60 protein-coding genes (1 of these 60 cut by a window edge) are annotated in these 55,504 nt (G+C 63.6%); 29 read left to right on the top strand and 31 right to left on the bottom strand.

Annotated features, from left to right (window positions below; genetic code table 11):
- From PV760_RS16355 to PV760_RS16340, 4 genes are all read right to left on the bottom strand, one after another.
- Positions 1–1,146 carry the 5' portion of a CoA-acylating methylmalonate-semialdehyde dehydrogenase gene (locus tag PV760_RS16355; RefSeq protein WP_018779484.1) on the bottom strand. It extends 354 nt beyond the left edge of the window, so 1,146 of the gene's 1,500 nt are visible here — the first part of the coding sequence; its start codon is at positions 1,144–1,146; its stop codon lies off the left edge, out of view.
- 122 nt (positions 1,147–1,268) lie between these two features.
- Positions 1,269–1,847: a YbbD family protein gene (locus PV760_RS16350; RefSeq protein WP_281445242.1), complete on the bottom strand. Its 579-nt coding sequence runs from the start codon at positions 1,845–1,847 to the stop codon at positions 1,269–1,271.
- Between the two features lie 34 nt (positions 1,848–1,881).
- Positions 1,882–3,273, bottom strand: a complete 1,392-nt coding sequence (locus PV760_RS16345) for a cryptochrome/photolyase family protein (RefSeq protein ID WP_354628259.1) — start codon at positions 3,271–3,273, stop codon at positions 1,882–1,884.
- 89 nt (positions 3,274–3,362) lie between these two features.
- Entirely contained in the window at positions 3,363–3,704 is a 342-nt protein-coding gene (locus tag PV760_RS16340) for a hypothetical protein (protein WP_026267411.1), read from the bottom strand.
- A gap of 283 nt (positions 3,705–3,987) precedes the next feature.
- On the opposite strand from PV760_RS16340, the gene PV760_RS16335 reads away from it, so the two are divergent.
- Complete coding sequence (locus tag PV760_RS16335; RefSeq protein WP_354628258.1) at positions 3,988–6,144, top strand: amylo-alpha-1,6-glucosidase; 2,157 nt, start codon at positions 3,988–3,990, stop codon at positions 6,142–6,144.
- A 13-nt stretch (positions 6,145–6,157) separates the two neighbouring features.
- Here PV760_RS16335 and hxlA read toward each other — a convergent pair whose 3' ends face one another.
- Positions 6,158–6,781, bottom strand: a complete 624-nt coding sequence (hxlA, locus tag PV760_RS16330) for a 3-hexulose-6-phosphate synthase (protein ID WP_018779489.1) — start codon at positions 6,779–6,781, stop codon at positions 6,158–6,160.
- Between the two features lie 51 nt (positions 6,782–6,832).
- Positions 6,833–7,423: a 6-phospho-3-hexuloisomerase gene (gene hxlB / locus PV760_RS16325; protein ID WP_193590772.1), complete on the bottom strand. Its 591-nt coding sequence runs from the start codon at positions 7,421–7,423 to the stop codon at positions 6,833–6,835.
- A gap of 150 nt (positions 7,424–7,573) precedes the next feature.
- Here hxlB and PV760_RS16320 point away from each other — a divergent pair, with 150 nt between their 5' ends.
- Positions 7,574–8,839, top strand: a complete 1,266-nt coding sequence (locus PV760_RS16320; protein WP_354628257.1) for a LuxR C-terminal-related transcriptional regulator — start codon at positions 7,574–7,576, stop codon at positions 8,837–8,839.
- A gap of 3 nt (positions 8,840–8,842) precedes the next feature.
- Here PV760_RS16320 and PV760_RS16315 read toward each other — a convergent pair whose 3' ends face one another.
- Both PV760_RS16315 and PV760_RS16310 read right to left on the bottom strand, forming a co-directional pair.
- Positions 8,843–10,258, bottom strand: coding sequence for a ferredoxin reductase (locus tag PV760_RS16315; protein ID WP_055973828.1), 1,416 nt, complete (start codon positions 10,256–10,258; stop codon positions 8,843–8,845).
- Positions 10,255–11,559: an aromatic ring-hydroxylating oxygenase subunit alpha gene (locus PV760_RS16310; protein WP_018779493.1), complete on the bottom strand. Its 1,305-nt coding sequence runs from the start codon at positions 11,557–11,559 to the stop codon at positions 10,255–10,257. Before PV760_RS16310 ends, PV760_RS16315 begins: the two co-directional genes overlap by 4 nt.
- A 169-nt stretch (positions 11,560–11,728) precedes the next feature.
- On the opposite strand from PV760_RS16310, the gene PV760_RS16305 reads away from it, so the two are divergent.
- Positions 11,729–12,661, top strand: a complete 933-nt coding sequence (locus PV760_RS16305) for a LysR family transcriptional regulator (protein ID WP_039239424.1) — start codon at positions 11,729–11,731, stop codon at positions 12,659–12,661.
- Positions 12,662–12,704: 43 nt separating this feature from the next.
- Here PV760_RS16305 and PV760_RS16300 read toward each other — a convergent pair whose 3' ends face one another.
- The 3 genes from PV760_RS16300 to PV760_RS16290 all read right to left on the bottom strand — a co-directional run bounded on the left by PV760_RS16300 (position 12,705) and on the right by PV760_RS16290 (position 14,689).
- Entirely contained in the window at positions 12,705–12,920 is a 216-nt protein-coding gene (locus PV760_RS16300; RefSeq protein ID WP_229778699.1) for a hypothetical protein, read from the bottom strand.
- A gap of 15 nt (positions 12,921–12,935) precedes the next feature.
- The gene (gene pdxS, locus PV760_RS16295) at positions 12,936–13,850 is read right to left on the bottom strand and encodes a pyridoxal 5'-phosphate synthase lyase subunit PdxS (RefSeq protein WP_354628256.1); all 915 of its coding nucleotides are present in this window, start codon (positions 13,848–13,850) and stop codon (positions 12,936–12,938) included.
- Between the two features lie 158 nt (positions 13,851–14,008).
- Positions 14,009–14,689, bottom strand: coding sequence for a GntR family transcriptional regulator (locus PV760_RS16290; protein ID WP_055973833.1), 681 nt, complete (start codon positions 14,687–14,689; stop codon positions 14,009–14,011).
- Between the two features lie 131 nt (positions 14,690–14,820).
- Between PV760_RS16290 and purU the strand changes: the two genes are divergently transcribed.
- From purU to PV760_RS16235, 11 genes are all read left to right on the top strand, one after another.
- The gene (purU, locus tag PV760_RS16285; RefSeq protein ID WP_039239422.1) at positions 14,821–15,738 is read left to right on the top strand and encodes a formyltetrahydrofolate deformylase; all 918 of its coding nucleotides are present in this window, start codon (positions 14,821–14,823) and stop codon (positions 15,736–15,738) included.
- Positions 15,739–15,786: 48 nt separating this feature from the next.
- The gene (locus PV760_RS16280) at positions 15,787–18,279 is read left to right on the top strand and encodes a GcvT family protein (RefSeq protein WP_055973836.1); all 2,493 of its coding nucleotides are present in this window, start codon (positions 15,787–15,789) and stop codon (positions 18,277–18,279) included.
- Positions 18,280–18,425: 146 nt separating this feature from the next.
- Positions 18,426–19,052, top strand: coding sequence for a cyclodeaminase/cyclohydrolase family protein (locus tag PV760_RS16275; RefSeq protein WP_018779500.1), 627 nt, complete (start codon positions 18,426–18,428; stop codon positions 19,050–19,052).
- Positions 19,049–19,936, top strand: coding sequence for a bifunctional 5,10-methylenetetrahydrofolate dehydrogenase/5,10-methenyltetrahydrofolate cyclohydrolase (locus PV760_RS16270; RefSeq protein WP_354628255.1), 888 nt, complete (start codon positions 19,049–19,051; stop codon positions 19,934–19,936). The genes PV760_RS16275 and PV760_RS16270 overlap by 4 nt, the downstream gene beginning before the upstream one ends.
- An 11-nt stretch (positions 19,937–19,947) precedes the next feature.
- Positions 19,948–22,266: an FdhF/YdeP family oxidoreductase gene (locus PV760_RS16265; protein ID WP_281444672.1), complete on the top strand. Its 2,319-nt coding sequence runs from the start codon at positions 19,948–19,950 to the stop codon at positions 22,264–22,266.
- Positions 22,267–22,425: 159 nt separating this feature from the next.
- Positions 22,426–23,643, top strand: coding sequence for a formaldehyde dehydrogenase, glutathione-independent (gene fdhA, locus PV760_RS16260; RefSeq protein WP_018779503.1), 1,218 nt, complete (start codon positions 22,426–22,428; stop codon positions 23,641–23,643).
- 97 nt (positions 23,644–23,740) lie between these two features.
- Positions 23,741–25,006: a molybdopterin molybdotransferase MoeA gene (locus PV760_RS16255; RefSeq protein WP_354628254.1), complete on the top strand. Its 1,266-nt coding sequence runs from the start codon at positions 23,741–23,743 to the stop codon at positions 25,004–25,006.
- Entirely contained in the window at positions 24,994–25,872 is an 879-nt protein-coding gene (fdhD, locus tag PV760_RS16250) for a formate dehydrogenase accessory sulfurtransferase FdhD (RefSeq protein ID WP_354628253.1), read from the top strand. The genes PV760_RS16255 and fdhD overlap by 13 nt, the downstream gene beginning before the upstream one ends.
- 128 nt (positions 25,873–26,000) lie before the next feature.
- Complete coding sequence (locus PV760_RS16245) at positions 26,001–26,807, top strand: IclR family transcriptional regulator (protein ID WP_018779506.1); 807 nt, start codon at positions 26,001–26,003, stop codon at positions 26,805–26,807.
- 267 nt (positions 26,808–27,074) lie between these two features.
- Complete coding sequence (locus tag PV760_RS16240; protein ID WP_354628252.1) at positions 27,075–29,093, top strand: BCCT family transporter; 2,019 nt, start codon at positions 27,075–27,077, stop codon at positions 29,091–29,093.
- A 73-nt stretch (positions 29,094–29,166) separates the two neighbouring features.
- Positions 29,167–29,343: a hypothetical protein gene (locus PV760_RS16235; protein WP_018779508.1), complete on the top strand. Its 177-nt coding sequence runs from the start codon at positions 29,167–29,169 to the stop codon at positions 29,341–29,343.
- Positions 29,344–29,460: 117 nt separating this feature from the next.
- On the opposite strand, the gene PV760_RS16230 is transcribed toward PV760_RS16235, so the two are convergent.
- A complete protein-coding gene (locus PV760_RS16230) occupies positions 29,461–30,153 on the bottom strand; it encodes a fasciclin domain-containing protein (protein ID WP_026267414.1) in 693 nt (230 codons plus the stop codon).
- A gap of 224 nt (positions 30,154–30,377) precedes the next feature.
- Entirely contained in the window at positions 30,378–30,752 is a 375-nt protein-coding gene (locus PV760_RS16225) for a VOC family protein (RefSeq protein WP_039239413.1), read from the bottom strand.
- Positions 30,753–31,004: 252 nt separating this feature from the next.
- On the opposite strand from PV760_RS16225, the gene PV760_RS16220 reads away from it, so the two are divergent.
- Positions 31,005–31,577, top strand: coding sequence for a GNAT family N-acetyltransferase (locus tag PV760_RS16220; RefSeq protein ID WP_018779512.1), 573 nt, complete (start codon positions 31,005–31,007; stop codon positions 31,575–31,577).
- 11 nt (positions 31,578–31,588) lie between these two features.
- On the opposite strand, the gene PV760_RS16215 is transcribed toward PV760_RS16220, so the two are convergent.
- Positions 31,589–32,353: an IclR family transcriptional regulator gene (locus tag PV760_RS16215; RefSeq protein WP_354628251.1), complete on the bottom strand. Its 765-nt coding sequence runs from the start codon at positions 32,351–32,353 to the stop codon at positions 31,589–31,591.
- 187 nt (positions 32,354–32,540) lie between these two features.
- On the opposite strand from PV760_RS16215, the gene PV760_RS16210 reads away from it, so the two are divergent.
- Genes PV760_RS16210 through PV760_RS16200 form a run of 3 tightly spaced genes read left to right on the top strand, consistent with a single transcriptional unit; the run spans position 32,541 to position 35,184 of the window.
- Positions 32,541–33,272, top strand: coding sequence for a CoA transferase subunit A (locus tag PV760_RS16210; protein WP_354628250.1), 732 nt, complete (start codon positions 32,541–32,543; stop codon positions 33,270–33,272).
- Positions 33,273–33,289: 17 nt separating this feature from the next.
- The gene (locus PV760_RS16205) at positions 33,290–33,976 is read left to right on the top strand and encodes a CoA transferase subunit B (RefSeq protein ID WP_354628249.1); all 687 of its coding nucleotides are present in this window, start codon (positions 33,290–33,292) and stop codon (positions 33,974–33,976) included.
- The gene (locus PV760_RS16200) at positions 33,973–35,184 is read left to right on the top strand and encodes an acetyl-CoA acetyltransferase (protein ID WP_354628248.1); all 1,212 of its coding nucleotides are present in this window, start codon (positions 33,973–33,975) and stop codon (positions 35,182–35,184) included. The genes PV760_RS16205 and PV760_RS16200 overlap by 4 nt, the downstream gene beginning before the upstream one ends.
- Positions 35,185–35,194: 10 nt before the next feature.
- On the opposite strand, the gene PV760_RS16195 is transcribed toward PV760_RS16200, so the two are convergent.
- Both PV760_RS16195 and PV760_RS16190 read right to left on the bottom strand, forming a co-directional pair.
- Positions 35,195–35,974, bottom strand: coding sequence for an ankyrin repeat domain-containing protein (locus PV760_RS16195; RefSeq protein WP_354628272.1), 780 nt, complete (start codon positions 35,972–35,974; stop codon positions 35,195–35,197).
- Positions 35,975–36,022: 48 nt separating this feature from the next.
- Positions 36,023–36,598, bottom strand: coding sequence for a GlcG/HbpS family heme-binding protein (locus tag PV760_RS16190; RefSeq protein WP_179128474.1), 576 nt, complete (start codon positions 36,596–36,598; stop codon positions 36,023–36,025).
- 223 nt (positions 36,599–36,821) lie between these two features.
- Here PV760_RS16190 and PV760_RS16185 point away from each other — a divergent pair, with 223 nt between their 5' ends.
- The 5 genes from PV760_RS16185 to PV760_RS16165 all read left to right on the top strand — a co-directional run bounded on the left by PV760_RS16185 (position 36,822) and on the right by PV760_RS16165 (position 40,996).
- Positions 36,822–37,982, top strand: a complete 1,161-nt coding sequence (locus tag PV760_RS16185; protein WP_354628247.1) for a sensor histidine kinase — start codon at positions 36,822–36,824, stop codon at positions 37,980–37,982.
- Positions 37,979–38,605, top strand: coding sequence for a response regulator (locus PV760_RS16180; RefSeq protein ID WP_018779520.1), 627 nt, complete (start codon positions 37,979–37,981; stop codon positions 38,603–38,605). The genes PV760_RS16185 and PV760_RS16180 overlap by 4 nt, the downstream gene beginning before the upstream one ends.
- Positions 38,606–38,632: 27 nt before the next feature.
- Positions 38,633–39,199, top strand: a complete 567-nt coding sequence (locus PV760_RS16175; RefSeq protein ID WP_354628246.1) for an HdeD family acid-resistance protein — start codon at positions 38,633–38,635, stop codon at positions 39,197–39,199.
- Positions 39,200–39,262: 63 nt separating this feature from the next.
- Positions 39,263–40,069 carry an exodeoxyribonuclease III gene (locus PV760_RS16170; RefSeq protein ID WP_026267418.1) on the top strand — a complete coding sequence of 269 codons (807 nt, stop codon included), beginning with the start codon at positions 39,263–39,265 and terminating at the stop codon, positions 40,067–40,069.
- A 42-nt stretch (positions 40,070–40,111) separates the two neighbouring features.
- Positions 40,112–40,996, top strand: a complete 885-nt coding sequence (locus PV760_RS16165; protein ID WP_018779523.1) for a DUF8083 family protein — start codon at positions 40,112–40,114, stop codon at positions 40,994–40,996.
- Between the two features lie 43 nt (positions 40,997–41,039).
- On the opposite strand, the gene PV760_RS16160 is transcribed toward PV760_RS16165, so the two are convergent.
- From PV760_RS16160 to PV760_RS16140, 5 genes are all read right to left on the bottom strand, one after another.
- Positions 41,040–42,113 carry a LacI family DNA-binding transcriptional regulator gene (locus PV760_RS16160; RefSeq protein WP_018779524.1) on the bottom strand — a complete coding sequence of 358 codons (1,074 nt, stop codon included), beginning with the start codon at positions 42,111–42,113 and terminating at the stop codon, positions 41,040–41,042.
- Positions 42,114–42,259: 146 nt separating this feature from the next.
- Complete coding sequence (locus tag PV760_RS16155; RefSeq protein ID WP_018779525.1) at positions 42,260–42,532, bottom strand: hypothetical protein; 273 nt, start codon at positions 42,530–42,532, stop codon at positions 42,260–42,262.
- On the bottom strand, positions 42,529–43,413 hold the full coding sequence (locus PV760_RS16150) for a carbohydrate ABC transporter permease (RefSeq protein WP_018779526.1): 885 nt from the start codon (positions 43,411–43,413) through the stop codon (positions 42,529–42,531). Before PV760_RS16150 ends, PV760_RS16155 begins: the two co-directional genes overlap by 4 nt.
- 1 nt (position 43,414) lies before the next feature.
- A complete protein-coding gene (locus tag PV760_RS16145; protein WP_026267419.1) occupies positions 43,415–44,434 on the bottom strand; it encodes a carbohydrate ABC transporter permease in 1,020 nt (339 codons plus the stop codon).
- Between the two features lie 88 nt (positions 44,435–44,522).
- Complete coding sequence (locus PV760_RS16140; RefSeq protein WP_018779528.1) at positions 44,523–45,815, bottom strand: ABC transporter substrate-binding protein; 1,293 nt, start codon at positions 45,813–45,815, stop codon at positions 44,523–44,525.
- Between the two features lie 254 nt (positions 45,816–46,069).
- Here PV760_RS16140 and PV760_RS16135 point away from each other — a divergent pair, with 254 nt between their 5' ends.
- Positions 46,070–46,471, top strand: coding sequence for a helix-turn-helix domain-containing protein (locus PV760_RS16135; protein WP_026267420.1), 402 nt, complete (start codon positions 46,070–46,072; stop codon positions 46,469–46,471).
- Positions 46,472–46,497: 26 nt separating this feature from the next.
- Here PV760_RS16135 and PV760_RS16130 read toward each other — a convergent pair whose 3' ends face one another.
- Complete coding sequence (locus PV760_RS16130) at positions 46,498–47,466, bottom strand: cytochrome c oxidase assembly protein (RefSeq protein ID WP_354628245.1); 969 nt, start codon at positions 47,464–47,466, stop codon at positions 46,498–46,500.
- A gap of 45 nt (positions 47,467–47,511) precedes the next feature.
- Positions 47,512–47,937, bottom strand: coding sequence for an ArsR/SmtB family transcription factor (locus tag PV760_RS16125; protein WP_035734213.1), 426 nt, complete (start codon positions 47,935–47,937; stop codon positions 47,512–47,514).
- A gap of 216 nt (positions 47,938–48,153) precedes the next feature.
- On the opposite strand from PV760_RS16125, the gene PV760_RS16120 reads away from it, so the two are divergent.
- The 4 genes from PV760_RS16120 to PV760_RS16105 all read left to right on the top strand — a co-directional run bounded on the left by PV760_RS16120 (position 48,154) and on the right by PV760_RS16105 (position 50,374).
- On the top strand, positions 48,154–48,291 hold the full coding sequence (locus tag PV760_RS16120; RefSeq protein ID WP_354628244.1) for a hypothetical protein: 138 nt from the start codon (positions 48,154–48,156) through the stop codon (positions 48,289–48,291).
- Positions 48,288–49,205 carry a cation diffusion facilitator family transporter gene (locus PV760_RS16115; RefSeq protein ID WP_354628243.1) on the top strand — a complete coding sequence of 306 codons (918 nt, stop codon included), beginning with the start codon at positions 48,288–48,290 and terminating at the stop codon, positions 49,203–49,205. The genes PV760_RS16120 and PV760_RS16115 overlap by 4 nt, the downstream gene beginning before the upstream one ends.
- The gene (locus PV760_RS16110) at positions 49,205–49,894 is read left to right on the top strand and encodes a DsbA family protein (protein ID WP_018779534.1); all 690 of its coding nucleotides are present in this window, start codon (positions 49,205–49,207) and stop codon (positions 49,892–49,894) included. The genes PV760_RS16115 and PV760_RS16110 overlap by 1 nt, the downstream gene beginning before the upstream one ends.
- Positions 49,895–50,011: 117 nt before the next feature.
- Positions 50,012–50,374, top strand: a complete 363-nt coding sequence (locus PV760_RS16105) for a hypothetical protein (RefSeq protein WP_055973886.1) — start codon at positions 50,012–50,014, stop codon at positions 50,372–50,374.
- A 21-nt stretch (positions 50,375–50,395) separates the two neighbouring features.
- On the opposite strand, the gene PV760_RS16100 is transcribed toward PV760_RS16105, so the two are convergent.
- The 8 genes from PV760_RS16100 to PV760_RS16065 all read right to left on the bottom strand — a co-directional run bounded on the left by PV760_RS16100 (position 50,396) and on the right by PV760_RS16065 (position 54,432).
- The gene (locus PV760_RS16100) at positions 50,396–51,070 is read right to left on the bottom strand and encodes a DNA alkylation repair protein (protein WP_156369787.1); all 675 of its coding nucleotides are present in this window, start codon (positions 51,068–51,070) and stop codon (positions 50,396–50,398) included.
- 41 nt (positions 51,071–51,111) lie between these two features.
- Positions 51,112–51,420 carry a hypothetical protein gene (locus PV760_RS16095; RefSeq protein ID WP_354628242.1) on the bottom strand — a complete coding sequence of 103 codons (309 nt, stop codon included), beginning with the start codon at positions 51,418–51,420 and terminating at the stop codon, positions 51,112–51,114.
- A 92-nt stretch (positions 51,421–51,512) separates the two neighbouring features.
- On the bottom strand, positions 51,513–52,124 hold the full coding sequence (locus PV760_RS16090) for a hypothetical protein (protein ID WP_354628241.1): 612 nt from the start codon (positions 52,122–52,124) through the stop codon (positions 51,513–51,515).
- Positions 52,121–52,768 (bottom strand): DUF6286 domain-containing protein, encoded by a 648-nt coding sequence (locus PV760_RS16085; RefSeq protein ID WP_354628240.1) that lies wholly within the window; start codon positions 52,766–52,768, stop codon positions 52,121–52,123. The genes PV760_RS16090 and PV760_RS16085 overlap by 4 nt, the downstream gene beginning before the upstream one ends.
- Positions 52,765–53,148 carry a hypothetical protein gene (locus PV760_RS16080; RefSeq protein WP_018779540.1) on the bottom strand — a complete coding sequence of 128 codons (384 nt, stop codon included), beginning with the start codon at positions 53,146–53,148 and terminating at the stop codon, positions 52,765–52,767. Before PV760_RS16080 ends, PV760_RS16085 begins: the two co-directional genes overlap by 4 nt.
- A complete protein-coding gene (locus PV760_RS16075) occupies positions 53,145–53,336 on the bottom strand; it encodes a DUF2273 domain-containing protein (protein ID WP_018779541.1) in 192 nt (63 codons plus the stop codon). Before PV760_RS16075 ends, PV760_RS16080 begins: the two co-directional genes overlap by 4 nt.
- Positions 53,333–53,779 (bottom strand): Asp23/Gls24 family envelope stress response protein, encoded by a 447-nt coding sequence (locus tag PV760_RS16070; RefSeq protein WP_018779542.1) that lies wholly within the window; start codon positions 53,777–53,779, stop codon positions 53,333–53,335. Before PV760_RS16070 ends, PV760_RS16075 begins: the two co-directional genes overlap by 4 nt.
- A gap of 80 nt (positions 53,780–53,859) precedes the next feature.
- Positions 53,860–54,432 carry a hypothetical protein gene (locus PV760_RS16065; RefSeq protein WP_354628239.1) on the bottom strand — a complete coding sequence of 191 codons (573 nt, stop codon included), beginning with the start codon at positions 54,430–54,432 and terminating at the stop codon, positions 53,860–53,862.
- 117 nt (positions 54,433–54,549) lie between these two features.
- Here PV760_RS16065 and PV760_RS16060 point away from each other — a divergent pair, with 117 nt between their 5' ends.
- On the top strand, positions 54,550–55,221 hold the full coding sequence (locus PV760_RS16060; protein ID WP_354628238.1) for a DUF6318 family protein: 672 nt from the start codon (positions 54,550–54,552) through the stop codon (positions 55,219–55,221).
- The last annotated feature ends 283 nt before the right edge of the window (positions 55,222–55,504 follow it).

Raw genomic sequence — 55,504 nt, 5'->3', positions numbered from 1 at the left:
CTTGTAGATCTTCATGTCCTTGGTGACGTTGTCGAACAGTGTGGGGCCAACCCAGAACCCGCCGTCGTAGCCTTCCACGGTGAGGCCGCGACCATCAGTGACCAACGTTGCGCCTTCATCCACGCCGGACTGGATGTAGCCCTCGATCCGTTCCTTCGCGGAGGCTGCCACCACGGGCCCGAAGTCGGAGTCCTTGTCCAGGCTGTGACCCACCTTCAGGTCCTTCACGCGCTCGGTCAGCTTGGCCACCAACGCGTCGGCGGTTTCCTGGCCAACGGGCACCGCCACGGAGATGGCCATGCAGCGTTCGCCCGCGGAACCGTACCCGGCACCAATCAGGGCGTCGGCAGCCATGTCGAGGTCGGCGTCGGGCATGATCACCATGTGGTTCTTCGCCCCGCCGAAGCACTGCGCACGCTTGCCGTGGGCGGCGGCCGTGGCATAGATGTACTGGGCAATCGGCGTGGAGCCAACAAAGCCGATCGCCTTCACCCGAGGGTCCTCCAGCAGTGCGTCCACGGCTTCCTTGTCACCGTTGATGACGTTGAAGACGCCGTTCGGCACGCCGGCTTCGCTGTACAGCTCGGCGAGGCGCAGCGGAACCGAGGGGTCCCGCTCCGAAGGCTTCAGGATGAAGGCGTTGCCTGCTGCGAGCGCCGGGCCGGACTTCCACAACGGGATCATGGCCGGGAAGTTGAACGGCGTGATCCCTGCAACGACGCCCAGCGGCTGGCGCAGCGAATGGACGTCGATGCCCTGTCCGGCGTTGTCCGAGAACTCGCCCTTGAGCAGATGCGGGGCACCCGCGGAGAATTCAACGACTTCGATGCCGCGCTGGATGTCTCCTTTGGCATCGGCAAAGGTTTTGCCGTGTTCGGAGGACAGCAGCCTGGCGAGCTCGTCCATGTTCTCGTTGACGAGGTCCACGAACTTGAGCAGGATGCGTCCCCGGCGCTGCGGGTTCATGGCTGCCCATTCGAGCTGGCCCTTTTCGGCATTTGCGACGGCGTTGCGAACCTCGTCGGCGCTGGCCAGCGGCAGCCTGGCCTGGACTTCGCCCGTGCAGGGATCGTAGACGTCGCTGAACCGGCCCGATGTGCCGTCAACCCTCTGGCCGTCTACGTAGTGTGAAAGCTCGCGCACCATAGTGGAATGCTCCTTTGCATCGTGAATGACTACCGTGCCGCTCAGTGCTGGGAACACGGCGGGAACACGTGACCAACTGTGATCCAGGTCATCTCTGAATCCGAATATACTCGGACTTCCTACTAATTTCCAGAGGGCTGTTTTTCGGATCCGGCAGCGCCGCCCACCGCCTCCGTCCGGGCGGGCCAGTGCCCGGTGACCTGATGAAAGTCGATGGCGCGCAAGAGCGGTGTCATGTCGTAGGCCCTGATATTCAGGCTGAGCTTGACGCCGTTTACCGACTTGACCGTCAGGTACGGCTGCCCCTTCAAGGTCTGGAAGCTGTAGTGCGCAATGTCGCTGTAGTGAAGAATGTGCTCTTTGCCGAGAACACTGCGGAAAGCCACCTCAAAGTCGCGGGGTGCCACATAGAAGTTGCGGTACATGAGTACGAATACCACTCCACCCACCACGATCGCCACCGAAGCGATACGGAAGGCCAGAGGGTCCCGTGCATGGTCGGAGGTGAAGGCGACGAGTCCCATCAGGAGGCCCACGGCAAGGAAAAGCCAGCCAACTCCCGGCACGACCTTTGGCATGCGAACCCGCTCCGGGTACTCCTTGGACCGGTTGGGATGCTTACGGGCCCACCAGGCAACCGCAGCGATGAACATGGCCGCGAACGCCATGATGAGGACCTTCAGGATGGACTCCGTCGACATGGACCCAGCCTATAGCCGGACCTGCGGGACCCCCTTAGTGGACTTCCCTCATCTCCTTGTAAGCCTCCAGCGCTTCGGCGCGGGTGGTCTTCAGGTCAACGATCTCCTCCGGATATTCGGGAGTGCCGAACTCGGGAATCCAATGGGCAATGTATTTCCCCTGGGGATCGAACTTCACGCGTTGGGCCTCCGGGTTGAAAATCCTGAAGAACGGCGAGGCGTCAGCCCCGGACCCTGCCACCCACTGCCAGTTGGCGGGGTTCGACGCCGGATCCGCGTCCACCAGGGTGTCCCAGAACCACTGCTCACCGAGCTGCCAATGGATGCCAAGGTTCTTCACCAGGAAACTGGCAGCGACCATGCGGACACGGTTGTGCATCCAGCCCGAGTGCCACAGCTGGCGCTGGCCCGCGTCCACCATGGGGAAGCCGGTGCGGCCCTGCTGCCAGGCGCGGAACTCCTCGGGTGCCGACTCATGGCCGGGATGTTTGCCATTGCCGTTATTGCTGCCCGGCCACGCCCAGGGGAAACGGTCAAACTCGGAACGAAGGTTGGCTGTGGCCAGGTTCGGATTGTGGAAGTACTGGTGCCAGCAAAACTCCCGCCACCCCAGCTCCGAGGCGAAAATGCCCGCACTTTCGGAGCGCTTGGACCCCAGCGCGTGCCACACCTCGAACGGGCTGAGCTCACCCCAGCGCAGGTAGGGCGAGAGGCAGCTGCTGCCATCGGTGTCCGGACGGTTTCGGCCCTCGCTGTAGTTGGAGAGACCGTCAGCCACGAAAGCGGCCAACCGCTTGTGCCCTGCGGCAGCACCAGGAGTCCACATCTCCGCCAGCCCACCCGACCAGTCAGGCTTGCCTGGCAAGAGGTTCCAGGAATCCAGCTCGTCATAAGCCGGAAGCTTGCCGGTGAATCCGTGGCCTTTTTCCGGTGCGGCCAACGGCTCCCGGAAGTCCTGCGCGGACACCGTCCGCCAGAAAGGCGTGAAGACCTTGTACTGGCCACCGGTCTTGGTGGTGACCTCCCAGGGTTCATGAAGGAGGGAGGCCTGGAAGCTGGCAACATGCAGGCCGGCCTCACCCGCCCAGGCCTTGATCCCGGCGTCGACGGTGCGCTCGGCCGCACCATAGCGCCGGTTCCAGTACAAACCGCCGGCACCGAGCGCCGTCGTGGTTTTTTGGACAACGGAGGCAGCGTCGCCGCGCCGCAGAAGCAGGGGGATGCAAAGGGCCGCGAGGTCCTCGCGAAGGGACACCAGCGAATGATGCAGCCACCAGCGGGAAGCGCCACCGTGAGGTCTGAGGCCTTCCGATTCCTCGTCAAGGACGTACAGGGCCACCGCAGCACCGTCGTCGACGGCGGCCCGCAAGGCCGGGTTGTCGGCAACCCTGAGGTCATCCCGGAACCACACGATGGAAGGCTTCACGTATTTCCCTTCAGAAGACAGCCCGGACATGGAAACAGCCCATGCCCCTATCAAATCCTAGGTGCATGGGCTGTAGAAGCGACGTGATATCAGGCGATGGACGGAACCGCATCCTCCACAGCCTCGGAAAGTGCATAGGCGCTGGCTGCGGAGTCGTTCCACATGGGAACGCTGTTGACTACGTAGTCCCTTGCGGCCGGGCCGACCATGCTCATGCCAGGGTAGATCCGCTGGCCATTCAGCTTGATGGTTTTGAGGCCCTCCCGCTCAAGGGCGGTCTTGAAGGCGGAGTCGGGGATGGGGATTTTTCGTCCGAGAACGCACCAGCTGATGTACAGGCCGTAGAAAGTGTCAAATTCCAAGCCGTTCTCAGTGTCGTCCTCAAACACCACACAGTCGCGGATAAAGCTACTAATTTGGGTGTCGGTCATTACGGGGCCTCCGGCGTCGGAAGAAAAAGCGGGCCGCCGGGCTGCATCAGCGAATGTCCTGTTCTCTCACTATAGACCCCTTCTGGTTTCCCGGACGAGGAAATGAGATTAACTCTGGATGACGGGCCGGCACTCCCTTGCGCCGGGAAGGCATATAGAGGGTGTGGAGAGCGGCCGGGATCTGGCGCCGATCCTCCCGTCGGCGTAGCGTCGACTTCATCTCCACAAGCGGCCGGACAGGCGGCATCGGCTGCAGCTCAAGCGGATCGATAAGGAGCGTCTCGTGGCTGGATGGAACGCTGATACAGCAGCTGGACCCCTCGGTGCCGGGACCGTGACCCTGGTGGAAGGCTCATCCTTCTGCATCTCCTCCGCCAACGGAGACATCCACCCCGAATTGCCCCAGGGCGTCTTCCATCTGGACACCCGGATCCTCTCCAAATGGGAGCTCACTGTCAACGGACAAGTCATCGAACCCCTGGCAGCAGAAACCAGGGAACCGTACCGGGCGTCATTCGTCGGCAGGGTTCCCCGCCCGGATGGGTACGCCGACAGCCCCTTGTTGGTGGAGCGGCTTCGGGAGGTAGGAAACGGAATCCGCGAAGAAATCACCGTTCGGAATTATTCAAACCAGGCAACACAATGCCGCATCCTGCTTTCAGCCGAATCGGATTTCGCTGATCTTTTCGAAGTCAAGGAAGCACGGATCACGCGGCAATGGACCGAAACCCACCTGCCGGATGGTGATTCCCTGGAAATCCGCGGAAAATGGGAGGACATTCGGAAAAGCGTCCTGATACGGGCCGACGGCGCCGGTGCAGGTGCCAGGGCATTGGGTTTCACGGCCAAAATTCCCGCATTCGGGAGCTGGAGTACGCGGGCCAGCGTGGTGCCAAAGCAACCAAGTGCCGGGGCCGCGTTCACCCACCAGGATCCGGTCGGGCTCTCACCCAGCGATCAGCGCAGGCAGGACTGGGTAGCCCGGATCCCCGTTGTGCAGCTCAGCAACCGGTCAATCGAAGACACCCTCCGCCGCAGCTACGAAGACCTTGGCGCGCTCCGCATCCAGGATCCGGACCACCCCGAAAGGGTGGTGGTGGCCGCCGGCGCCCCGTGGTTCATGACGCTGTTCGGCCGGGATTCCCTGTGGGCGTCCGAAATGGCCCTTCCCGTGGACCCCTCCCTGGCCTTGGGCACCCTGCGAACGCTGGCCGACCGCCAGGGCACGATGGTGGATCCCGCCACCGAAGAAGAACCCGGGAAGATCCTGCATGAGGTCCGGCTGGGGGTCTCCGGGGGCCTGGCGTTGGGCGGCAAATCCGCTTATTACGGAAGCGTGGACGCCACCCCGCTGTTTGTGGTGGTCCTTGGCTCGGTGAGCCGCTGGGGTTTCGGCAAAGACGCGATCTCGGGCCTGCTCCCCCACGCGGACCGCGCCTTGGAATGGATCCGGACCTACGGCGACCGTGACGGCGACGGTTTCGTGGAGTACGGGCGGCCCAACGAGCACGGACTCATCAACCAGGGCTGGAAAGACTCCTGGGACGGCATCAATTTTGCGGACGGCACCCTCGCTGAACCGCCCCTGGCGCTGTGCGAGGTCCAGGCGTACGTGCACGGGGCCTATGTGGCGCGCGCCTGGATGGCGTACGACGACGGCGACCTCACCTTGGCGGAAAGCCTGCGGGAACGTGCCGAGGACCTGAAGAAGCGGTTCAACGAACAGTTCTGGATGCCGGACAAGGGTTACTACGCTGTGGCGCTGGACCGCAACAAGCGGCCCGTGGACGCTTGTGCTTCCAACATGGGCCATTGCCTGTGGTTTGGTCTGATTGACGAAGACAAGGCCCCTGCCGTGGTGGAGCGGCTGATGTCCCCCGAAATGTTCAGCGGATGGGGTGTCCGGACGCTGGCCAGGAACATGGGCGCCTACAACCCGGCCAGCTATCACAACGGCTCCGTGTGGCCCCATGACAATGCGCTGATCGTGTCCGGACTCCTCCGCTATGGCTTCGTGGAGGAAGCCCAACGGATAGCAACCGCAATGCTTGAAGCCGCCGAGATCTCTGGCGACCGATTGCCCGAACTCTTCTGCGGATTCGACCGCACGCAATTCCGGGAACCCGTCCCTTATCCCACGGCTTGCTCACCCCAGGCGTGGGCCGCCACGACGCCCATCCACCTGGTCATGAGCCTGTTGCGCTACGACACGCACATCTCCTTGGGCGGCATCTGGCTGGATCCGGTGCTGCCGCCGTCGTTCGGGGACCTGCACATCCGCAATGCGCCCATGGGCGGCGGGCGGATCACCATTGACGCTTCCGGCACGGAAGCGACGGTTCAGGGCATCCCCGACGGCCTCACGGTCCATCACGGGCAACGGCCGTGGATGTCCGAACTTGTTGAGCGGGCGCACCACCGGACTCCCGACAAAACCTAGGCACGGAAGCCTGTTACTGGATGGCTGCTTTGAGTTCCTTCGCAGCCAGTTCAGGATCAGCGGCACTGTAGATGGCGCTTCCGGCCACTGCTACGTCGGCACCTGCCAACTGCACGGCCGCAATGGTGGATGCGTTGACGCCGCCGGCCACGGAGAACGGCACGCGGGCTTCTTCTCCGGCATTGAGGAGTCCGCGCAGGTCATAGCCCGGCTGTGCCTGCTCGTCGAGGCCCGCGTGGAATTCGATGAACCTGGCTCCGAGGGAACGGGCTTGCTTGGCGCGGGAGACCTTGTCGGCCACGCCAATGAGGTCCACCACGATGCCCTTGTTGTGGGACTGAGCGGCCTTGACGGCACCGGCGATGGTGGAGTCATCCGCAGTTCCCAGGACGGACACAAGATCGGCACCCGCCTTGAAAGCGATGTCCGCTTCGAGTTCACCGGCGTCCATGGTCTTCATGTCGGCAAACACGATCTTGTTGGGGTGGGCTTCCTTGATGGCCGTCACGGCGGCGAGACCCTCAGCCTTGATCAGCGGGGTACCGAGCTCGATGATGTCCACGTGCTCGGCAACTTTGCCGGCGAGTTCCAGGGCATCTTCGATGGTGAGGAGGTCAAGGGCGACTTGCAGTTTCATGGTGTATCGCTTTCTTTTGTTTGGGGTGGCTTTGGAGGACGGGTTTGCGGTCTATTCGAGGTTTGCGTGACGCAGCCAGAGCTTCTCGGCGGGCTCTGCAGTGGCTTCCCACAGAGTTTGGAAAACCGACTCCGTCACCAGGAAAAGGGATTGTTCAAAGAGGCTGCCCGAGTATTGCCGGGACAGGTCGGAGCCGTGGTCTGTCTTCCGCGCGGCGGGAATGACCACCAGCGCGTCGGCGAAGCCCGCAACAGCGGACGAGGGGTTGGTGGTTACTGCTGCCACCCGCGCCCCAGCGGACAGTGCTGTCTGGGCTGCTTTGACCACGCCGGAGGTGGTCCCGGAACCGGATGCCACCAGCAACAAATCGCCGGCAGTGATGGCCGGTGTTGTGGTGTCGCCGGCTACGTGGACCGTCAGGCCCAGATGCATCAAGCGCATCGCGGCCATTCGGAGCACCAGCCCGCTCCTGCCGGCTCCGGCCAGGAAGACGCGCTCCGCTGCGCCAACTTCCTCTGCAAGGCGGGCAACCTGGCCGTAGTCCAGTTCGGAAGCAATGCCCCCAAGCTCTGCGAGGATCAGGGAGGCGTTGCCGGCTACGTCTTCAGCTGTGGCTGTCGCGGTGTCTGCAAAGACGTTCACGGTTCACTCCGTTCGTGGGTGGTTGATAGCGGCCTTCCGACCTTGTAACTATTCTTCCGACTGGCAGGGGTGGCTGAAACGCCGAAAAAGGACAGTCCTGGCCACCCGTTCGGGTAGGCAAGAACGTAGCTGCTCGTCTACGCTTGGGATATGCCCCAGCAACCGTCCGTGCCTTGGCAGCTCCTCAAAGCCATTGAAGACATCGCCCAAGCGCCCCTCGCGCGTATCGCGGAGAGCCTGCGGACGGCCCTCTCGCCGTTGGTCCCCTCCAGCGCCTTGGTGATTTTCACGGAAGACTGCACGGGCCGGCCCCAGAAAAAGGCGGGTGCCGAGGGCATTGTCAGCCGCGTGTCCATCCCCGAGCTTGATGGGATCCGGGCATCCATGGAGGCGAAAGGGCCGTGGCGGACGCGAGCGTGGATTGCGGGGCAGGAACGCTACATTCTGGCCCTCACCTATCCGCCCAGCAACGCCCTCCTGGTCCTCACCGACCCGGAGTTACCGGAAGACGATGAACCACTGCGCCTCGCCTCCTACCTTTGGGGACTCACAGCGGCCCGTATCCAGGAGAAGGTCAGTGACGCGCCGCCGTCGTATCTTTTGGAGTCCCGGGCAGCATCAGCTGAACGGATCCGCGTAACCGCAGAGCTGGTGGACCAGCACTCCACTACCCTCGAAACCCTGCTGGCCGCACTGCGGTCCAACTCCTTGGACGATCACGCGGCCCGGCTCTCCGTGACCGACCTCGCCGTCAAGGCACTGATCGGCCTCAGGACCCTGAACGACCGCACCAGTGATCTCGTGGAAGAACCGGTGAGCACCGCCTTCCAGAGGCTCCGGGAGGACCTCCGTCCGTTGATGCACTTCAGCAACATCGACATCCAGTTCATCGAGCCGCCCACCAACGGACGTGCCCTGCCCGGAGAGGTAGCCCACGCTGCCAGGGCCGTCGTCCGGGGCCTGGTCCTGGCGATCGCCGAGCAACCCGATGTGCACCGCGTACGCGCCCAATGGGACTGCGACGGGGAAAACCTGCTGATCAATGTCAGGGATGACGGACGCGGGGAACTGTCCCCGGATGCCCCGAACATGGAACGGCTTCGCCAGAAGGTGCAGGCCCTTGACGGCAAAATGAGCGTCGACGTCATGCACGGGTGGGGAGCAGACATCTCAGTGGCGCTTCCCTTGGACCCGCCGGTAGCGCCCGTGGGGGATGTCGCGGCGTGGGGCCTGGCCACCAGGGAATTGGAAGTTCTTCAGGCATTGGCCGCCGGGCAACGCAACCGGGCCATCGCCGCAGAGCTGAACATCAGTGAAAACACGGTCAAATTCCATCTGCGGAACCTGTTCCGGAAGCTGGACGTCCGGTCCCGCACTGAGGCCATTGCGCTGGCCCACAGTGCGGGACTCCGGTAACAGCTAGGCGTCGATCACCATATCGGTGCGCGCCGTGGAGCAGCAGGGCAGGAACTTGCCGGCGTCGATTTCCCGCGAGCGGATTCCGCCCTGGTGGTTCATTTCCACCTCGCCGGAAAGCTTGACCACCTTGCAGGAACCGCACATGCCCTCTTTGCAGTTGGCACCGATCCTGACACCGGCCCGCTGGGCCACGCCCAGGATGTGCTCATCGGGGTCAATGCGGACATTGACGCCGGTGCGCAGGAAGGACAGGGTGAGGCTTCCCGTTCCGACGGTCTCGAAGCTCGAGGCATCAGGCGTTGCAGCCTCGGGCGCCTGACTTGGACCGCCGTCGGAAGCTTGCTGACCTGAGGCGTCCGGGTCGGAGGTTTCCAGCGGGAGGCCCGTGGCTTCCAAAGTCCCGTCCGCGTCGTAACCCGGCTCGTAGAGCCCGAACGCTGCCGGCTGGCTTTCGTAGTAGTCCTCGGCGGAATCGGCGATTTCCTCGGCGATTTCCTCCGCAATATCTGCCGCGAGCGCGAGCTCTGCCTGGTATTCGAGGAGGGTCTGGCGGTCACCGGTGAAGAACTCCATGTAAATGGAGGTGTCGTCAACGCCTACCTTTTTCAGCAGCTCAGTGGCCGTGTTCAGGTAGCCTTCCGGGCCGCAGGCATAGACCTGCCTGCCGTTGGCGTCAGGGGCCACCTCTTCGAGCATGGCCGCTGTGAGCCGTCCGCTGAACCCTTCCCATCCTTCCGGTTTGCTGCGGTCGCCCAGGGAGTAGAAGACCTTCACGCGTGAGTCCACGGAGGCGATGTATGCCAGCTCCCGGTGGAACGCGAAGCCGCCGGCCTCCGCTCCGTGGTACAGCACCACGACGTCGGCATGGCCGGGCAGGGAGTGGATGGTCCGCACCATCGACATGATGGGGGTGATGCCGGCACCGGCGGCCAACAGGAGGTACCTGGCGCGCCGATCGGCGTCTGGCAGGTGGAAAGCCCCCACCGGTCCGAGCATGTCCAGCACAGTGCCGGGCTTGACGTTCTCATGAACCCATGGCGACACAAGGCCCGTGGGATCGCTCTTGACAGTGATGTTGAAGGTCCAGGGCTCCGTGGGCGAACTGGACAGCGAGTAGCTGCGGTCCACCGGGTCCTGGTCCTCGCCGTTTACCGGAAAAGCGATGTTGACATACTGGCCGGCACGGAACGCCAGGGGCGCCCCGTCGCAACGGCGGAAGACGAAGGTCATCATTCCGCCGGCCTCGGGAACAGTCTCGACACATTCGGCCATGAACTCCTGCGGATGCCAGGGACCCAGGGCACGTGCGGCACGCGCGGGTGCCTCGCTGCTGCCCATCACCCGGTTCCACGGCATCTCAAGACCCCGGATGCGCTGCGGCTCCCGGATTGCCGTTTCAGTGAGGAGTTCAATCATGCCAAGTGCTCCTGCACGCGCTGGACGTACCAGTTGATGAATGCCTCCACCTGGTATTCGCTCTTCATGTAGGGGCCGGGCTCGTAGGCGGGGCTGCCGGCACCCGTCTGGCACAGCTCAACGAACGCCTTGTCCTGCAGGTTCGTCTGCTTCCAGGTGTAGGTGAGTTTTTCCAGGTCGTAGTCGACGCCTTCCACGGCGTCGTCAGCCACCAGCCAGGTGGTGCGGACCAGCGACTGGTGTTCGTTGATGGGGAAGACGCCGAACGTGATGACGTGGTCGCTCTGGAAGTGGAACCAGCTGTTGGGCTGCAGGTGCATGGAGCAGCGGCCGAGGCGGAAGTCGCGCAGATCGCCCAGGAGCTTCTTGGAAAGCCTGCGCCCGTCGGGCGAGAACGATTCGCCTTCACCGTCCAGGGATTCGCGGGAGATGCGGATGCCGGCGATGCGCGTGTCGAGTTCCTCCACTACCTCGTAGGGGAGGCCATAGCGGCGGCAGCGCTCCTCGAGGGAGGACTGGGCTTCCTTGTTGCGGTCCCAGACTTCCTCAAGGTGGGCCGGAATCAGGCCCTCGGTGAGTCCCCACGTGGGGAAGAGGGAGCAGGCGAGTTCCGGGTGCCCATCGCAGTGGTAGCACTCACGGTTGTTCTCCATGACGAGCTTCCAGTTGCCCTCTTCGATGATGTTCTGCTGGTAGGCGATTTTTGTCTTCGCCAGATCGTGGGGCGCGAGGTAGGGCTCGAAGATCTTGGAGGTTTCATCGAAGTCGGCCGGCGGCTCGCTCGCGATGCAGACGAAAATGAGCCCCGCGACTACACGGCTGTGGGCGCGCTTGAGGGCGAAGCAGTTCTTGTCGAACTTCGTCTCCCCCGGTGCCGAGGCGTGGATCAGGTTGCCCTCGGGCGAGTAGGTCCAGGAGTGGTAGCCGCACACCAGGTTTCCGGTGGAGCCTGCGGCTTCGGTCAGCACCCGGGCACCGCGGTGGCGGCAGACGTTGTGAAGGACGTTGACGTCGCCGTCGTCGTTGCGCAGGACGATCAGGGAGTACGGGCCATAGTCCACCGTGATGTAGTCACCCGGTTCCGGCAGTTCGGCGACGCTTCCGGCAAAGATCCAGTGCGCACCGAAGATGGCTTCCATGTCGATCTTGAAGATCGTGGGATCGGTGTAGAAGGGGGCGTCCAAGGAGTAGCCGGTGCGCCGGAACTCGAACAGGGCACTGATCTCGGCCAGCTGCTCGGCAGGCAATGTTGAGGCGAGTTTTCCGCGTGAATTCAGGGGCACGTTCACTTGAGCAGTCATGGGTTTCCTCCCGGGAGGCTGGGTAAGTTGGGGGATCTTGGGGGCCGCGGGTGCATCGTCGCAAGCGGCGTTATCGAAGTCTTCGTAGTACGAGATTAGGGACGAATGCACTGCAACAAAAGCGCAATATTTAGGAGATAACCATGCGTAATGGGTGCATGATTGGTCCATGATCGATCAGAGGTTGATAACACTTCGGGTGTTTGCCCGATGTGGCACCGTGGGGGCGACGGCCGAGCTCACGGGATATTCCCCTTCCGCCGTCTCGGCGCAGTTGCGCGAGCTCCAGCGCGTCCTCGGCATGCAACTGCTGACCAAGGACGGCCGGGGCGTGCGGCTGACCGCCACAGGACGCTTCCTCGTGGCGGGTTCGGACAGCCTTATCGCCGAATGGGAGAGCCTGAGAGCCGCGGCAATGGAGGCCGGCGACCAGGTGCAGTCACATTTCGGCCTGGGCGGATTCTCGACGGCGGCCGCGCAGCTTCTCGCGCCACTGGCCGCAACGCTGCGCTCCACGCGGCCCCTGCTGGAGGTGCAGGTGCTGGAGGCAAATCCATCACGTTGCTTCGACCTGCTTGTGGCAGAACGCATCGACCTCGCCGTCATTGTGGCCATGCAGTCCGACACCTACGGCGAGGACGATCCCCGCTTCGAGCAGACGGTCCTGCTGGACGATCCACTGGACGTCATCATTCCCGCGGACCATCCCCTGGCTTCACGGCAGACGGTGACGCTCGAGGAACTGGCGTCGGAGCCGTGGATCACGGAGGCAGCGGGGTCCACCTACCATTCTTTGTTCACCGCAGCATTTACGGCAGTGGGAGTGACGCCGCGGATCGCGCATGAGGCAGTTGAATGGGAGACCCAGATCGCGTTCGTAGGGGCCGGGCTTGGCGTAGGCCTGCTGCCCCGGCTGGCGCCACTGCACAGCGCGGAGAACGTGGTGCGGCTGCGCATTACGGGCAAGGGGAAACCTGCGCGCCGCATTGTCGCAGCGGTCCGCAGGGGCAGCATCGCCTCGCCCCTGATCCAGGAGTCACTGGGCATCCTGCAGGCCAGCGCCAAACGGATTCTGGCGGCGCGGCCCGAAGACGATCTCTGAGCCCACGGCAACAAAACCGGCCCGGCCGGCAACAGCGCTCCGGCTAAGCCCAGACCTGGTAGCCGGTGGACTTGTCAAAGAGCCGCCGGGTGTCGGCTCCCGCGGCGGCGATCCACAAGACGGAGTCGTCATCCGCCGCCTGCTCCACCACGCCCGTCATGACGTGGTCGTCGAAAAGCCAAACCTCCACGGTGTGGCCGGTCAGCTTGGCCCAATCCATCCGCAGTCCCCGGCCGTCCGCCGTCCTCACCGGCCTCACGTCCAGCACCCCGGCCTACCAGCCGCGTTCTGCGAGGCGGTGGGGCTGCGGGATTTCGTCGACGTTGATGCCGACCATCGCTTCGCCCAGGCCGCGGGAGACCTTGGCAATAACGTCAGGATCGTCGTAGTAGGCAGTAGCGTTCACGACGGCGGCGGCACGCTCTGCCGGGTTGCCGGACTTGAAGATACCCGAACCGACGAACACGCCATCGGCGCCGAGCTGCATCATCATCGCAGCATCAGCCGGGGTCGCGATGCCACCGGCAGTGAACAGGACCACGGGAAGCTTGCCGGTGGCGGCGACTTCCTTGACCAGCTCGTACGGGGCCTGCAGTTCCTTGGCCGCAACATAGAGCTCGTCCTCGGGCAGGGCGGCGAGCTTGGCGATCTCCGAACGGATCTTGCGCATGTGCCCGGTGGCGTTGGAAACATCCCCGGTACCGGCTTCGCCCTTGGACCGGATCATCGCCGCGCCCTCGTTGATACGGCGCAACGCCTCGCCGAGGTTGGTGGCACCACAGACGAACGGGACGGTGAAGTTCCACTTGTCGATGTGGTTGATGTAGTCCGCCGTGGTCAGGACCTCGGACTCATCGATGTAGTCAACACCGAGGGACTGCAGGACCTGGGCTTCGACGAAGTGGCCGATACGGGCCTTGGCCATCACCGGGATGGACACGGCAGCGATGATCTGATCGATCATGTCCGGATCGGACATGCGGGACACGCCACCCTGGGCGCGGATATCAGCCGGGACCCGCTCAAGCGCCATCACGGCAACAGCACCGGCATCCTCGGCGATGCGGGCCTGCTCGACGTTAACGACGTCCATGATGACGCCGCCCTTGAGCATCTCAGCCATGCCCCGCTTAACGCGGCTGCTGCCCGTGAGCGGAATGTGTTCGAAAAGAGGGTGTCGTGTAGTCACGTGGTACTCCAGGGACGTGGGGGCCGTGATTGCATCACGAGCACAGGACCAGGATGGGCCAGGTGTTGGCCGCGTCTAATATCCGAGTGATATATTAGTGAGAAGTCCAGTATGCAAGTGGCCCGTCGCCGAGTCAACCACTTTGGCGGCGGACGCCCTTAGGCGGCGAACAGCGCCTGGCGAACAGCTTGCTCAAATCCGCTGACATGGACGCGGGCGAGTTCGGCGGCCTCTTCTTCGTTGCCGTCAATCACAGCCCGCAGAAGATCCAGGTGCTCGCGGACGTGGTGCTCAAGGTCCGGAAGCCTGTCAAGTACCATGCACCAGATCCGCGTGGCCAGATTGTCATAGCGGATCAGCACGTCCTCCAGGTGCGGATTCGCTGCAGCCGAATAGATGCCCTGATGAACGCTCGCGTCAAGACGCAGGGTTTCCACCACGGACGCCGCGCTGACATCGAAGTCCTCCACGGCCCGCATCACGTTCCGCAGATGCTCCCTGGTTGCAGCTGAAGCCACCCGCGCTGCGCGGGCCGCGGCAAGCGGTTCAAGCTGGGCGCGGATTTCGGAGATGAAGGCGAGGTCGGTTACCTCCACACGGGTGGCGAACGTTCCGCGCCGGGGGTAGGTAATCACCAGCCGATCCAGCTCCAGCCGTTTCAAAGCTTCACGGACGGGAGTCCGCCCCACTTCCAGCTCCTTGGCGAGCTGCTCGTCATTAAGGATGTCCCCTGGCTTGATTTCAAGCATCAACAAGCGGTCGCGCAGCCGTTCGTAGGCCACGTCGGCCAGTGATTTCCTGGTGGCGTCGCCAATGCTTGCGAGAGTTCCAGTAGCCACAGCGTGAGCTCCTTCTTCAAAACCGGGAAATCTATTGACCTGCCCCGGACACCAGTATACGCTGATTTCCAATCCTAATATATCAGTTCGTATTTCAGGAATATATCTAGGCAAACACCTAAGGAGGACACATGACCCTCGTGGCTTCAGACTCACACCTCAGCACCCTTCCGGCAGAACGCGGCCAGCTCAAGGACGAGCAGGCGCAGAAGTTCGTACTCACACTGTCGTGCGTCGAACAGCCGGGCATCGTGCAGGCAGTCACCACTTTCCTCTTCGAGCGCGGCTTCAACATCGAAGAGCACCAGCAGTTCGATGACAGCCTGCGCCAGACATTGCACCTGCGCACTGCCTTCTCCGGCGGCCAGACTTACTCACCGGATCAGCTGGAGGATGAGTTCCGTTCCATCGCTGACCGCTTCGATATGAAATTCAGCTTCCACGACCAGACCAAGCAACGCGTCCTGGTGATGGTCTCCAAGTTTGGCCACTGCCTCAACGACCTCATCTTCCGCTGGCGCGGAGGCAGCCTCGGCGGCGAGCTCGTCGCCGTCGTCTCCAACCATGAGACCCACCGCGCCATGGCCGAGGCAGCCGGGCTGCCCTTCATCCACATCCCCGTAACCCCGGACACCAAGGCCGAGGCGGAGCAAAAGCTCCTGGAACTTGTGGACGAATACAAGGCCGACCTCGTGGTCCTGGCCCGCTACATGCAGGTCCTTTCGAACGACCTGTGCCGCAAGCTGGAAGGACGCGCGATCAACATCCACCATTCCTTCCTCCCCGGCTTCAAGGGTGCCCGCCCCTACCACCAGGCCTACGACCGCGGCGTGAAGCAGGTGGGTGCTACCGCCCACTACGTCACCGCCGACCTGGACGAGGGCCCGATCATCGAGCAGGAAGTCATCCGCGTGGACCACAGCTACGGCCCCAACGCGCTATCCACTGTGGGCCAGGACGCAGAAGCACTGGCACTTTCCCGTGCCGTCCGCTGGCACTGCGAACACCGCGTCCTCCTGGACCGGACCAGCACGGTCGTCTTCCGCTAACCAGCCCGTTCAAGCCCGCCCCACACGAACTTCCGCAGGAGAATTCTCATGGCATCCACGCCCCGCATTGTCATCATCGGAGCCGGGATCGTCGGCACCAATCTCGCCGACGAACTGGTCACCCGTGGCTGGAACAACATCACCGTCCTGGACCAGGGCCCCCTGAACATGCCCGGCGGTTCCACCTCGCATGCACCGGGACTGGTGTTCCAGACCAACCCTTCAAAGTCCATGGCGTTGTTCGCCAAGTACACGGTGGAAAAGCTCCTCTCGCTGACCGAGGACGGCCAAAGCTGCTTCAACCAGGTGGGCGGCCTTGAAGTAGCCACCACGGAAACCCGCTTGGCGGACCTCAAGCGCAAGCTGGGTTACGCGCAGTCGTGGGGCATCGACGGCAAGATCCTCTCCCGCGAAGAGTGCAAGGCACTGTACCCCCTCATCAACGAGGAAGACATCCTCGGAGGCCTGCATGTTCCCACGGATGGCCTGGCCCTGGCCGCCCGCGCGGTCCAGCTGCTCATCAAGCGCACCGAGGCCGCCGGCGTCAAGTACATCGGCAACACCGAGGTGACCGGGATCGAGCAGTCCAACCGCCGCGTCACCGGCGTCGAGACCGCCGACGGCGTGATCCCCGCGGACATCGTGGTTTCCTGCGCCGGCTTCTGGGGCGCCAAGGTAGGCGAGCTGATCGGGATGTCCGTCCCGCTCCTGCCCCTGGCCCACCAGTACGTCAAGACCACACCGGTCCCTGCACAGAAGGGCAAGAACGAACTGCCCAACGGCGCACAGCTGCCCATCCTGCGCCACCAGGACCAGGACCTTTACTACCGCGAGCACGGCGAACGCTACGGCATCGGCTCCTACGCGCACCGCCCCATGCCCGTGGACCTGGACGAACTGGGCAGCTACGAGCCCAGCAGCATCAGCGAACACAACATGCCTTCCCGCCTGGACTTCACCCTGGAAGACTTCCTTCCCGCGTGGGAAGCTACCAAGCAGATCCTCCCGGCACTGCGTGAAAGCGAGATCGAGGACGGCTTCAACGGCATCTTCTCCTTCACCCCGGACGGCGGCTCCCTGGTGGGCGAGTCCAAGGAAGTGGATGGCTTCTTCGTAGCCGAGGCCGTGTGGGTTACCCACTCCGCCGGCATCGCCCGCGCCGTGGCAGAGCTGCTGGTGGACGGAAAGTCGAAGATCGACCTTGGCGACTGCGACATCCACCGCTTCGAAGAGGTCCAGCTGACGCCCGAGTATGTCAGCGAAACGTCCCAGCAGAACTTCGTGGAGATCTACGACGTCCTGCACCCGCTCCAGCCCAAGCTGTCCCCCCGCAACCTTCGGGTCAGCCCCTTCCACGCCCGCCACAAGCAGCTGGGCGGCTACTTCCTGGAAGGTGCCGGTTGGGAACGCCCCTACTGGTTCGAAGCGAACGCCGAGTTGCTGAAGGAAATGCCGGACGAGTGGCAGCCGCCGGCCCGTGACGCCTGGTCCGGGATGTTCAGCTCCCCCATCGCTGCGGCGGAGGCGTGGAAGACCCGCACGGCAGTTGCCATGTACGACATGACGCCGCTGAAGCGCCTGGAAGTTTCCGGCCCCGGCGCCTTGAAGCTCCTGCAGGAACTGACCACCGGCGATCTCGCCAAGAAGCCCGGTGCCGTTACCTACACCCTGCTCCTGGACGAAGCCGGCGGAATCCGAAGCGACATCACGGTGGCACGCCTGAGCGAAGACACCTTCCAGCTGGGCGCCAACGGCAACATCGACACCGCCTACTTTGAGCGCGCGGCCCGCCACCAGACCGAAAACGGCAGCGCGGGCGACTGGGTCCAGGTCCGCGACACCACCGGCGGCACCTGCTGCATCGGCTTGTGGGGCCCTCTTGCCCGCGACCTCATCAGCACCGTCAGCAACGACGACTTCAGCAACGATGGCCTGAAGTACTTCCGCGCCAAGAAGGTCACCATCGGCGGGGTCACGGTGACCGCGATGCGCTTGTCCTACGTCGGCGAACTCGGTTGGGAGCTCTACACCAGCGCAGACAACGGCCAGCGCCTTTGGGATGCCCTGTGGAAGGCCGGCCAGCCGTTCGGCGTCATCGCAGCCGGTCGCGCTGCCTTCAGCTCGCTGCGCCTCGAAAAGGGCTACCGCTCCTGGGGCACGGACATGACCACCGAACACGACCCCTACGAAGCCGGCCTCGGTTTCGCCGTGAAGATGGCCAAGGAGAACTTCATTGGCAAGGCCGCCCTGGAAGGACGCACCGAGGAAGGTTCCGCCCGCCGCCTGCGCTGCTTGACCGTCGACGACGGCAGGAGCCTCGTGCTGGGCAAGGAACCGGTGTTCTACAAGGACCAGGCGGTGGGTTACGTCACCAGCGCAGCCTACGGCTACACCGTCCGCAAGCCGATCGCTTACGCCTACCTGCCGGCAGCGGTCTCGCTGGGAGACTCCGTAGAGATCGAGTACTTCGGCCGCCGCATCCAGGCAACGGTCACCGAGGATCCGCTGTACGACCCCACCATGAGCCGGCTCCGCGGCTGACCCCGCACACTGCGGGCCCGTCAACGACCCGCAGCCAGGACATGCGGCCCGGGCCCTTCCCCTCTCCCGACAGACCGGGGTCCGGGCCGCTGTTTCCGGCCTTCACATCCAGTTCAGCGTCTTACCCAGTTCAGCCAGGACGGCACATGATCAGCTCTGAAACCATCAATGATTACCTCTCCAGGCTGGCCTCCCGCCAGCCCACACCGGGCGGCGGTGCTGCCGCTGCGCTGCACGCGGCACAAGGAGCCGCGTTGGTTGCCATGGTGGCCCGGTACACCACAGGCGCGAAGTTTGAGCAGCATGCCGCGCTCGTAGCCCGGATCACCAGCGCCGCCGACCACCTGATAGTGGAAGCCTTGCGCCTGGCCGACGCCGATGAGCACGCCTTCCAGACCGTCATTGACTCCTACAAACTCCCGTCGGACACGGACGAACTCAAGAGTGCCCGCAGCGCAGCCATCCAGGATGCCCTGGTCCAGGCAGCCCAAACTCCCGCGCAACTCATCCGGGTCGCCGGTGAGGTCGTCAGCCTCGCCACCGATCTCCTGGATGCGGCAAACCCCAACGTCATCAGCGATGTCGCCGCGGCTGCAGATGCCGCCCGCGCTGCCGCCACGACAGCGCGCGTGAACATCGACATCAATGTCGTGGCCATCAAGGACAGCGCCGCCCGCAGCCGCCTGGCGGGGCAGACGGACGGACTTGAGGACAAAGTGGTCCTCGCGGCCGATTCCCTGGTCAAGCGCGTCCGCGAAAGGATCCTCTCGTGAACACCCAAGTGCTTTCCGGCAAGCAGCTGGCAACCCTCATTCAACAGCGCGCCGGGGAAGAAGTCCGCGCCCTGGAGAACAGCGGGCGCCATCCCGTCCTGGCCGTGGTGGTTGCCACCGATGACGAGTCGACGCTTTGGTACGTCCGCTCCATCGAACGTGCAGCCGAACGGCTGGGCATCGGTTGCAGGATCGTGGACCTGGGACCCGAGGCCACCGAGCAGGTATTGGCAAGCGTCCTCGGGGATCTCAGCACTGAACCTTCGGTCAACGGAATCATTCTGCAGACGCCGTTGCCGGTGGGCGTAAAGGCTGATTCGCTGGTGGGCCTCATCGCCCCGGAAAAGGACATCGACGGCGCCAATCCCCTCAGCCTCGGCCGCTTGGCTGTAGGCCAACCCGCCTTCGCCCCCGCAACAGCGCAAGCCGTGGTGGAACTGCTGGACCACTTCGACGTGCCCGTCGCGGGACGCAACGTGGTCGTCGTCGGACGTTCCGCAGTAGTGGGCAAGCCGCTGGCCTTGCTCCTCCTGGAGCGGGACGCGACTGTCACCATCTGCCATTCCAGGTCGGGGCCGCTGGAGCGCTATACCCGGCCGGCCGACGTCGTGGTTGTTGCCGCCGGAAGGACGGGCCTGCTTAAAGGCAGCCACATCTCGCCGGAGACGGTAGTGGTCGACGTCGGAACCAACGTCCTGCCCGACGGCTCACTGGTGGGGGACGTTGACGAGGCGAGCGTCACCGGTGTCGCGGCCGGGTTGACCCCGGTGCCCGGCGGCGTAGGCTCAGTCACCACAGCCCTGTTGCTCCTGCACACGGTTGAAGCCGCACGGCAGCAGGAGCCGGCCCACTTGGCCACCGCCACCTCCTCCGCCCGGATCTGAAGGGAAACCTCATGGCTACCAAAGCCCCCGACGGAAACATTGATGAGTCAAAGCTGACCGTCACCAAACCCAAAACCAAGGCGGTGGGCATCCCGGCCGTCGCCAACGCGTTGAAAATCTCGCTGGAACAGATGGGTCCGGTGCGCAGCGTCCAGACCCTGCTCGCCGTAAACCAGCTGGACGGTTTCGACTGCATGGGCTGTGCCTGGCCCGAACATGAAAAGCGGAACGCGGCGGAGTTCTGCGAGAACGGCGCCAAAGCCGTTGCTGAGGAAGCCACCCGCCGGCGCGTCACTCCCGAATTCTTCGCCAAGTACTCAGTGGAAGAACTGAAGACCCGCGACGACTACTGGCTGGGCCAACAGGGGCGCCTGACGCATCCCATGGTCCTTGAAGAAGGAGCCACCCACTACACCCCGATCGAGTGGGACGACGCTTACGAGCTGATGGCCCGGGAACTCAGGGAGTTGGAAAACCCGGACCAAGCGGTGTTCTACACCTCGGGCCGGACGTCCAACGAAGCAGCTTTCGTATATCAGCTCCTGGTCCGCGGAATCGGCACGAACAATTTGCCTGACTGTTCCAACATGTGCCACGAATCCTCCGGTTCCGCCTTGGTGGAAACGATCGGTATCGGTAAAGGCTCCGTCAGCCTCACCGATCTGGAGACGGCGTCCCTGATCTTCGTCGCCGGGCAAAATCCCGGAACCAACCACCCCCGCATGCTCAGTGCGCTGGAGAAGGCCAAGAAGAACGGTGCGGTCATCGTGTCCGTCAATCCGCTTCCCGAAGCCGGACTCCTGCACTTCGAAAACCCGCAGCATGTGGCAGGAATGATCCAAGGAACGCAGCTGACGGACGATTTCCTGCAGATCCGTGCCGGTGGCGACCAGGCTCTCTTCCAGGGCCTGGGTAAATACCTTCTGGAAGCCGAAGCCGAGGGCCGCAAGACCCCGGGCCTGGAAACCGTTCTTGACCATGCGTTCATCAATGACCACACCGTGGGCATCGACGACTATCTCCGTTTCCTGGAGAAGGTGGAATGGGATGACATCGTGGAGGCAACGGGGCTCACCCTGGAACAGATCCACGCCACCGGTGAACGGCTTCTGGCTTCCAGCGCCACCATTGTCTGCTGGGCCATGGGCCTGACGCAGCACAAGCACTCCGTGCCCACGCTCCGCGACGTGGTGAACGTCCTGCTGCTCCAAGGAAACATCGGCAAGCCCGGCGCCGGCGTCTGCCCTGTGCGTGGCCACTCGAATGTCCAGGGCGACCGCACCATGGGCATCTTCGAGAAGATGCCGGAAGCATTCCACGACCGACTGGACCAGGAATTCGAATTCCGTTCGCCCCGGGACCACGGCTATGACACTGTTGCGGCCATCCGTGCCATGCGGGACGGGAAAGTGCGTTTCTTCATGGGAATGGGCGGCAATTTCGTGCGGGCCGCCCCCGACTCGGAGGTCACCGAGCACGCCTTGGCCAACACCCGGTTGACCGTCCAGATCTCCACCAAGCTGAACCACTCGCACCTGTCCACCGGCCGGCGGGCACTGATCCTGCCGACCCTCGGTCGCACCGAAAAGGACACCCAGCGAACCGGCGACCAGCGGGTCACCGTGGAAGATTCCATGAGTGCCGTCCACGCCTCACGTGGCCGCCTGAAGCCTGCAAGCGAGCACCTCCACTCCGAAGTCGCGATCGTCTGCAACCTCGCGGACAAGCTTTTCACCGACGGGTACCAACGATTGCCCAACACCCCCAGGGCTTCCTGGCTCGCCATGAGGGACGACTACACCCTGATCAGGAAACACATCGAGGCGGTCTTCGACGGATTTGAAGACTTCGAAGCCCGGATCCAGCATCCCGGCGGCTTCGTGCTGCCCCACCCGCCCCGCGACGCCAGGAAGTTCGACACGGCCTCCGGGAAAGCGCACTTCACGGGCAATGAACTGGAGTTCATCAAAGTCCCGCCGGGCAAGCTGGTCCTCCAAACCCTGCGCTCCCACGACCAGTACAACACCACCATTTACGGCAAGGACGACCGGTACCGCGGCATCCACGGCGGCCGTCGGGTGGTGCTGATCAATGCAGGGGACATCAGCGAGCTCGGCTTTGCCGATGGGGACATGGTCCACCTGGTCTCGGAGTTCCACGGGACAGAGCGACGGGCCGAAAACTTCCGCATCGTTTCCTATTCGACGCCGAAAGGCTGCGCCGCCGCGTACTACCCCGAAACCAACGTCCTGGTGCCGCTGGATTCCGTCGCCGACACCAGCGGCACCCCGACCTCGAAGTCCGTGATCATCCGGCTGGAAAAGGCCTAGCCGCACCACAACTGTCCATTTGTCCGTTTATCGATATGTCCAACTGTCCGTGAATGGTGCTTCGGTGGCCTGAAACCTGGGGAGGTATTCCTCATCGAAGCACCGCTTTCGGACCGTTGGACAGCTCAGTTCAACAACAGCAAGGAACAGGGAGTAACCATGTCAGGAAACAGAGCAGTCGCCTACAAGGAACCCGGTGTCGTCGAAATCATCGACACCGACTACCCAACGTTTGAACTCAAGGACGGACCGGGCGTCAACCCGGCCAACGTCGGCAGGAAGGTCCCGCACGGGGCCATCCTGCGGACAGTGACCACCAACATCTGCGGTTCGGACCAGCACATGGTCCGCGGACGCACCACCGCACCGCAGAACCTTGTCCTTGGCCACGAAATCACCGGTGAAGTGGTGGAGGTGGGACCCGACGTCGAATTCATCAAGGTAGGTGACATCGTCTCGGTACCGTTCAACATCTCCTGTGGCCGCTGCCGGAACTGCAAGGAACAGAAGACCGGCATCTGCCTCAACGTCAACCCCGACCGCCCCGGCAGCGCCTACGGCTACGTGGACATGGGGGGCTGGGTCGGCGGACAGGCGGAGTATGTCCTGGTCCCGTACGCGGACTGGAACCTCCTGCGCTTCCCGGACCGGGACCAGGCCCTGGAGAAGATCATGGACCTGACCATGCTCTCGGACATTTTCCCCACCGGCTTCCACGGCGCAGTCACAGCCGGTGTCGGCGTCGGGTCCACCGTGTACGTTGCCGGTGCCGGTCCCGTGGGCATCGCTGCCGCGGTCGGCGCCCAACTGCTGGGGGCCGCCGTCGTGATTGTGGGCGACATGAACGAGGACCGCCTCGCCCAGGCCCGATCCTTCGGCTGCGAAACCGTCAACGTCTCCCAAGGCGATCCCAAGGACCAGATCGAGCAGATCCTGGGCGTTCCCGAAGTGGACTGCGGCGTTGACGCTGTGGGCTTCGAAGCCCGGGGACACGGAAAGGACGCCTCGCACGAAGCCCCGGCCACCGTGCTGAACTCACTCATGGACATCACCGCGGCCGGCGGCGCCCTGGGCATCCCGGGCCTCTACGTGACCGGCGATCCGGGCGGAATCGACGACGCCGCCAAGCACGGTTCGCTCTCCCTGTCGTTGGGGACGGGCTGGGCCAAGTCCTTGTCCTTCACCACCGGTCAATGCCCCGTGATGAAGTACAACCGCCAGTTGATGATGGCCATCCTCCACGACAAGGTCCAGATCGCCAAGGCGGTCAACGCCCAGGCCATCCCGCTCGAAGACGCGCCCCGCGGCTACGCCGAATTCGACGCCGGAGCCGCAACCAAGTTCGTACTGAACCCCAACGGTTACGTGAAGGCCTGACAACAGCTACCGGGGACTGCGCGGCAGTAATTACGGGAAGGCCGTGCAGTCCCCGGTGCCTTCCACACCGGAAGCACCACCCAGGAAACGGACATCCATGCTTGCACAAGAGGAGTTAACAGCCGGCCTCCAGCGGAACCATGCCATGACGTGGGCCGAAGCCCGGCAACTGGCGTACCACTGCGCAGCTCCCCTCCCCTCCGCACCAACAAGCCTCGACGCGGCGATCGGCTGCACTTTGGCCCGCGATGTTGTTGCCCGGCAGGACCTTCCCCATTACGCGTCATCTGCCATGGACGGCTGGGCCATCAGCGGTGAAGGACCCTGGGCACTCACCGGGCCCGGGCGGCGCCTTTCTGCCGGAGAAGCCAGTGTCATTGCCACCGGAGGCCTCATTCCTGCCGGAGCCACCACTGTGCTCCGCAAGGAAAGCGGACAGCTGTCCGACGACGGGCACCTCACCTTGGGGCCGGAGATGAAACCGGGCGAAACACTTCCCGGCCGCCACATCCGCCCGGCCGGCGAAGAAGCCACCGCAGGCGACATCCTCATACCCGCCGGCACCCTCCTCAATCCGGCACACCTTGCCCTGGCCGCGGTGGCCGGCCACGATCAGCTGCAGGTACAGCGCAAGCCGAGGGTCGCCGTCGTCATGACCGGTTCTGAAGTGGTCACCTCAGGTGACCCCGCGCCCGGACAGGTGCGCGATGCTTTTGGTCCGCAGCTCAATGCCGTCATCCCGCAATTGGGCGGAGTGCCGGATGGGCAGCTACGGATCGGCGACTCGTACGGAGAGTGGCTGGCGGCACTGGACGGCGCCGGCGGCGGGCGGCGTCCCGAGGTGACGATCACCACCGGAGGCACCGGAAAATCCGGTACAGACCACTTCCGTGCCGCCGTAGCGGCGCTCGGCGGGCGGCTCCTGCTGGACGGGGTAGCCATGCGCCCCGGACATCCCGCCGTCATGGCCGAACTGCCGGACGGTCACTTCATCATCGGGCTGCCGGGCAATCCGCTGGCAGCCATGCTGGCCCTCATGACCCTGGGCGAACCCCTGCTCGCCGCCCTGGGAAACCGCCCCTTCCAGGAGGCCACTCCGCTGCTTTCCGGCGCCGACATCGAACCCGTCCAGGGAAAGACGCGCCTCATACCCTGCCGGCTCATCCACGGGCTGGTGTTCCCGGCCGCCCACGCTCGTCCCGGGATGATGCGCGGGCTCGCGTGGGCCGACGCGTATATGGCGGTGCCTCCGGAAGGAGCAGTGGCCGGCGAGCCGGTTCCCGTGCTGCCCCTGCCATGGACAGCGCCCATCGGCAACCCGGGCCAGAACCAGCCAGGAAGGCCCACCGTATGGCCCGCATGACGCAGCGCAGGAAAATCCACCGTTTCCAACTCGATGGGACGGGCGGCGAGCACCCTGTTCGTCACAAAGAGGACGTCCTGGCTGCCGAGGAGCCACTGGAAATCAGGATCGGTGGGACCTCCTTCGCAGTGACAATGCGGACACCCGGGGACGACTTCGATCTTGTGGCCGGGTTCCTGGTGTCCGAGGGCATCATCCGGAACCCATCGGAACTGCTTTCCCTGCGGTTCTGTGCCGGCGAAAAGGACGGGACACAGACCTTCAATGTCGTCGACGCCCAGCTGCGCCCGGACGTGCCCCTGCCGGACACCAAACGCCACGTCTACACGTCCAGCTCGTGCGGCATCTGCGGAACCGACTCGATCGACGCCGTGCGCAAGACCATCCACTACGACGCGTCCCTGGATGGGCTGCGGGTTCCCGTTGATCTCCTGGCCGGGCTGCCGGACCGCCTCCGTGAGGCCCAGGCCGTTTTCGACAGGACCGGCGGTGTCCATGCTGCGGGACTCTTCAGGGTGGATGGTTCCGAGCCGGAGCTCCTGTGCCTTCGCGAGGACGTGGGGCGCCACAACGCCGTCGACAAGGTGGTGGGGTGGGCACTCCGCCAGGACCTGTTGCCGCTGACGGGCCTGGTCCTGCAGGTCTCCGGCAGGGCATCGTTCGAACTCGTCCAGAAGGCCGCGCTGGCCGGAATACCGGTCTTGTCAGCGGTCAGCGCACCCTCTAGCCTGGCAGCCGATCTTGCAGTGGGGACCGGCCTGACCCTGGTGGGCTTCAGCCGTGGCCACAGCCTGAACGTCTATGTAGGAAGGGAACGACTCATCGATTCACGGGCCAACGTCCAGGAGGTGGCCGTCAGCGCATAAGTTACGAGTGCCCCATGATGTGAAAGAGTCCGTGTAAAACTCCGTCTAGGATGAGGAAAGACGAGGGTGCAGGCCGTTCAGGGCTACCAGGCCCAGGGCCGCCTGCCTGGACAACGACACGAGGCAGCATGGCCGCACGCAACAACCCGGACTTCGACAAGGACGCGGACGCCCAGGGCGGAGGCGTCCAGTCAGTGGACCGCGCCCTCCAGATCCTGGAAATCCTGGCCCGGGAAGGCGACGCCGGAGTGAGCGAAATCGCCGAGGAGATGGGCGTCCACAAATCCACCGTGTCCCGGCTTGTGGGCTCCCTGGTTGGCCGCGACCTCGTCCGGCAAAACAGCGAACGTGGCAAGTACCAGCTGGGCTTCGGCATCCTCCGCCTGGCGTCATCCATTCCCGGCAGGCTGAGTGTTGTCCACGAGGCACGGGAAGTGCTGGAGGCCCTGGCTCACGAGTACAAGGAGACGGTCAATCTGGCTGTCCTGAGGTCCAACTATGCGGTCAACGTGGACCAGGCGATGGGACCGTCGACTTTGGCCACCTATGACTGGGTGGGGAGCCTGACGCCGTTGCATGCCACGTCGAGCGGCAAGGTTCTCCTGGCAGCACTGACGGCAGACGAAAGAACCCAGGTTTTCAAGGCGGTTGGGCTGCCTGCACGAACGCCCCGCACGGTGACGAACCGCGGAGAGCTGGAGAAGCAACTGCTGGACGTGGCCCGCAACGGATACGCCACGGTCCACGAAGAGTTTGAGATCGGCCTCACCGCCGTGGCTGTGCCCATTTTCAACCACACCGGCAGTGTCATTGCCGCCGTGAGCATCTCCGGTCCGGCGTTCCGTTTTTCGCCAGAAGAGCAGCCGGGCCTCATCGATGGACTGCGCGAGGCCGGGCTGAGTATCAGCGCCAGGATGGGCTACAGGCCCCGTTAGTCCGGACCCGTAACCAGCTCTTTCCCCGCGGCGCTCTTGGCGCAACGGTCATCATGATAGGCAACACCCCACGTCAAGGCCAATTGATATATCAAGTGGCCGTCAAAGACGGGAAAAGCCTTGACTTTGATGTGTGACGGGGCGCACTCTGTTGCTTAGCGCGAATGTTGTTGATTCATGCGGAACGTTCCTAACCTTCTCCGAACGCACAGCCCAAGGCCGTGCATCAACGCAAAACCCATGACTCGCCGAGCAAAGGACCCGCTCATGGCTACAAACAGTGACATAAAACCGTTAACACCTGAGGAGTTGCCTGCCGACGATCGTCCGGCAGGCAGTCCAGCAACCCGACCCGCCCACGTGGAGCTTCCTGAAGAAGTCATCAGCAGCTCCCCCGATGCAACAAACCCGGCAGCCCTCAACGACGAGGATGGAGGCGCAGAGACTCTCCCCGATTCTGAAGAATACGATCAGATCCTGGTGGAACTGCGCAACGCCAAGACCGAGCAGGCCGTCTCCGCCCGCCGGAACCAGAAACTTACCCTCGACAAAGTCACCTTCGGGATCACGGGCGCCATCGCCGTCGCCTTCGTGGTCTGGGGCTTTGTCGGACGCGACAGCCTTTCGGAAACATCCAAAGGTGCCCTGAACTGGGTCATGGAATACACAGGCTGGCTCTTCATGGTCCTCGCCTCCTTGTTCGTCGTCTTTGTCCTGTGGCTGGCCCTGGGCAAATTCGGCAACATCCCGCTGGGCAAGGACGGCGAGAAGCCCGAATTCCGCACCGTCTCCTGGGTGGCCATGATGTTCGCCGCGGGCATGGGCATCGGCCTCATGTTCTACGGCGTGGCTGAGCCTCTCTACCACTACATCTCGCCCCCGCCAGGAACCGTGGACGGCCGCACGCCCGCCGCCATCCAGACCGCCATGGCCACCTCGATCTTCCACTGGACCCTCCACCCGTGGGCCATGTACGCAGTGGTTGGCATCGCCATGGCCTACGGGACCTACCGCCTCGGCCGCAAACAGCTGGTCTCCGCAGCGTTCACTTCGCTGTTCGGCATCCGGATGGTCGAAGGGCCGATCGGAAAGTTCATCAACATCCTTGCCATCTTTGCCACCCTCTTCGGAACCGCTGCTTCCCTGGGCCTCGGTGCCCTGCAGATCGGCAGCGGCATGACGTCCAACGGCTGGGTGGGTGAGATCGGCACTCCCGTGCTGGTGGTCATCGTGGCCGTCCTGACGTTCTGCTTCGTAGCATCAGCGGTTTCCGGCATCAGCCGCGGAATCCAGTGGCTGTCCAATATCAACATGGTCCTGGCCGTGGTGCTTGCACTCATCGTCTTCGTTGCCGGCCCCACCCTGTTCATCCTCAACCTGATCCCCTCGGCCATCGGCGACTACGCCCGCGACCTCGCGGAGATGTCGTCCAGGACAGAAGCCGTGGGCGACGACGCGTTGCGCAGCTGGATGACCAGCTGGACCATCTTCTACTGGGCCTGGTGGATCTCCTGGACGCCCTTCGTTGGCCTCTTTATCGCGCGCATCAGCCGCGGCCGCACCATCCGCCAATTCGTTACCGGCGTGCTTCTGGTCCCCAGCGTTGTCAGCGTGATCTGGTTCGGCATCTTCGGCGGAGCCGCATTCCACGTCCAGCAGGAAGCGGACAAGGCCGGTACGCCCGGCCTGGTGACCACAACCAACGGGGTCCCTTCAGTCAACTTCGACGGCGCACTCTTCGACCTCGTCAAGAACCTGGGAATGCCCGGCTGGGCCACGGTCGCTGTCATTGTCCTGGCCATGGTGCTCGTGGCGATCTTCTTCATCACCGGTGCCGACGCGGCCTCCATCGTCATGGGCTCACTCAGCTCCAACGGTGCTGAGCACCCCCGCCGTGCCGTGGTCATCTTCTGGGGAAGCCTCACCGGTGCTGTTGCAGCGGTCATGCTGCTGGCTGGTGGTGATGAACCATCCGAAGCCCTGGCCGGATTGCAAAGAGTCACCATCGTGGCGGCGCTGCCGTTCGTGATCGTCATGCTGCTGCTCTGTTTCGCCCTGACCAAGGACCTGCGGCGCGATCCCCTGTCGCTGCATAAGCGACTTGCCACCTCGGTGGTTGAACGAGCCATCCGGACCGGTGTCGAGCAACACGGCGGCGTCCAGTTCGACCTCGTCACCAAGCATGAGTGCGCCGGGAAATGTAACGAGTCCGATTGCCCCGGAGGAACGGCCACAGGGACCATACCGCTCGTCGGCAAACCCCAGCTGAACTCCGAAGACAAGTGACCGGCTCCGCCCCAAGCACTTCACCTGCACAGCTCTTTACCTGCACAGTTCATCCCACATAGTTAGGGCCCGCATGTCTTACATCTCAACCACCGACGGAACCCTCCGGCTCAGCCACCAGGCAAACGACGTGACCCTCACCCTGGACGCCTCCAAGCCCATGACGCTGCGCATCGAGGTTGACCGTTGTCCCTGCGGCTCGGAACACAGCCGCCCCGGTTCCTACGTCGACAGCGACTTGAACAACTAGCACCGCAACTTAACAGCAAAGCAGGCGCCGGATTCTTCCGGCGCCTGCTTTTGTTTGTACCGCTGTGGAGCTGTTTGTACCGCTGTGGAGCTGTTTGTACCGCTGTGGGGCCTGGGCCTACTTGGGCATCAGCACCGAGTCAACCAGGTACACCGTCGCGTTGGCGGTCTGGACGCCACCGCAGATGACGTTGGCGCCATTCACGGTGAGGGCGTCCTTGGTGCCTGCAACAGTCACTTCGCCACCCTCTACCGTCTTGTGGGTGCCTACGATCTTGTCCGGGGACAGCTGTCCGGGGACTACGTGGTAGGTGAGGATCTTGCTCAGCAGGGCGTCATCGGTCTTGAGCGTTTCGATGGTGGCCGGGTCGATCTTGGCGAAAGCGTCATCAACCGGTGCGAAGACCGTGAATTCGCTGCCGTTCAGGGTGGAGACCAGGTCAACCTTGGGGTTGAGCTTGCCCGAGACGGCGGCGGTGAGGGTCTTGAGCAGCGGGTTGTTGGAAGCAGCGGTTGCTACCGGGTCCTTGGCCATTCCTGAGACCGAACCGGCACCGTCCGGAACCTGTGCGGCGTAGCCGGCGCAGCCGGGGCCTACAAGGTTGGCGGCGGGATCCATGGCGGCGCTGCTCATGGGGGACGACGACGGCGACGGTGCCATCGACGACGGAGCCGCGGAGGAACTCATCGGGGCGGGTGACGAAGAAGAGGGCGAGCTGGAGGTGCTGGATCCACCACAGGCAGTGAGCCCGAGAAGGGTGGCTGCAGTGAGGCCAACGAAGGCGAGGGCGGGGCGCTTTGTGGACAACATGTCATTCTCCTTGTTTTTGGAACCAGGGCGTTGGGTCCATTGGGTGGTGGGACACGGGCTGCAGGTACCGCTTTTGCTGTACCTCCGGTTTGTGTCTCACCAACTATTCGGAGGATGGGGCAGGGTGGATGGGTGCGGATTGAAAAAGTTTTTCGAACACTTTGAAACCGGGTCCACTCATGGCCCGCGGTGAGGCCATGCCGGGCCATAAGTGAACCCCGTTTTTACAAGTACGGCCGCGTGATGAGTTCGAGCGCGTGGCCCGAAGGGTCTTTGAAGTAGACGCCCCGGCCGCCGTGCTCGGTGTTCGTCTCACCCGGGCGGGTCATCTGCGGATCGGCCCAATGTTCGACGCCGGCACTCAGCAACCGCTGATAGGCGCGGTCGAAGTGCGCGTCGTCCACCAGGAACGCATAGTGCTGCATCTGGATCTCCACCGGCGGCTCAGCGAACTGGAGCATCACTCCTCCAGCCAAAGTGAGGTTGCTGAATGGCCCCCAGCCGGGAGCTTCGTCGGCTTCAAGGATGGACCGGTAGAACCTGGCAGAAATTTCGCGGTCAAGGGACGCGATGATGGTGTGGTTGAAAAGCGCTGGCATTCATGACTCCTTTTATGTGGGTTCGTTTCGATGGGTTGCTGGGTCATCGATCCACAAGGCGGAGCACGCTCGCGCGTCAGAGGTCGGCCGGGTAGCCGATCCGTGCAGGGCAGAAGCCCGATCCGGTCATCACGACCGCAAGCCTACCTGAGCCTCGCGGCAGTCCTGGCATATTTCCCGCCGTCGCCCCAAAACCCGTCCACCCGCCGTCGTCCGTTGCCCACCACCGGCCCGGGTGACAGGATGGGCGGCATGGCTATCGAGGTGAGACCGGCGACGGTGTTCGATGACGTGAAGACCATGGTCGGTCCCAAGCGCCCCGATTCCAACGTGTGCTGGTGCCTGAGTTACAGGATCCCGTCCAGGCTGAACCAAAGCCTTCAAAGACAGGAGCGCGGGAAGTACGTCGAGAAGCTGGTCGCCGAAGACCCGCCTCCCGGGGTGTTGGCGTACGACGGCGACGAAGTAGTTGGGTGGGCAGCGGTGCACCCGCGCGCGGACACCAGTTTCGCGACGAACCGAAAGATCCCGCAGGTGGACGATGCCAAGGTGTGGTCCGTGTGGTGCATCCGTGTGCGGCCCGGGCATCGCGGCAAGGGCATCTCCCACGAGTTGCTGCGCGGAGCCATCGAATTCGCCAAGAGTCATGGCGCCCCGTTCATCGAGGGCTATCCCGTGGACAACCAGGGCGGCAAAGTGGACCTGACCATGGCTTATGTGGGTACGCGAAAGCTCTTCGAGAAGGCCGGCTTCAAGAAGGTGGCCGAGACGACGTCCGTGCTCAACGGTTTCCCCCGGGTACTCATGCGCCTGGACCTGCGCTGAAAACCATCCAACTAGGTGCCCTGTAACCGCGCCGTCATCCGGTGCGCTTCCTCGAGCAGCAGCTTGCCCAGGAACTCCTGCCGGTCAGGGCGGAACCGTGGCTCGATCCCCGTCAGGGACAAAGCCCACGCCGGCCGGCCCTGGGGGTCAAACACCGCAGCCCCCATGCCCCAGCTGCCTTCAAGAATCAGTCCGGGATTCACGGAGTAGCCGGTCAAACGGGTCTGCTCCAGGTTGTCCCGCACCACGTCCGCGGGGTGTCCGGAAGCGAAGTCGCCCGCATGTGCCGGCCAATCCGCCAGGAGGGACTCTTGCTCCCCAAGAGGCAGGAAAGCCATGATCGCCGTTCCTGCCGAAGCGATGCCCAGCGGAAAGCGGACGCCCTCGTGCAGCACGAACGACCTCACAGGGAACGAACCTTCTTCACGCAGCACGCACACTGTTTCATTGCCCCGGCGGATGGAGAAGAACGCGCTCTCCCCGGTTTCGGCTGCCAAGCGGCGCAATGACGGGCGGGCAATGTCTTCCATGGGAAAACGGGCCGCCGCCACCGACCCCAACAGGAAGATTTCCGGCCCCAACACCCATTTGCCGGAGCTTGAATCGTGTTCCAGCAGGCCCTCCGCAGCCAGCGAGGTCAGTAGCCGGTGCACAGTTGGCCGGGTCAGCCCGGATTCACGAACCAAACCCGCCAACGAGGTGCCCTCGGGCTTCCGTCCCACCATCCGAAGCAGCAGCGCTACGCGCCCCACCACTTGCGCTCCCTGTACCGCCATAGTGGCCTCCCGAAGATTTCATCCACAATATGGACACCACCCACCATAGCGTCCATAGGGTGAGTAGCCAATGGGATGGCCCGTTGACCCACACCCTGAAGAAATCTAGGCTCCAAGGAAAGAACGGATTGTCCACAAAGTGGATGCCACTCAGCAACACTCAACATCACTCAACGAGGAGTCCACCATGTCCAAGATCCACGCGAGCGCAGCCCAAGCGCTCCATGACCTGATGGCAGACGGCCTGACCATCGCCGTCGGAGGTTTTGGCCTCAGCGGCATCCCCGCCGACCTGATCGACGCCGTTCGCGCGTCGGGCGCCAAGGATCTGACCATTGTTTCCAACAACATGGGCGTGGACGGCAAGGGACTGGGCGTGCTGATCGAGGCCGGCCAGGTCCGCAAAGTCGTTGCTTCCTACGTGGGCGAGAACAAGCTCTTCGCCGAGCAGTATTTGGCCGGCCAGCTGGAGGTCGAGTTCACCCCGCAAGGCACCCTGGCCGAACGCCTTCGCGCCGGCGGCGCCGGCATTCCCGCTTTCTACACGCGGACGGGCGTGGGCACCCTGGTTGCCGAAGGCAAGCCGCTGGAAGAGTTCGACGGCGTCACGTACGTCCGCGAGCGCGCCATCACCGCCGACGTCGCACTGGTCCACGCCCACACCGCGGACACGGACGGCAACCTGGTGTACCGCTACACCGCACGGAACTTCAACCCGGTGGTGGCCACGGCAGGCACCGTAACTATTGCCGAGGCGGAGGTCATCGTTGAACCGGGCGAGCTGGACCCTAACCACATCGTCACCCCGGGCGTCTACGTCCAACGGCTTGTCCAGGCAAGCAACAGGGTCAAGGACATCGAACAGCGCACGGTTCGCCCGCGTGCTGAAGCGCACCCCTCTGAACCCCTTACGGTCTGAAGCAGAAGGAGCAAACCATGGCTTGGACACGAGACCAGATGGCCGCGATAGCGGCAGAAGAACTGAACGACGGCGACTACGTCAACCTCGGTATCGGCATCCCCACACTGGTGGCCAACAACCTGCCCGATGGCGTGCGGGTAGTCCTCCAAAGCGAGAACGGGCTGCTCGGCATGGGTCCGTTCCCTTATGAGGGCGAGGAAGACGCCGACCTTATCAACGCGGGCAAGCAGACCGTCACCATCACCCCCGGCGGGAGCATCTTCGACTCTGCAACGTCATTCGGCATGATCCGTGGCGGGCACGTGAAGGTAGCCATCCTTGGCGCCATGCAGGTGTCCGGCAGCGGCGACCTAGCCAACTGGACCATCCCCGGCAAGATGGTGAAGGGTATGGGCGGTGCCATGGACCTGGTGGCCGGGACCCCACGCGTCGTGGTCCTGACCGAGCACAACGCCAAGGACGGTTCGGCCAAGATCGTCACCGAATGCACCCTCCCCCTCACGGGGCTCCGCTGCGTGGACCGGATCATCACGGACCTGGCCGTTTTCGACATCGAAGAGACGCCCGACGGCGGCACCCGCCTGCTGCTGACCCGTCTCGCCCCGGGCGTCACCGTGGAAGAGCTCCGCGACAAGACCGGGGCCGGGTTCGCGGTAGCGCTCGCCTCTGAAGAACACACCCTCGAAGGAGCCAACGCATGAGCCTCAAAGACCAGTTCGGCAAAGACATCCTGCTCACGGGATGGGGCCACAGCAAGTTCGGGAAGCTGACCGATGAGACCCTGGAATCCCTGATCGTCCAGGTGGCCGGGGAGGCCATCAGCAACTCCGGGCTGGACCCCAAGGACATCGACGAGATCTACCTCGGCCAGTTCAACTCCGGCATGCAGCCGCTGGGTTTCACGTCATCCCTGGCGCTCCAGCTCTCCGCGGACCTGGCCAACGTCCCCGCGACCCGGACGGAGAACGCCTGCGCTTCCGGGTCCGCCGCCTTCCAGCAAGGCGTCAAAGCCGTGCTGGCCGGAACTGCCCGGAACGTGCTGGTGATCGGTGCGGAGAAAATGACCGACGCCGGAGCCGACGTCGTGGGGGCAGCGTTGCTCGGCGCTTCCTACGAAATGGCTGGCAAAGCCTCCAGCACCGGATTCACGGGCCTCTTCGCGGAGGTCGCCAAGCATTATGACAAGCGCTACGGGGCGGGCATCACCGGTCCCGGTGTCCAAGGCCTCGGCGACGTCCTGGGTTCCATCGCCGCCAAGAACCACCGCAACGGCATGGACAACCCTTACGCCCAGATGCACCGCGACTTCGGCGAGGAATTCTGCCGGACCATTTCGGACAAGAACCCCATGGTGGCCGAACCCTTGCGCCGCACCGACTGTTCGCCGGTCTCGGACGGAGCTGCCGCCGTCGTGCTGTCATCGTCGGCGACCGGGGGCGCAACCGCCCCCGTGCGCCTGGCTGGGTTCGGCCACGCGAACGACTTCTTCCCCGTAGAACGCCGCGATCCCACCGAATTCGCCGCCACCAGGGCGTCGTGGGAGCGCGCCTTCGCCATGGCCGGCGTCGGCATTGAGGGGCTGGACTTCGCCGAGGTTCACGACTGCTTCACCATCGCCGAGCTCATCATGTACGAGGCCATGGGCCTGGCTCCCCGCGGTGAAGGATCCCGGGCCGTCACGGAGGGTTGGGTCTACAAGGACGGCAAGCTCCCCATCAACGTCTCCGGCGGCCTGAAAGCGAAGGGCCATCCGGTGGGCGCCACCGGTGTGTCGCAGCATGTCATCGCCGCTATGCAGCTCAGCGGAACCGCCGGCGACATGCAGTTGCCCAACGCCCGTCGCGGAGCCGTCCAGAACATGGGCGGCGTGGGCATCGCCAACTATGTGAGCGTTCTGGAAGCCGTCTAGCCCATCTACGTCAGCGGGACCTGATCAGTGCCGCGATCGCCGTAAACCCGAGCCGCTCTGCATTTTGCAGGGCGGTTCGGCCTTGGGGATCGCGGATGTCCGGGTTGGCTCCGGCCGCGAGGAGTTGCCGGACCACCTCCTGCTGCTTGGGGCCGCCGTTATTGAGCAGGATGGCTTCCTGCATGGCGGTCCAGCCCAGGTTGTTGACGTGGTCCACGGGCACACCGGCGGCGATGAGGATCCTCACTGTTTCCGTGTGTCCGTGTTCGCTCGCCGGGATCAGGGCGGTGCCGCCGTAGCGGTTGATGCTGCGCACGTCCGCCCCTGCTGCCAAGGTCAGCTCCAGGACCTCGTTGAAGCCCTCCGCTCCGGCGTAGAGGAACGCGGAGTCTTGGATGTCGTCCTTGGCGTTCACGTTTCCGCCGGCCGCTATCAGCTCCCTCACCTTCGCAACGTCGTTGGCCTTCGCGGCGAGGATCAGGAGTCGGTCGGTTTCCATTTGGGCCTCCGGTGTCAGTGTGGGCGGCACGGCAGCCGACGACGTCGGGCCGGGACCCGCGCTCGACGGCGCGGCTGAAGTGGGGGCTGCCTGAGTCGGCGCTTGGTCGGAAGGTGAGGCGCCGGAAGGTGAGGCGCCGGAAGGTGAGGCGGCCGCCGTCGAGCTCTGTGTAGTTGACGGCCCGGGCGACGACGGCGCGCACCCGGCCGCGAGCCCGACCAGCACCAACCCCGCCCCCACCACCCGAGTTTTTGTCCAGATATCGCCCTTAAGACGCTCCCATAAGGGCATCACGTGTACAAAAACTCGGGCGCGGGTGCGGGTGGTCATGGGTCGAGGCTACTTCGCCGCTGCGGCCAAGGCTTCTGCACCGGCGGTGGCGCAGGCCTCGTCGAGGGCACCGTCGGGAGCGCCGCCAACACCGATGCCGGCAACAGAAACGCCGTTGACCTTCAGCGGAACTCCACCGGCCAGGAACAGTGTGCCGGGGAGGTCGGCGATCGAGGGACCGTTGCCGTTGATGCGCTTGGCCAGCTCGCTCGTGGGAGCACCGAACGCGGCAGCCGTGTAGGCCTTCTGCTTGGCAGCTTCGATGGTGTGCTCGGCGGCGTTGTCACCGCGGAGGACCGCCTGGACGGTGCCGAAGCGGTCCACCAAGGCGACGGTAACGAATGGCAGCTTGTCCGCCTGGCACTTGGCCAGTGCGGCATTCACGGCTTTGCTGGAAGCGCCCACGGTGATGCGGTTCTGCGCCACGACGTTCTCGGGGGCAGGCTGCACATCCGCGGCAACCTTTGCAGGCGCGGCCTCAGGTGCCGCGACAGGTGCCACGGCGTTGGCCACAGCCGTGATTCCGCCGGTGAGCAACAGCGCTCCGGCAGCAGCGGCGGCAATCATCTTGTTGGACTTCTTCACGGGGGTTCTCCTTCGGGACTGCATGGACATTCCGGGTACACATCCATGCTTCCCGGACGGCCCCGTTGCCACATCGGCCCGAAGCAGGCCCCGGGCTCATCCTTTCCGCACGCTGTATCAGCCAAAAGGTGGAGAGACCAATAACCGCCCGGGACCTAGCATGGAAAGATCGCCCACCACAGCAAGAAGCCGCCACAGCCAGGAACGGAACCGGGAACAATCCATGCCAACTGCTCCTCCACAGCCAGGGCTCAGCAGCCGCTTCGACGGCCGCATCGATGCCGTGGTGCACGTGGGCTTCGCCGTGCTGATGGTGGCCTCCGGGGTCCGGTACGTCATGCGGCACTCCCCCGCGGACAACCTGTGGACGGTGGCTTTGGCGGCGGCAGTGTGCGGGCTCTACGCCGTCACCGCCCTCCTGGCACATCGACGCCCGGCCCGGGGCAGCCAGTGGATCCCGTGGATGATCGCCCTTGTGGCAGCGTGGGCCGCCCTGGTGATCGTGGCTCCGAGCTTTGCGTGGTGCTCGTTCGCCATCTTCTTCCGTGCGCGCAGGGCTTTCCGCGGCTGGGCCGGATACGCGGCCAGCAGCGTGACCGCAGCGGCCACCGCCGTCGGGCTCTTCCGGATGAGCGGCTGGACGGACGTTGCCATGCTGCTTGGCCCGCTCGCCGCGGGGGCCCTCCTGACCTTGATCTACGACAAGATCGAACGCGACCAGGAGCAGTTGGCCGCCACCGAACGGCAGGCCGGGATCGCCACCGAACGCGAGCGCGTCTCCCGGGAAATCCACGACACCGTGACCCAGGGCCTGGCAAGCAGCCTGCTTCTGCTGGAGGCGGCGCAGCGCTCCTGGCCGGATGGTTCGGCCCAGCGGGACGTTGCCAAGGCGTCCGGCCTGTTGAGGCGGAACCTCGCCGACACCCGCAGCCTGGTGCACGAACTTTCCGCGCCGGGTCTCGAATCAGGCCCGCTTCCGGAAGCCCTGCAGCACGCCGCGAGCCAATATGTGGATACCATCCAGGTCCACGTCACCGGCGATGAACGGCCGCTCCCCGCAGAGGTCCGCCATGCCCTGATCCGGGTGACCCAAAGCGCAGCGGCCAACATCAAGCTCCACGCGCACGCGGACCACTCCAGCGTGACGCTTGGGTACCTCCCGGAGTCGGTCACCTTGGACGTGTACGACGACGGACGCGGCTTTGATCCCGCAGCGGTACCTGCGCCGTCGGAAACCGGAGGGTACGGCCTGCGGGCCATGCGGCAACGGGTTGAGCAGCTGGGTGGAGAATTGTCAGTGGAGAGCTCGCCGGGTGAAGGCACCATCATCGCGGCGCAGCTGCCGCTCAGCCAGCCTGCCCGGTCGTCCAAGGAGGGCCTGTGACCGCCATTTCTGTTCTGCTCGTTGACGACCACACCGTGGTCCGGAGCGGACTCAAGGCCCTGTTGGGCACCCAGGCGGATATCGCCGTCGTCGGTGAAGCCTCCTCCGGCGAAGACGCTCTGGAAGCGGCCCGGGTGCACTCGCCGGCGGTTGTGCTGATGGATCTGGCCATGGGAGCCGGGATGGACGGCATCGAAGCCATCAAGCAGCTCCGGCAACGCAACCCGCAGCAAGCGGTGATCGTGTTCACCACCTACGACTCCGACGCCGACATCGTCCGCGCCGTGGACGCCGGAGCCATGGGGTACCTGCTCAAGGATGCCGCGCCGGAGGAAATCTTCGCAGCCGTCCGTGGTGCTGTGCAGGGCAAGAGCGTGATGAGTGCACCGGTCGCCTCACGGCTGTTCCAGCAAATGCGGAATCCGGATGACATCCTTACTCCGAGGGAAGCCGAGCTGCTCAGCCTGCTGACCGAGGGACTCAGCAACCGGGACCTCGGAAAACGCCTCTTCATCTCCGAGGCCACGGTCAAAACACACCTGGCACACATCTACGCCAAACTAGGTGTCGAGACGCGTGCAGCAGCCATCGCAACAGCCATCCGGCGCGAGGGGATGCGGTAAAGGCACACGGTTGGTTACGCTGACCATATGTCGGACACAACGGGTCGCAGAATGTTCACAACTCCAGGGACAGCTTTGTTGGTCCGGGGAGCCCTCGCCATCGTTTTCGGACTGCTGGTCCTGGTCTTGCCCAGCGCCACGGCGTTTGCAGTGGTGGTGGTGTTCGGCTTCTTCGCCATCATCGACGGCATCACCAGCGTGGCCCACTACTTCTACGACCCCGCCGGCCGCTCACGCTGGAGCGTTGTGGGTGGATTCATCTCCATCGCCGCCGGCATCCTGGCCATCGCCTGGCCCGGCATTACCGCTGCCGTCATTGGCGTGATCATCGGCCTGTGGGCCCTGGTACTGGGGATCTCGCAGATCATCCTGGCCCTTGCCGCCCGCAGCTTCATCCGCAGCTGGGGACTATGGCTGCTCACCGGCCTCATCACCACGGTGTTCGGAATTGTGGTCCTGGTCAATCCGGGCATCGGACTCCTGGGCCTCATGGGAATGCTCGCAGCCTTTGCCATCCTGACCGGCCTGCTCCTGATCGCTTCGGGCATCGGTCTCCGCAAGCTGGCCAACACCCAGCCGCTGTATGGCCACTAGCTTCGGCTCGGTAAAAAGCCGCAGGGGGATGCGCTCAGCCCCAAGTTCGGTAAGTTAGTGGCTGTGAAGATAGCTACCTGGAATGTGAACTCCCTCCGTGCCCGAGCCGACCGTGTTGAAGCGTGGCTTGAGCGCAGCGACTGCGATGTCCTGGCCATCCAGGAGACCAAGTGCAAGGACGAGAACTTCCCCTGGGAACTCTTTGAGCGCATGGGATACGAGGTAGCGCACTTCGGCGTGAACCAGTGGAACGGCGTGGCCATTGCCTCCCGTGTGGGCCTGGAAGACGTTGAGCGCACCTTCGTGGACCAGCCTGCCTTCGGCAAAGCCGGCAAGGACCCCGCCCAGGAAGCCCGCGCGATCGCTGCCACCTGCGGCGGAATTCGCGTTTGGAGCCTCTACGTTCCGAACGGCCGCTCCCTGGACGACGAACACATGCCCTACAAGATCAAGTGGCTCGAAGTCCTGCGGGACCAGGCCGCCGAATGGGTCAAGGCCGACCCCAACGCGCAGATCGCCCTCATGGGTGACTGGAACATCGCCCCGTTCGACGACGACGTCTGGGACATCCAGCTCTTCCGCGACAACAACTACACGCACGTCAGCGAACCCGAGCGGGCAGCGTTCCACGCGTTCGAAACCGCCGGATTTACCGACGTCGCACGTCCCTATACGCCGGGGCCGGGGGTCTACACGTACTGGGACTACACGCAGCTGCGGTTCCCCAAGAAGGAGGGCATGCGGATCGACTTCTGCCTGGCCTCCCCGGCACTGGCTTCCCGCGTCACGGGTGCGTCCATCGACCGCGAGGAACGCAAGGGGAAGGGCGCCTCGGATCACGCTCCCGTGATCGTGGAGCTCGCCGACTGAGCACTGCACCTGATGACTCATTGACGAAAGGGGTGGCTGGACATGGCGGGTAGTCTGTACCGGGGCCAGGCGGGACTGCCGTTCTCTTCGTCGCTGCGCATTTACGAGCCGCTTGAGGCGTTCCCTCCCGAGCAACAGCGCCAACTTGTGGCGGAGGGCAGCAAGGCAGGTTCCCGGGCCGCCGTCGAAAATGCGGAGCTCCAGGCCTCGCTGGGACGCATCACCCGCTCCGGCGGCGATCCGTTCCCCACCGGCCGCACCGATCTGGTCCGCATGACGCGGGTCCCCATGGGACGGCACGCCGCTCCCGGCAATGATGAGGACGACGCCGGACGGCTGCTTTACTGCCCCAGCCAACTGGTGATTCGGGCCGGCTTGGCGGCCAACGCGCTCATGGACGGAGTCCACAGTCCGCTGGCCGACCTGCTCATTCCGGTTTCGCAAAGGGACAAACACCAGATGCGGATCGACCGGATCAACGCCCGCGAAGACGCCAAACGCGTCCACACCCGGGCCTCAACCTGGGGTATCCCGTTCAGCTGGTTCTCGCTGTTTGCCGAATCGGACCGCAAAGACGTCGTCGAATCCGACGGCCGCATCCTGACGGTGCGGGTATGGACCCCACTGACTGAAGCCTTGGAAAGGGCCCGGTTTTCCGTGGCCCATCTGGCGCTGGCCGCTCCGGACCTGGACATGCTGGATGACCTGACGCAGCTCACTGAGTGGCTTGAGCTGTTCCACGTCCAGTCGATGGTGGAGCTCGATTACGGCGCCGTTGCAGACAAGGTGTACCCGGACGACTCCCCCATGGATGTCCGCTTGGGCATCGAGTGCCTGGCCGAAGGCGACATGACAGGCGCCGCGGCCGCGTACCGGCGCCTGGCTTCCCGCTGGATTCCCATCCGGCAGTTGGCGCGCGCTTCGTAGCTTCACGGTTTCCAGGTTCCCGCTTGTGCGGGCTCCTGCGTCCTTAGTTGGGGCTGTTGGTGAATTTCCCGTTCGGCGGCGCTGTAGTCTCGCGGACAATCAACTGGTGGGGAGCCACGGCGGAGTGCACCGCTCCGACGTTGCCGTCGAGTTCGTCCAACAGCATCTTGGTCGCAAGTTCGGCTTGGTTGTCCGGCCGCTGGCCGACAGTGGTCAGGCCCAGCGAGGACGAGAAATCGTGGTCATCGATACCGATCACGGAGAGGTCCTCCGGGACCCGCACCCCGTGGCGGCCGGCTTCAAAAATCACGCCCATCGCCATCTCATCGGAGGAACAGAAGATCGCGGTCGGTTTCCGGCCGGGCTGGCTCCACAGCCGGTTGAAGGCCTGCTGCCCGCTGGCGACGGTGAAGTCACCCCACTGGTCCCACTCAGGGCGGACTTCCAGCCCGGCGTCGGACATGACTTCCTGGAACGCCTGGATCCGCACCCGGGGGACGTCGAAGTTCAGATCCGTTTCGTCATCGCCGTGCAGCAGGGCAATGTCCTTGTGTCCCAGATCCAGCAGGTGCTTCACGGCGGTGGATGCGGCGTCGTAGTCATTGATGCCGATGTAAGGGCAGTCCTCAACGTGGCCACCCACCACCACCAACGGAATGTCGATCTTGTGGAGGTGCTCCAGTTCGTCCTCAGTCAAGGACATGCAGAGCACCAGCAGGGCGTCGATCTGCTTGTACACCATGGTGGAACTGAAGAGGCGTTCACGGTTGCTGCCGTGGCCACCGAGATTGAACAAGGACAAGTTGTATTTCCTTGAATGCAGCTCCCGGTCGGCACCTTCGATGGCTTTCGAAAAGAACCACCGGCTGACGAAAGGAGCCAGGACGCCTATGGTCCGGGTGCGGCCCGTCGCCAGCCCGGAGGCCGACGACGACGCCACATATCCCAATGAACTTGCTACTTCGAGGATCTTCTCGCGGGTTGCGGGAGATACCCGCGGCAGTCCCCGCACTGCACGGGAGACGGTCGCCGTCGAGACTCCCGCTGCTGCGGCAACGTCCTCGATGCTGACGCCGGTGTGGCCGCCGCGTTGGGACCGCTCGTTCGTCTTTGCCACTCAAGCCCCCTTTTTTGGTGCATGCCGAAAGCCGAGGGCTCGTTCCCGGACGGCACCTTCCAGCCTATTCCGCCTGCCTGCTGTTCGCCGATTTCGCACAAGTTATTGCGACGCCGGTCAGGTACTGGTGTTCTCCATGGGCCGCCTCAACCAATCCGCCGTGTCGTACGGCGCGGTAGCTTGCGCCGCAAGCGGAGCATTCCCCAGAGGGCGAGGACAACGGCCAGGAGCCCCAACGCCCAGCCGAGGGCGGGCTGGCCGGTGACCTCCATCGAGATGGTGGCCACCAGGAGCACCAGGCCCCAGAAGGCGAGGAACCCGATGATGATGTCGAAGTCCTCCGCGGACCGTACCCGCTTGGTGCCCGGGTCGGGCTTCGCTGCGGGGGACTCCCGACGTCGATTTCCGTAACTTGTCACTTGACAGCGCCTGCCGTAAGGCCGGCCACGATCTTGCGCTGGAAGATCAGCACAAGGACAACCAGCGGAATGGTCACCACGGTACCTGCGGCCATGACGGCTGTGTACGGTTCCTGGTGCGGCTGCGCACCGGCAAAGTACGCGATGGCTACCGTGACGGTCTTGGTGGCGTCATTCGACAACTGGCTTGCAATGAGGAATTCATTCCAGGAGGCAATGAACGCCAGGATCGCCGTGGTGAACGTTGCCGGGGCTGCCAGCGGAAGGATCACTTTCCGGAACGCCTGTCCCTGCGTGCAGCCATCGATCCTTGCGGCTTCTTCGAGTTCCCACGGCATCTCGCGGAAGAAGGAGGTCAGCGTGTAGACCGTGAGCGGGAGAACGAAGGAAATGTTCGGAATGATCAGCGCCTGGTAGGTGCCGAACCAGCCGATGTTGGTGAACAACTGGAACAGCGGGGTAACCAAGGCAACGCCGGGGAACATCGATGCGCCCAGGATGAAGCCGAGGACCACGAACTTGAACCGGAAATTCAACCGGGCCAGGGCGTAGGCCGCAAACACACCGACCAGCAACGCTACGACTGTCGTCACGGCGCCAACGATCAGGCTGTTCAACAGGTTGCGTCCGAAGTGGTTACCAAGGCTCTCGTCGAACACCGTCGCGAAGTTGTCCCACGTGAAGTGGGTGAAGAACGGCGTGGTGTCGAACGTGTATCCGACGTCGCGGAAAGCTGTGACCAGCATCCAGTAGAAGGGTGCCATGCACCAGACGAGGATGATGGCGGCGCTGATGTAGGTGCGCAGCGACCCCCAGTTGAAGGGCCGTTTGGGCCGTTCCACGGAGTCGGCGGAGGTCTTCGAAGCTGTGGCTGTGCTCATCTCACTTGGCCTTTCCGGAAGATGTGGCCGCGTCCACGGCATTCGCCCCGAGGAAGCGGACGAAGATAAACGCCACGAGGAAGATCACCAGGAATGTAATGGTCGATAGCGCCGCCGCTGTATTGAACCCTTGCCTGATTTGTTGGACAACAAGGATGGACAGCGTGGTGGTGCCGTTCGCGCCCTGGGTCATGATGGCGGGGAGATCGTACATGCGCAGTGCGTCGAGGACACGGAACAGGATGGCCACCATCAGCGCCGGCTTCACCAGCGGCAGGGTGATCAGGCGGAACCGCTGCCAGGTGGACGCGCCGTCAACCTTGGCGGCTTCGTAGACTTCGTCCGGAATCAGCTGCAGGCCCGCCAGGATCAGGAGGGCCATGAACGGCGTGGTCTTCCAGACGTCGGCAATGATGATTGCCCACTTGGCCGGCCATTCCGAGCCGGTCCACAGGATTTGGGTACCGAACAGCTTGTTGGCGATGCCTTCGAAGGCGAAGATGAAGAACCAGAGCTTGGCGGTAACGGCCGTCGGGATGGCCCACGGAACCAGGACGGCTGCGCGGATCAGGCTGCGTCCGCGGAAGGCGCGGGCCATGATGATTGCCATCCAGAAGCCAAGAACGGTCTCGAAGGCCACGGTAACCACCGTGAAGAAGAAGGTAGTGCCCATGGAGTCCCAGAACTGGGCTCCGAGTGTGCCCGGAGGGCAGGCCAGCGAGCCGCCGCCGGGGGCCGTGCATTGCTGCAGCAGCCAGTGCGTGTAGTTTTCAAAGCCGGCCGGGCCGCCCTCGGAGAAGAACCCCGTGGCCGGGTCGAGGCCGGAGTCCTTCTGGAAGGACATGATGATGGCGTTGAGCACCGGGTAGATGATGACGATCGCCAGCAGGATGAGCGACGGCGCCAGGAGGGTGTATGCCCAACGGCCCTGCGTAAGCTGCTTCCGGTCGGCGCTTTCGCGACTGGGCATCGTGTGTCCGGAAGCCGCCGTCGCGTCTGGTTTTTGTAGTTCTGTTGACATGTCAAGACTCCTGTCAGGGAGAAGGCCGTGGCCGGCAGTCCGGCTGCCCGCCCCTCAGGGACAGGCAGCCGGACTGTAGCCCGGGTGGTTACTTAGCTCCGGCCGACTCAATAGCCGCTTGCATGTCGGAGATTGCCGCATCCACGGTCTTCTCTCCCTTGAGGGCAGCGTAGGCGTTGTCCTGCACAGCCTTGGTGACGGCGGGGTAGAACGGCGTCACGGGACGCGGAACCGCGTTCTCGATGGACGTCTTCAGCACCGGGAGGTACGGCAGCTTGGTCACGAGTTCCTGATCGTCATACAGCTTGGTCAGGACCGGGGCCAGCGAACCCTGGGTAGCGTAGAAGCGCTGGGTTTCCTCGCTGGTGATGTACTTGATGAAGTCCGCAACAGTTGCCTTGTTCTTGGAGTAGACGCTCATGGCGATGTTGTGGCCACCAAGCGAGGAGGCACCGGGGCCGTCCTTGCCCGGGAGGGGTGCCATCTTGAACGTGTCCTTCACAGTGGAGGAACCGTCGGTCTTGGCCAGGTTGTACACGTACGGCCAGTTGCGGTGGAACAGCAGCTTGCCGGCTTCGAAGGCCTGGCGTCCCTGCTCTTCCTGGAAGGTGATTGCTTCGGTGGGGATGTTGCCATCCTTGTAGGCGTTCACCAGGTTGGTGAGGCCGGCCTTGGCTTCGCTGGAGTTCACGGCAGCCTTGCCGGAATCATCAACGATCTTGCCGCCTGCCGAGTTGATGGCTTCAGCAGCGTTGACCGTTAGGCCCTCATACTTCTGGAACTGGCCTGCGTAGCAGCCGATGTTGTTCTGCTTGGCGATCTCGCACATTCCCATCATCTCGTCCCAGGTCTTGGGCGGGTTGGGAACAAGGTCACCACGGTAGTAGAGGATGCCGCCATCCGAACTCTGGGGGGCTGCATAGAGGGTGTTGTTGTAGGTGGCGCTCTTGACGGTGGACTCGAGCATCCCGTCCGTGGAGATTGCGGTCTTGTCCTTGAGCGGCTGCAGCCAGCCCTTGGCAGCGAACTCAGCAACCCAGATGAGGTCGACGCTCATGACGTCGTAGTTGGCGTTCTTGGCCTGGAAGTTCTGGACCAGGTCATCGTGCTGCTGGTCGGCCTGGTCCGACTGCTCCTTGAACGTTACTTTCTCGTCCGGATGGGCGGCGTTCCACTTTTCGATGAGGGGCCGGACAACGTTGCTGTTGTCCTTGCCCTGGACGTAGGTGATCGGCCCGCGGCCGTCAAGGTTGTTGGCTGCGTCGCCGCTGGCACCTCCGGAACTGGTGCCGCCGCCACCCCCGCCGCCACCACAGGCGGTCAGGGACAGAGCCAGGACTCCGGCTACAGCTGCCGGAAGCAGGAACTTTTTGGATTTCATGCTGGGAACTCCTCGGTGAGTGGACCAGGTTTTTCCGCGGTGCGGTTGATGTGGTGAGGCTCACAATAGTCACGGGAGGAAGCAAAATGCAAGCGCTTACACGCGTCGTGACCACAACGATACAAAGTAGCCTGATTATTCACGCCCACCACCCTGGAAGCGGGGGCCCTTCCGCCGACATGGATGCGTTTTGGGATGGTCGCGGCCTTGAGTCGATTTGATTGCCTACTATTGCCTATGGAACAGTGGGAAGCGTGGATGAACTCGAAGCACTGCAGACCATTGGACGGCTCATCAAGGAAGAGCGTCTCGCGCAAGGTCTCAGTCAGGTGCAGCTGGCCAAACAAGCAGGAACCGCCATCAAGACAGTGCGGACACTGGAGTCGGGCACGCGACGCACGCAGGAAATCAACCAACGCAAACTCGAGCATGCCCTGGGTTGGCGTGCAGGATCGGTGTCCGAAGTCCTCAAGGGAAAATCGAACTTCGCACCGGACATGATCACGCCGGACGACATGCGCTCCGGGGACGACTCACGGCAAGGACCACCCCGCATTGCCGTTCCCGCGGCACCCGTCGCCCGGGCCTCACATCTTTCCGACGAGGAACTCCTCGCAGAGCTCACCTACCGGATGATGCACCGCAACAGGGGCTGAATGCCCTGTTCTTCGCCGGCGCTCCTTCAGTTCCGGCGCATCGGACGGTTGGCCAGTTGCTGCAGATATTCGTTGTAGGCGTCCAGCTCAGGGTCTCCGGCCACGGCGGACTTACGGGCAGCCGTGACCCACCCCCGGGCCTCGTCCCGCTGCCAGCGCACCAGAATGAACATGAGCAGCAGCACTCCCGGCAGTTCCCCGTATGACCAGGCCAAGCCTCCGGCCATGCCCTGGTCCGCCATGGGGTCGAGGCTCCAACTTGCCGGTGGGGTGGCGAAGAATTTAACCATCGGAGCCGTTGCCATCATGATGACCACGCCGAAAAAGGCGTGCAGCGGCATCTCGGCAAAGATGTCGAGCATGCGCCCGAAGTGCGTCTGCCGCGTGGGCAGCGGGTCTGCCGAGATCAGCGGCACCGTGAACAGGACGCCCGCAGCGAGGAACAGCAGTTCCAGCCCCACATGCCCGTACCAATTCGGCAGCAGCAGGTCCGCGAGGCCGGAAAAATAGACGCCGTAGAAGCTCAGCAGGAACAGGGGCACCATGAAAGCCGGGTGGATGGCCAATCTGCCCCAGCGTGAACGCAGCCCCCACATGGCCATCCTCAAGACGGGCCGCCCGAAGCGGCCATGAGGGGTTGCCCGCAACAGCAAGGTGCCCGGAGAGCCGATGACCAGCAGCGGAGGCACGGCCATCATCAGGGTCAGCTGTTGGAACATGAAGACGGAGAACATCCGCAGTCCGTAGCCCTCGATCCCGGCCCCCATCACAACGATAATGGCCACGCAGCCGAGCAGGAACGACGCCGTCCTGACCGGCGACCAGTGCCGGCCCTTGCGCCAGAGGCTGATGGCACCGGCGAGGTAGAACACCGCCGCCAGCAGTGTCATGGCTGGAATCAGCGGAACCGGCTGAAGGTTCGGCGCGAGGTACTCACCCAGCGAGGGCGGCAGCGAGGGAAGCCAGACGGGGCCCTCGATTCCAGGCTCGCCCATCTCAGCACGCCCACTTGGTGAACGCGCCGTGTACCGGGGTGCTGTTTAGCCGTTGCTGACCGCTTGGAGCCTGTCCTGGCCCGCGTGTCCGACGTGCGTGAGCCCGAGGTCGAGCAACATCCGCACATGCGAATCCGCCAGGGAGTAATACGCCATCCGGCCGGCCCGACGGACCTGCACTACACGCGGTCCGCGCAGCAGCCGCAGCGCATGGGAGACTCCTGATTCGCTCAGCCCGGTGGTGGCAGCAAGATCGCACACGCACATTTCCCCATCGAGGAGGGCAATGAGGATCCGCACCCGGCCCGGGTCCGAAAGCAGCCCGAAGATCACGGCCAGATCGTTCACGTCCGACTCGGCAGGCATCCGCGCCCTGACCTCCTCGACCCGGTCGGCGTCGACCACACGCACTGCACAATCGCTGCCGGCCCGACGGGGCGTCGCCTGCCGTGCCCGTGCTGTTCCAGTCATCCATCAAGACTACCCCTACCTGCGAATGCGTCGCATTTGTCTTGCCCTAAGGCGGCCGTCGAAAGGATGACGGACACAGAGTCCGGCCGTGCTTGGCGTGGCCACGAATTAACGTCTGAACAACTCTACATATATTCTGAAGAGGTGCCGGAATGCCTGGCACCTCCCGGCCCCGGGCTGAGGGACCGGGCCGGGGATCAGCACCTAGGAGCCATCGTGACTTTGAAAGCCGCACTTGCCGGAGGCAGCCCGGCCATTTCACCGGGACTGCGGTTTCTGATCGCCACTGGTGTGGCGGGTTTGATAGTGGATGGTGCTGCTGTCCTGCCCGCCATCCGGCAGGCCCGCGCATGAGCGGCCACGGGCACGATCACGCTTCCGAAGCATCGGTTCGGCGCAGCAAACTCATCACGGTCTTCGCCATCACCTTCACTGTGATGATTGCCGAAATCATCGGCTCCGCACTTACCGGGAGCCTGGCGCTGTTGGCGGATGCCGGGCACATGTTCACCGATTCCGCCGGGCTGTTGATAGCGCTCGTCGCCGCGTCGCTGGCCATGAAGCCCGCCACGCTGAAGCGGACCTGGGGCTATAAACGCGCCGAGATCATCGCCGCGGCCGGACAGGCGGCATTGCTGCTCGCCGTCGGCGGCTTCGTCATCGTCGAGGGCGTCCGCAGGCTCTTCGAACCACCCGAAATCGGCGGGTCCACGATGCTCTGGTTCGGCATCATTGGCCTGGCCGGCAACGCCGTAGGCCTGGTAATTCTGGCCTCCGGCCGGAACCACAACTTCAACATGAAGGCCGCCTTTCTTGAGGTCCTCAACGACGCCCTCGGATCGGTAGCGGTCATCACGGCGGCCATCGTCATAGCCGTCACCGGCTGGCTTCAGGCCGACGCCGTCGTGTCCTTGATCATCGGCGTCCTGATCATCCCGCGGACCCTGAAGCTGCTCCGCGACACCGTGAACGTGCTGATGGAATCCACTCCCGAAGGACTGGACCTGGCCAAGGTGCGCGACCACATCCTGGCTCTCCCGCACGTCATCGATGTTCACGACCTTCATGCTTCGCTTGTGGCCTCCGGAACTCCGGTGCTGTCGGCGCACGTTGCAGTGGAAGACAGCTGTATGACCGACGGCCACGCGGCCGGCATCCTCGCTCAGCTGCAGGCATGCCTCGCCCAGGACTTCGACATCAGCGTCGAACATTCCACCTTCCAGATCGAACCAGCATCCCACCGCGACCAGGAAAGCATCCACCACTGATGACGCACAGCAAAACACTGCCCCAGCCCATGGACAAGGCAAAGAAGGTCCGGGTATTCATCTGGGTCCTGCTGGCTGTCCTCGTCGCCGTTGGAGTGATCTGGTACACCGTATTTACGCTGAACAAACCCGCTCCGACAGAACCTACGCCTGCTGCTGAAGCCCAAGTGGTCCGTGACGACAGCCATCGAGTCACCTCACCGGCTGTCGAAAAGGCACAACTGGTGGAGTTCCTGGACTTCGAGTGCGAAGCCTGCCTCGCCGCGCAGCCGGTGGTCGAGGAACTGAAGAAGGAATTCGGAGACCGCGTCACCTTCGTCCACCGCTACTTCCCATTGCCGGCACACCGCAATTCGGCCACGGCAGCCCTCGCTGTAGAAGCAGCCGCCCAGCAGGGCAAATATGAGCAAATGTACGCAAAAATGTTCGAAACCCAGGCGCAGTGGGGCGAGAAGACGGAGTCCCAAGCACCCCTGTTCCGCACTTTCGCCGGGGAACTGGGCCTCGATCTGAGCGCGTACGACGCTGCTGTGGCGGACGACAAGACCAAGGAACGGATCAAGAAGGACATCGCTGACGGTACAACCCTGGGAGTGAAAGGAACACCGACGTTCTTCCTCAACGGTGAGATGCTCACCCTGGACACCGAGGCACAATTTCGTCAGCTCGTGGCCGATGCCGTGAAATAGCTGACCATCCGCCAAGCGGCCCGTTGTCATTGCCCCGGAGTGCCCCGGGCAGACGCCCGGGAGCGGCTTAGGCGCCTACCTGTCCCTGGCCGACCAGCAGAATTGCAGAACACTTCGATGAAGTTCTTTACAACGCGACGCCTGCGCATCCGCTTGGTGATTGCCGCCGTCGTCCTTTCCCCTGCGGTCGCAGCAGCTCCGGCGCAGGCACACGCCGCCGCGGAAGCGGTGTTTCCGGCCAGGGAGACCATCACCGTTCAAAACCCTGCCCAAGCCCGCACCGCGACACCATCGCCGACGCCCGAAGCGACTTCGCCGTCCAGCACCCCTGCCCCGGCGACTGAAACCACACCGGAACAGGTTAAGCCCAACGATGACAACGCTCCCCTGGCCGTAGGCATTGCTGCCGCGATCCTGGTTGTCGCCGCCCTTGTCCTCTACATCGCCCAAAAGCGCAGGGACAAGACATCCGGGGCATAGGCACCCGAAGCTGCCCGGGCATTAGTTTCCGGCTTGGCGCCTGACCATTTCATTGATCCAGGCCGGGGCGAACGGAGAAGTGCAGTTGGGTGGCGTTGGATAGTCCTTCAGCACTTCCAACCGCTCTCCGATTTCCAGGGCACGCGGACGGTACTCCGGGTGTTCAATCCCAATTTGCGCCAGACAGTTATTCATTGCCCACTGCAGGCGGTCCGGGGCGTCCTTCATTTCTGCTTCGATAATGTCCAGCAGTCTTCCGAGGTCCAGGCCTTCGGGGCGTTTGACCACACGCTCGGCGGTCAGTGCCCAGCCAGCACTGGACACCACAGGATCAGGGTCGGCAAACCATGCCACCCTCAAATCCTCAGCAAACGGGCTTTTCTTGATGACGTAATTGACGAACCAGTCATGTACTTTGGGTCGCTTGGCTTCCCGGAGCATGGCGTCGAGTTCGTTCTTTCCGAAGTCCTTGGGACGGCAGATCAGAAGTGACAGAAGACGCGCAGCGGTGTCGCCCGTGGACCACAGTTCGCGGGACAGATCCTGCTGGATTTTGAGCCTCTTGGCTACAGCACGAAGCTTGCTGAGATTCACCCCGTGATCGTCGCCGTGCTTCTCATTGACCTCGCGGGCCCGGGGATCCTCCAAGGCGGCAAGCTCCGCCAGGACCGCGTCCAGGGAAGATTCGGGCGCCATTGATCCTGCCACTGCTGTCTCCTGTCCTCCGATGGCAGAAACTACTGCTGCTTGCCGTCCTTGAACAGTCCGGCAATCTTAGCGCCGAGGTCCTTCACGTTTTCGGCTACGTCCCCGGCAATTTCCTTTGACTTCTCCGCGACGTCACCGGCCAATTCCTTGGCATTCTCTCCAACGTCACCGGAGAAGAACTCCTTCACGTTCTCTGCGGCTTCACCAGCGAATTCCTTGACATTCTCCACAGCGTCACCAGCCAATTCCTTGGCATTTTCAAAAGCGTCGCCTGCGGCGTTCTTCGCGTTCGATGCCCCGTCATTCACGGCGTCGGCTCCAGTGTTTTCCTCAGTCATGACGAACTCCTCTGTCGGGTTGTGGCTTTGCGCATCAAAGGAGGTTTCCCCCTCTGGCTTCAAACTATTTGCAGCAGCGGAATTCCGCAACGTCAGCGCACCCGTTCGGCTTTCGTGAATCTTGAGCGCGCCCCCGAAACCATGTGCACCAGCACCGGCGTCTTCTGTCCGATGACGAGGTCCAGTGCTTCGACCAGTTGTGAGACCTCCGCAGCCAGGAGGTGGGGTGCCACGCCCTGGCGCGGTTGGATGCGTATACGCAGACCCGGTTGCCCCTTGAACTCATAGGTTGCCACTGACACCCCGGCAAGGTCGGTTCTTTCCGTCAACGCAGCCCTCAGTGCCTGTTCGGCGACGCCACCGCCAATCCTGACTTCGCCGTCGATATTGCTGTCATCATCACTGGCGACCAGGAGGTTGGCCCGTCCTTTGCCCTGCTGTGACAGCCACGCAATCATGGCGACGATGACGGCCACCAGGACCACACCCGCAACAATCCACAACCAGCTCTCTTCGCGTCCGGGAAACCGCGTCTGCCGGAAGGCATTCTCAGCTCCGGCCCAGACGCCGGCAGCCCATCCATGCCACCAGGCGGCCACTGCAGGGACAGTCGCCAGCAGCAGGAGCAGAAGACCCACCGCCAGGAGTTTGATCCCGATGATAAAGAGCAAGACGCGGTTGAGTGCCCGGGGTGTTCCGTTCACGCCCCAATCACCCCCGACGACGCCAGGTTGACCCGGACCGTGGGCATGGGAACCGGCGACATCTCCTCAAGTTCAGCCTGCACAGCCGCGAGCACGGCGTCGTGGCTAACGCGGCTCCCGGATGTTGGCCGCACATTGACCACCACTGTCTGTCGGGAAACCACCACCATCACCTGCTCCTGGGTAACGTTCGCTGCCATCCGGGCACGACGGGCAAGTGCGGAGGCCAGGACTTCGTCGTCAACCACGACGGCGGTCCGCGGGTCCCGGAGCAGATGGCGGGCCCGCCTGCCAGGCAGCACTGCGTGGAACAGGAAGAACAGCCCCACCATGGCGACCACGGCACCGCTCGCTCCCAGCAGGAGGGGTGAAATGCCCTCAGGTAGGGCGATGATGCGTTCGGCAGCAGTGGTGGGATCAACCAGCCAAGGAGGCTGGCCGACCGCACGGACTCCGGCTTCCAGCAAGGCGTATACGCAGAGAATGATGACGAGCACCGCAGCAATGACGGCGGCGCCGGCCCGTGATGAATGGGTCTCGCGACGGAGGATACGGCTCATCGCCGGGTCCTCGCCCGCCACCGGCGCAGCGTCGTTGTCCAGGCCCACGGCCATGAACTTCCCGGTTTCCTGGTCCTGTGTCATTGAACGCGGCCTCCCTCCCTGACCTGGGCCCCACTGATCCTGATATCCACCCTGCTTAGCTGGGAACCACTGAGCCGGGTCACCGTCTCGAGGACTCTGGATTTGGCAGCTACGGTGCGGTCCCAGATGGAGCCACCGAAACCCTGGACACGCCTGGGATCCCGGAGTACTTCCGTCAAAGCCGGAACGCTGATGGGTGCGACAATCGACAAAGCCAGCAGGCCGTCGTCGTCCGCCCAATCCGCGCGGATGTCGCTGGCCTCAACGCCGAGCGCCTCGGCGGCAGCGGCGCGGGCCAGGGAAGTCAAAGCCTGGGTACTGATCCGGTTATGGCCGGCCAGGCTGGTGGTGGTGTACTCCACAGCCTCAGCCACGCTCATGACGAAGAGCGCCGGCCCGTAATGGCGTCAAGGACACTTCTAAGATCCAGTTTCCCTTCGGCGGCCCGCCCCAACAGCGCTCCGATTCCCATGAAAAGCAGTGAGATGAGGAAACCCCACAGCCCGAACGAGAACGACATGAACGCCACGAAGGCTCCGATCGCGATTCCCACTACGGTCATGCTCACTGGAGTGCCTCCCTTTCCACCACGACGGTCTTGGCCCCGGGCTGTTTTGCCGGCGGCGCGATGAAAACGTCGGTAATCTCTATGTTCACTTCGATCACCTGAAGGCCAACCAGTTCTTCGACAGCGCGGTACACCGCCGCCCGGACCTGATTGGCGACGCCATGCAAAGGATGGCCGTAGAGGGCAACCAAGGTGATGTCCACTGCCACTTGGGTTTCGCCCACCTCGGCGCGGACGCCCGCTGCGTGGTCTGAACTGCCGACAGCGTCACGGATCGCGCCAAGAGCGCGGGAAGGACCTGAACCAAGAGAGTAGACACCGGGCACTGTGCGGGCGGCGATACCTGCCACCTTCGCCACCGCGGCCTCGGAGATGATGGTGCGTCCGGTACCGGGAATCTCGCCCCCAGGCACAGGATCCGGCTGCACGTTCTGGACTTCCATGGAGCACTCCCCTTCTCTTGAGTACCACCCTAGCGTCTAGCTGCGACGCTTTGGAGACAAGGGGTGCGCGCGGCGGTGCCCTAGGAGCAGTTCTTCTCTGTCCACGTCTGGATGGGCTTCATGAGTTCCTCGAACTGGCCATCGCCGTACTTGCTGAAATCCGACCCCGCGGACTCAGTGAAGGCCCGCAGTTTCTCGAACGACGGCTTCAGCTCTTCCGGCACCTTGCCCTGCATTTTCGACAACTCATCCTTGGCCTTCTGGATGTCCTCAGCATTTCCGCCGGTCATGGCAGCCAGGGGGAGAATGGTGACGCTCAGCATGGTGGCGCTGACAGACAGGCAAGCCTCTGACATCGAGGTGAATTGGCCGTATACACCGTCGGTTCCTGCCGTGCCGTCCGGGCTGGGCGCGCTGGCGGAAGCGGAGCTTGAACCCACTTCCGCGGCGGGGGTTTCGGACGCCGCCGCCGGGGTGTTTTGAGCTGCCGGCGATGGTGAGGAGCAGGCGCTGAGCGTCAGCATTGCGACGAGACCGGCAGCTGCTGCCAGGCGGCCGGAAAAGGACAGGCGTGAACGTTCGATGGCGACCATGAATTCCCCCAAAAAGATGCGTGCGATGACAAGCTGGCAGGCCAAGAATACTTCGGCCATCGCCCCGAGGCCAGAGACGAGTTATCCACAAGGCCCGTTTCCAGACTGGGAGGCGACTGGGAACCCTGCCTAGACTGGCCGACACATCACCTGAAACAGCTGCTGGGGAGCTTCGCCATGCCACGCCTTACGTATGCCGCTTTGTTGCCTCTCCGTGCGCGAACGGCGGCAATCGTCGTTGTCGCCGCGGTGCTTCTCAGCGGCTGCCAGGGCGGGTCACCCATTGCGGGCAACTCGGAAACACACACGACGACGGCGTCGCCCACCTCAAGTGTTTCGTCGCCTGTTGCTTCGGCTGCTCCGCCTTCGTCGGGTGCGTACAAGCCGGCGGATGCTAGCGGGAAGGCGCAGAACGTGCCGGTTCCTGTGATGCCTGATCTGGCGAAGGAGAACTCCAAGGCGGGGCTGGAGGCGTTTATTGGGTACTGGTACGCGACGTACTCTTATGCCACTGAGACCGGTGACCTGGGTCAATGGAGTCTGGCAACTGATACGACTACGGAGTCCGGAGCAGCTTATAAGAAGGCCATCGATGCAAACTACGCCAGCGGGAGCTGGCTGGTGGGAGGGCGGATTTCCGTACCTCGGATTGAGGTACTTTGGCAGCCGGGAGCTGGCTCCCAAGTTGCCAAAGTGCAGGTTATCCAGGAGGAAATAGGTTATCTGGACGCAAATGCAACTGTCAGACAGCGGACCTCGGAAGCATCAAACACAGCTGAGGCCGTAAAAGTCACCTTCAGAAACGGCGCTTGGCAAGTAATCGATAACGGCCTGATCTTGGGCTCATGACGCGAATCCATCGATGCGCTGCGGCCATACTCCTTCTCGGCATCGGGCTGTTTGTCCCGATTTGCCCTACGGCCGCGGTAGCGGCAGATGAGCCGGAAATCCGGGCGAATAGAGGCGAAACGGGGATGACCTTGAGCGCCCACTACATACTTGATGGCAAAACGGGAGCACCCACAGCCGAGCTTGGTAATGATGCCGACGAGGACCCCTACCAATATAAGCCGGACTTTCGCTGCACTCTCGGCGGCCCCGGCGCACGCGAAATGGGCTGCCTGACCCTTGA

Origin of the sequence: Paenarthrobacter sp. CC6 (assembly GCF_040560085.1) — a bacterium.
Classification (GTDB): Bacteria; Actinomycetota; Actinomycetes; order Actinomycetales; family Micrococcaceae; genus Arthrobacter; species Arthrobacter nicotinovorans.
This window is presented reverse-complemented; position numbering and strand designations above follow the sequence as displayed.

What these genes read in the sequence shown, in the direction of transcription:
- PV760_RS16350 (WP_281445242.1), bottom strand. Translation starts at nt 1,847, where the DNA reads ATGTCGACGGAGTCCATCCTGAAGGTCCTCATCATGGCGTTCGCGGCC.
- PV760_RS16340 (WP_026267411.1), bottom strand. Translation starts at nt 3,704, where the DNA reads ATGACCGACACCCAAATTAGTAGCTTTATCCGCGACTGTGTGGTGTTT.
- hxlA (WP_018779489.1), bottom strand. Translation starts at nt 6,781, where the DNA reads ATGAAACTGCAAGTCGCCCTTGACCTCCTCACCATCGAAGATGCCCTG.
- PV760_RS16320 (WP_354628257.1), top strand. Translation starts at nt 7,574, where the DNA reads ATGCCCCAGCAACCGTCCGTGCCTTGGCAGCTCCTCAAAGCCATTGAA.
- PV760_RS16315 (WP_055973828.1), bottom strand. Translation starts at nt 10,258, where the DNA reads ATGATTGAACTCCTCACTGAAACGGCAATCCGGGAGCCGCAGCGCATC.
- PV760_RS16310 (WP_018779493.1), bottom strand. Translation starts at nt 11,559, where the DNA reads ATGACTGCTCAAGTGAACGTGCCCCTGAATTCACGCGGAAAACTCGCC.
- PV760_RS16305 (WP_039239424.1), top strand. Translation starts at nt 11,729, where the DNA reads ATGATCGATCAGAGGTTGATAACACTTCGGGTGTTTGCCCGATGTGGC.
- purU (WP_039239422.1), top strand. Translation starts at nt 14,821, where the DNA reads ATGACCCTCGTGGCTTCAGACTCACACCTCAGCACCCTTCCGGCAGAA.
- PV760_RS16280 (WP_055973836.1), top strand. Translation starts at nt 15,787, where the DNA reads ATGGCATCCACGCCCCGCATTGTCATCATCGGAGCCGGGATCGTCGGC.
- PV760_RS16275 (WP_018779500.1), top strand. Translation starts at nt 18,426, where the DNA reads ATGATCAGCTCTGAAACCATCAATGATTACCTCTCCAGGCTGGCCTCC.
- PV760_RS16265 (WP_281444672.1), top strand. Translation starts at nt 19,948, where the DNA reads ATGGCTACCAAAGCCCCCGACGGAAACATTGATGAGTCAAAGCTGACC.
- fdhA (WP_018779503.1), top strand. Translation starts at nt 22,426, where the DNA reads ATGTCAGGAAACAGAGCAGTCGCCTACAAGGAACCCGGTGTCGTCGAA.
- PV760_RS16255 (WP_354628254.1), top strand. Translation starts at nt 23,741, where the DNA reads ATGCTTGCACAAGAGGAGTTAACAGCCGGCCTCCAGCGGAACCATGCC.
- fdhD (WP_354628253.1), top strand. Translation starts at nt 24,994, where the DNA reads ATGGCCCGCATGACGCAGCGCAGGAAAATCCACCGTTTCCAACTCGAT.
- PV760_RS16245 (WP_018779506.1), top strand. Translation starts at nt 26,001, where the DNA reads ATGGCCGCACGCAACAACCCGGACTTCGACAAGGACGCGGACGCCCAG.
- PV760_RS16240 (WP_354628252.1), top strand. Translation starts at nt 27,075, where the DNA reads ATGGCTACAAACAGTGACATAAAACCGTTAACACCTGAGGAGTTGCCT.
- PV760_RS16235 (WP_018779508.1), top strand. Translation starts at nt 29,167, where the DNA reads ATGTCTTACATCTCAACCACCGACGGAACCCTCCGGCTCAGCCACCAG.
- PV760_RS16230 (WP_026267414.1), bottom strand. Translation starts at nt 30,153, where the DNA reads ATGTTGTCCACAAAGCGCCCCGCCCTCGCCTTCGTTGGCCTCACTGCA.
- PV760_RS16225 (WP_039239413.1), bottom strand. Translation starts at nt 30,752, where the DNA reads ATGCCAGCGCTTTTCAACCACACCATCATCGCGTCCCTTGACCGCGAA.
- PV760_RS16220 (WP_018779512.1), top strand. Translation starts at nt 31,005, where the DNA reads ATGGCTATCGAGGTGAGACCGGCGACGGTGTTCGATGACGTGAAGACC.
- PV760_RS16215 (WP_354628251.1), bottom strand. Translation starts at nt 32,353, where the DNA reads ATGGCGGTACAGGGAGCGCAAGTGGTGGGGCGCGTAGCGCTGCTGCTT.
- PV760_RS16210 (WP_354628250.1), top strand. Translation starts at nt 32,541, where the DNA reads ATGTCCAAGATCCACGCGAGCGCAGCCCAAGCGCTCCATGACCTGATG.
- PV760_RS16205 (WP_354628249.1), top strand. Translation starts at nt 33,290, where the DNA reads ATGGCTTGGACACGAGACCAGATGGCCGCGATAGCGGCAGAAGAACTG.
- PV760_RS16200 (WP_354628248.1), top strand. Translation starts at nt 33,973, where the DNA reads ATGAGCCTCAAAGACCAGTTCGGCAAAGACATCCTGCTCACGGGATGG.
- PV760_RS16195 (WP_354628272.1), bottom strand. Translation starts at nt 35,974, where the DNA reads ATGCCCTTATGGGAGCGTCTTAAGGGCGATATCTGGACAAAAACTCGG.
- PV760_RS16185 (WP_354628247.1), top strand. Translation starts at nt 36,822, where the DNA reads ATGCCAACTGCTCCTCCACAGCCAGGGCTCAGCAGCCGCTTCGACGGC.
- PV760_RS16175 (WP_354628246.1), top strand. Translation starts at nt 38,633, where the DNA reads ATGTCGGACACAACGGGTCGCAGAATGTTCACAACTCCAGGGACAGCT.
- PV760_RS16165 (WP_018779523.1), top strand. Translation starts at nt 40,112, where the DNA reads ATGGCGGGTAGTCTGTACCGGGGCCAGGCGGGACTGCCGTTCTCTTCG.
- PV760_RS16150 (WP_018779526.1), bottom strand. Translation starts at nt 43,413, where the DNA reads ATGAGCACAGCCACAGCTTCGAAGACCTCCGCCGACTCCGTGGAACGG.
- PV760_RS16145 (WP_026267419.1), bottom strand. Translation starts at nt 44,434, where the DNA reads ATGTCAACAGAACTACAAAAACCAGACGCGACGGCGGCTTCCGGACAC.
- PV760_RS16140 (WP_018779528.1), bottom strand. Translation starts at nt 45,815, where the DNA reads ATGAAATCCAAAAAGTTCCTGCTTCCGGCAGCTGTAGCCGGAGTCCTG.
- PV760_RS16130 (WP_354628245.1), bottom strand. Translation starts at nt 47,466, where the DNA reads ATGGGCGAGCCTGGAATCGAGGGCCCCGTCTGGCTTCCCTCGCTGCCG.
- PV760_RS16125 (WP_035734213.1), bottom strand. Translation starts at nt 47,937, where the DNA reads ATGACTGGAACAGCACGGGCACGGCAGGCGACGCCCCGTCGGGCCGGC.
- PV760_RS16115 (WP_354628243.1), top strand. Translation starts at nt 48,288, where the DNA reads ATGAGCGGCCACGGGCACGATCACGCTTCCGAAGCATCGGTTCGGCGC.
- PV760_RS16110 (WP_018779534.1), top strand. Translation starts at nt 49,205, where the DNA reads ATGACGCACAGCAAAACACTGCCCCAGCCCATGGACAAGGCAAAGAAG.
- PV760_RS16105 (WP_055973886.1), top strand. Translation starts at nt 50,012, where the DNA reads ATGAAGTTCTTTACAACGCGACGCCTGCGCATCCGCTTGGTGATTGCC.
- PV760_RS16100 (WP_156369787.1), bottom strand. Translation starts at nt 51,070, where the DNA reads ATGGCGCCCGAATCTTCCCTGGACGCGGTCCTGGCGGAGCTTGCCGCC.
- PV760_RS16095 (WP_354628242.1), bottom strand. Translation starts at nt 51,420, where the DNA reads ATGACTGAGGAAAACACTGGAGCCGACGCCGTGAATGACGGGGCATCG.
- PV760_RS16085 (WP_354628240.1), bottom strand. Translation starts at nt 52,768, where the DNA reads ATGACACAGGACCAGGAAACCGGGAAGTTCATGGCCGTGGGCCTGGAC.
- PV760_RS16080 (WP_018779540.1), bottom strand. Translation starts at nt 53,148, where the DNA reads ATGAGCGTGGCTGAGGCTGTGGAGTACACCACCACCAGCCTGGCCGGC.
- PV760_RS16070 (WP_018779542.1), bottom strand. Translation starts at nt 53,779, where the DNA reads ATGGAAGTCCAGAACGTGCAGCCGGATCCTGTGCCTGGGGGCGAGATT.
- PV760_RS16065 (WP_354628239.1), bottom strand. Translation starts at nt 54,432, where the DNA reads ATGGCCGAAGTATTCTTGGCCTGCCAGCTTGTCATCGCACGCATCTTT.
- PV760_RS16060 (WP_354628238.1), top strand. Translation starts at nt 54,550, where the DNA reads ATGCCACGCCTTACGTATGCCGCTTTGTTGCCTCTCCGTGCGCGAACG.